This window comes from Bacillus sp. NH11B (genome assembly GCF_001884205.1).
In the GTDB taxonomy this organism is placed as follows: domain Bacteria; phylum Bacillota; class Bacilli; order Bacillales; family Bacillaceae_G; genus Bacillus_A; species Bacillus_A proteolyticus.
In genome coordinates, this window is sequence record NZ_MAOG01000094.1 from 57,672 (window position 1) to 115,342 (window position 57,671).

Annotated in this window: 62 protein-coding genes and 1 pseudogene (2 of these 63 cut by a window edge); 25 read left to right on the forward strand and 38 right to left on the reverse strand. The window is 35.3% G+C overall.

Annotation, left to right across the window (positions count from 1 at the left end):
* Window positions 1-165 carry the 5' portion of a hypothetical protein gene (locus BAU27_RS13860; RefSeq protein ID WP_000391506.1) on the reverse strand. 39 nt of this gene lie to the left of the window's left edge, so 165 of the gene's 204 nt are visible here — the first part of the coding sequence; the start codon lies at window positions 163-165; the stop codon falls past the left edge of the window.
* Between the two features lie 80 nt (window positions 166-245).
* Window positions 246-2,708: a LamG-like jellyroll fold domain-containing protein gene (locus BAU27_RS13865; protein WP_071771152.1), complete on the reverse strand. Its 2,463-nt coding sequence runs from the start codon at window positions 2,706-2,708 to the stop codon at window positions 246-248.
* A gap of 305 nt (window positions 2,709-3,013) precedes the next feature.
* Here BAU27_RS13865 and BAU27_RS13870 point away from each other — a divergent pair, with 305 nt between their 5' ends.
* Window positions 3,014-3,433, forward strand: coding sequence for an S-Ena type endospore appendage (locus tag BAU27_RS13870; RefSeq protein ID WP_002150368.1), 420 nt, complete (start codon window positions 3,014-3,016; stop codon window positions 3,431-3,433).
* 63 nt (window positions 3,434-3,496) lie between these two features.
* Here the strand turns inward: BAU27_RS13870 and BAU27_RS13875 are convergent, their stop codons facing one another.
* From BAU27_RS13875 to BAU27_RS13895, 5 genes are all read right to left on the reverse strand, one after another.
* On the reverse strand, window positions 3,497-3,835 hold the full coding sequence (locus BAU27_RS13875) for a DUF3992 domain-containing protein (protein WP_016093263.1): 339 nt from the start codon (window positions 3,833-3,835) through the stop codon (window positions 3,497-3,499).
* Window positions 3,836-3,855: 20 nt separating this feature from the next.
* The gene (locus tag BAU27_RS13880) at window positions 3,856-4,224 is read right to left on the reverse strand and encodes a DUF3992 domain-containing protein (RefSeq protein WP_016093264.1); all 369 of its coding nucleotides are present in this window, start codon (window positions 4,222-4,224) and stop codon (window positions 3,856-3,858) included.
* 105 nt (window positions 4,225-4,329) lie between these two features.
* Window positions 4,330-4,935 carry a DedA family protein gene (locus BAU27_RS13885; protein ID WP_071771153.1) on the reverse strand — a complete coding sequence of 202 codons (606 nt, stop codon included), beginning with the start codon at window positions 4,933-4,935 and terminating at the stop codon, window positions 4,330-4,332.
* Between the two features lie 11 nt (window positions 4,936-4,946).
* Window positions 4,947-5,228 (reverse strand): YkvA family protein, encoded by a 282-nt coding sequence (locus BAU27_RS13890; protein ID WP_000733844.1) that lies wholly within the window; start codon window positions 5,226-5,228, stop codon window positions 4,947-4,949.
* A 241-nt stretch (window positions 5,229-5,469) separates the two neighbouring features.
* Entirely contained in the window at window positions 5,470-5,880 is a 411-nt protein-coding gene (locus BAU27_RS13895) for a VOC family protein (protein WP_071771154.1), read from the reverse strand.
* A 108-nt stretch (window positions 5,881-5,988) separates the two neighbouring features.
* On the opposite strand from BAU27_RS13895, the gene BAU27_RS13900 reads away from it, so the two are divergent.
* The 4 genes from BAU27_RS13900 to brnQ2 all read left to right on the forward strand — a co-directional run bounded on the left by BAU27_RS13900 (window position 5,989) and on the right by brnQ2 (window position 8,641).
* Window positions 5,989-6,204, forward strand: coding sequence for a spore coat associated protein CotJA (locus BAU27_RS13900; protein ID WP_000357170.1), 216 nt, complete (start codon window positions 5,989-5,991; stop codon window positions 6,202-6,204).
* A gap of 8 nt (window positions 6,205-6,212) precedes the next feature.
* Entirely contained in the window at window positions 6,213-6,476 is a 264-nt protein-coding gene (locus BAU27_RS13905; RefSeq protein ID WP_000194953.1) for a spore coat protein CotJB, read from the forward strand.
* A 61-nt stretch (window positions 6,477-6,537) separates the two neighbouring features.
* Window positions 6,538-7,107, forward strand: a complete 570-nt coding sequence (gene cotJC, locus BAU27_RS13910) for a spore coat protein CotJC (protein ID WP_000265283.1) — start codon at window positions 6,538-6,540, stop codon at window positions 7,105-7,107.
* Between the two features lie 217 nt (window positions 7,108-7,324).
* Entirely contained in the window at window positions 7,325-8,641 is a 1,317-nt protein-coding gene (brnQ2, locus tag BAU27_RS13915; RefSeq protein WP_071771155.1) for a branched-chain amino acid transport system II carrier protein BrnQ2, read from the forward strand.
* Window positions 8,642-8,684: 43 nt separating this feature from the next.
* Here brnQ2 and BAU27_RS13920 read toward each other — a convergent pair whose 3' ends face one another.
* The 3 genes from BAU27_RS13920 to BAU27_RS13930 all read right to left on the reverse strand — a co-directional run bounded on the left by BAU27_RS13920 (window position 8,685) and on the right by BAU27_RS13930 (window position 11,388).
* Window positions 8,685-9,695, reverse strand: a complete 1,011-nt coding sequence (locus BAU27_RS13920) for an ABC transporter permease (RefSeq protein WP_071771156.1) — start codon at window positions 9,693-9,695, stop codon at window positions 8,685-8,687.
* 1 nt (window position 9,696) lies between these two features.
* Window positions 9,697-10,563 (reverse strand): ABC transporter permease subunit, encoded by an 867-nt coding sequence (locus BAU27_RS13925; protein ID WP_071771157.1) that lies wholly within the window; start codon window positions 10,561-10,563, stop codon window positions 9,697-9,699.
* A gap of 90 nt (window positions 10,564-10,653) precedes the next feature.
* Entirely contained in the window at window positions 10,654-11,388 is a 735-nt protein-coding gene (locus BAU27_RS13930; protein ID WP_071771158.1) for a YwaF family protein, read from the reverse strand.
* A 211-nt stretch (window positions 11,389-11,599) separates the two neighbouring features.
* Here BAU27_RS13930 and BAU27_RS13935 point away from each other — a divergent pair, with 211 nt between their 5' ends.
* The 4 genes and pseudogenes from BAU27_RS13935 (at window position 11,600) to entC (ending at window position 16,504) form a co-directional block, all read left to right on the forward strand.
* Complete coding sequence (locus BAU27_RS13935) at window positions 11,600-12,703, forward strand: efflux RND transporter periplasmic adaptor subunit (RefSeq protein ID WP_071771159.1); 1,104 nt, start codon at window positions 11,600-11,602, stop codon at window positions 12,701-12,703.
* Window positions 12,700-13,374 carry an ABC transporter ATP-binding protein gene (locus BAU27_RS13940; RefSeq protein ID WP_016094728.1) on the forward strand — a complete coding sequence of 225 codons (675 nt, stop codon included), beginning with the start codon at window positions 12,700-12,702 and terminating at the stop codon, window positions 13,372-13,374. The genes BAU27_RS13935 and BAU27_RS13940 overlap by 4 nt, the downstream gene beginning before the upstream one ends.
* A gap of 26 nt (window positions 13,375-13,400) precedes the next feature.
* A complete protein-coding gene (locus BAU27_RS13945; RefSeq protein ID WP_412676972.1) occupies window positions 13,401-14,552 on the forward strand; it encodes an ABC transporter permease in 1,152 nt (383 codons plus the stop codon).
* Between the two features lie 541 nt (window positions 14,553-15,093).
* Window positions 15,094-16,504, forward strand: a pseudogene (gene entC, locus BAU27_RS13950) (cell wall-binding protein EntC).
* A gap of 52 nt (window positions 16,505-16,556) precedes the next feature.
* Here the strand turns inward: entC and BAU27_RS13955 are convergent.
* The 8 genes from BAU27_RS13955 to BAU27_RS13990 form a co-directional block, all read right to left on the reverse strand.
* Window positions 16,557-17,480 (reverse strand): HEAT repeat domain-containing protein, encoded by a 924-nt coding sequence (locus tag BAU27_RS13955; protein ID WP_071771161.1) that lies wholly within the window; start codon window positions 17,478-17,480, stop codon window positions 16,557-16,559.
* Between the two features lie 105 nt (window positions 17,481-17,585).
* Window positions 17,586-18,671: a DUF871 domain-containing protein gene (locus BAU27_RS13960; protein WP_071771162.1), complete on the reverse strand. Its 1,086-nt coding sequence runs from the start codon at window positions 18,669-18,671 to the stop codon at window positions 17,586-17,588.
* Window positions 18,661-18,939: a hypothetical protein gene (locus tag BAU27_RS13965; RefSeq protein WP_071747815.1), complete on the reverse strand. Its 279-nt coding sequence runs from the start codon at window positions 18,937-18,939 to the stop codon at window positions 18,661-18,663. The genes BAU27_RS13960 and BAU27_RS13965 overlap by 11 nt, the downstream gene beginning before the upstream one ends.
* Window positions 18,915-20,225, reverse strand: a complete 1,311-nt coding sequence (locus tag BAU27_RS13970; RefSeq protein ID WP_071747814.1) for a PTS sugar transporter subunit IIC — start codon at window positions 20,223-20,225, stop codon at window positions 18,915-18,917. The genes BAU27_RS13965 and BAU27_RS13970 overlap by 25 nt, the downstream gene beginning before the upstream one ends.
* 77 nt (window positions 20,226-20,302) lie before the next feature.
* Complete coding sequence (locus BAU27_RS13975; protein ID WP_071771163.1) at window positions 20,303-20,608, reverse strand: PTS sugar transporter subunit IIB; 306 nt, start codon at window positions 20,606-20,608, stop codon at window positions 20,303-20,305.
* Window position 20,609: 1 nt separating this feature from the next.
* Complete coding sequence (locus BAU27_RS13980) at window positions 20,610-20,930, reverse strand: PTS lactose/cellobiose transporter subunit IIA (protein ID WP_071747813.1); 321 nt, start codon at window positions 20,928-20,930, stop codon at window positions 20,610-20,612.
* 111 nt (window positions 20,931-21,041) lie between these two features.
* Window positions 21,042-22,982, reverse strand: coding sequence for a BglG family transcription antiterminator (locus BAU27_RS13985; RefSeq protein WP_071771164.1), 1,941 nt, complete (start codon window positions 22,980-22,982; stop codon window positions 21,042-21,044).
* Between the two features lie 146 nt (window positions 22,983-23,128).
* On the reverse strand, window positions 23,129-24,217 hold the full coding sequence (locus tag BAU27_RS13990; RefSeq protein WP_071747811.1) for a DUF871 domain-containing protein: 1,089 nt from the start codon (window positions 24,215-24,217) through the stop codon (window positions 23,129-23,131).
* 319 nt (window positions 24,218-24,536) lie between these two features.
* Between BAU27_RS13990 and BAU27_RS13995 the strand changes: the two genes are divergently transcribed.
* From BAU27_RS13995 to BAU27_RS14005, 3 genes are all read left to right on the forward strand, one after another.
* A complete protein-coding gene (locus tag BAU27_RS13995; protein WP_071771165.1) occupies window positions 24,537-25,739 on the forward strand; it encodes an MFS transporter in 1,203 nt (400 codons plus the stop codon).
* Between the two features lie 185 nt (window positions 25,740-25,924).
* Window positions 25,925-26,911 carry an NAD(P)-dependent alcohol dehydrogenase gene (locus tag BAU27_RS14000; protein WP_071771166.1) on the forward strand — a complete coding sequence of 329 codons (987 nt, stop codon included), beginning with the start codon at window positions 25,925-25,927 and terminating at the stop codon, window positions 26,909-26,911.
* Window positions 26,912-27,397: 486 nt separating this feature from the next.
* Window positions 27,398-29,053: a Na/Pi cotransporter family protein gene (locus BAU27_RS14005; protein WP_071771167.1), complete on the forward strand. Its 1,656-nt coding sequence runs from the start codon at window positions 27,398-27,400 to the stop codon at window positions 29,051-29,053.
* A gap of 34 nt (window positions 29,054-29,087) precedes the next feature.
* Here BAU27_RS14005 and BAU27_RS14010 read toward each other — a convergent pair whose 3' ends face one another.
* Window positions 29,088-30,086, reverse strand: a complete 999-nt coding sequence (locus BAU27_RS14010; protein WP_071771168.1) for a YhdH/YhfP family quinone oxidoreductase — start codon at window positions 30,084-30,086, stop codon at window positions 29,088-29,090.
* A gap of 313 nt (window positions 30,087-30,399) precedes the next feature.
* On the opposite strand from BAU27_RS14010, the gene BAU27_RS14015 reads away from it, so the two are divergent.
* Both BAU27_RS14015 and BAU27_RS14020 read left to right on the forward strand, forming a co-directional pair.
* Window positions 30,400-31,656 carry an LCP family protein gene (locus BAU27_RS14015; protein ID WP_071771169.1) on the forward strand — a complete coding sequence of 419 codons (1,257 nt, stop codon included), beginning with the start codon at window positions 30,400-30,402 and terminating at the stop codon, window positions 31,654-31,656.
* A 148-nt stretch (window positions 31,657-31,804) separates the two neighbouring features.
* Entirely contained in the window at window positions 31,805-32,239 is a 435-nt protein-coding gene (locus tag BAU27_RS14020; RefSeq protein ID WP_071747805.1) for a YbjN domain-containing protein, read from the forward strand.
* Between the two features lie 39 nt (window positions 32,240-32,278).
* Here BAU27_RS14020 and BAU27_RS14025 read toward each other — a convergent pair whose 3' ends face one another.
* From BAU27_RS14025 to BAU27_RS14075, 11 genes are all read right to left on the reverse strand, one after another.
* Window positions 32,279-33,037 (reverse strand): sulfite exporter TauE/SafE family protein, encoded by a 759-nt coding sequence (locus BAU27_RS14025; protein WP_071747804.1) that lies wholly within the window; start codon window positions 33,035-33,037, stop codon window positions 32,279-32,281.
* Between the two features lie 33 nt (window positions 33,038-33,070).
* Window positions 33,071-33,550, reverse strand: coding sequence for a DsrE/DsrF/DrsH-like family protein (locus tag BAU27_RS14030; protein WP_071771170.1), 480 nt, complete (start codon window positions 33,548-33,550; stop codon window positions 33,071-33,073).
* Between the two features lie 57 nt (window positions 33,551-33,607).
* Window positions 33,608-33,919: a rhodanese-like domain-containing protein gene (locus tag BAU27_RS14035; RefSeq protein ID WP_071771171.1), complete on the reverse strand. Its 312-nt coding sequence runs from the start codon at window positions 33,917-33,919 to the stop codon at window positions 33,608-33,610.
* 16 nt (window positions 33,920-33,935) lie between these two features.
* Complete coding sequence (locus tag BAU27_RS14040; RefSeq protein WP_071771172.1) at window positions 33,936-34,295, reverse strand: rhodanese-like domain-containing protein; 360 nt, start codon at window positions 34,293-34,295, stop codon at window positions 33,936-33,938.
* 36 nt (window positions 34,296-34,331) lie between these two features.
* Window positions 34,332-34,562, reverse strand: a complete 231-nt coding sequence (locus BAU27_RS14045) for a sulfurtransferase TusA family protein (RefSeq protein ID WP_071771173.1) — start codon at window positions 34,560-34,562, stop codon at window positions 34,332-34,334.
* A gap of 21 nt (window positions 34,563-34,583) precedes the next feature.
* Complete coding sequence (locus BAU27_RS14050) at window positions 34,584-35,720, reverse strand: MBL fold metallo-hydrolase (protein WP_071771174.1); 1,137 nt, start codon at window positions 35,718-35,720, stop codon at window positions 34,584-34,586.
* 38 nt (window positions 35,721-35,758) lie between these two features.
* Window positions 35,759-36,319 carry a sulfurtransferase TusA family protein gene (locus BAU27_RS14055; protein ID WP_071771175.1) on the reverse strand — a complete coding sequence of 187 codons (561 nt, stop codon included), beginning with the start codon at window positions 36,317-36,319 and terminating at the stop codon, window positions 35,759-35,761.
* Window positions 36,320-36,407: 88 nt separating this feature from the next.
* Window positions 36,408-36,671: a metal-sensitive transcriptional regulator gene (locus BAU27_RS14060; RefSeq protein ID WP_002063885.1), complete on the reverse strand. Its 264-nt coding sequence runs from the start codon at window positions 36,669-36,671 to the stop codon at window positions 36,408-36,410.
* A gap of 226 nt (window positions 36,672-36,897) precedes the next feature.
* A complete protein-coding gene (gene cdr / locus BAU27_RS14065) occupies window positions 36,898-38,562 on the reverse strand; it encodes a CoA-disulfide reductase (protein WP_071771176.1) in 1,665 nt (554 codons plus the stop codon).
* A gap of 280 nt (window positions 38,563-38,842) precedes the next feature.
* The gene (locus BAU27_RS14070; RefSeq protein WP_071771177.1) at window positions 38,843-39,427 is read right to left on the reverse strand and encodes a DUF3238 domain-containing protein; all 585 of its coding nucleotides are present in this window, start codon (window positions 39,425-39,427) and stop codon (window positions 38,843-38,845) included.
* Window positions 39,428-39,563: 136 nt separating this feature from the next.
* The gene (locus BAU27_RS14075) at window positions 39,564-40,148 is read right to left on the reverse strand and encodes a DUF3238 domain-containing protein (RefSeq protein WP_071771178.1); all 585 of its coding nucleotides are present in this window, start codon (window positions 40,146-40,148) and stop codon (window positions 39,564-39,566) included.
* Window positions 40,149-40,293: 145 nt separating this feature from the next.
* Between BAU27_RS14075 and BAU27_RS14080 the strand changes: the two genes are divergently transcribed.
* Window positions 40,294-40,767, forward strand: coding sequence for a MarR family winged helix-turn-helix transcriptional regulator (locus BAU27_RS14080; protein WP_071771179.1), 474 nt, complete (start codon window positions 40,294-40,296; stop codon window positions 40,765-40,767).
* Window positions 40,768-40,894: 127 nt separating this feature from the next.
* Here BAU27_RS14080 and BAU27_RS14085 read toward each other — a convergent pair whose 3' ends face one another.
* The 5 genes from BAU27_RS14085 to BAU27_RS14105 all read right to left on the reverse strand — a co-directional run bounded on the left by BAU27_RS14085 (window position 40,895) and on the right by BAU27_RS14105 (window position 47,701).
* On the reverse strand, window positions 40,895-42,157 hold the full coding sequence (locus BAU27_RS14085; RefSeq protein WP_071771180.1) for a neutral/alkaline non-lysosomal ceramidase N-terminal domain-containing protein: 1,263 nt from the start codon (window positions 42,155-42,157) through the stop codon (window positions 40,895-40,897).
* 140 nt (window positions 42,158-42,297) lie between these two features.
* On the reverse strand, window positions 42,298-43,593 hold the full coding sequence (locus tag BAU27_RS14090) for an McrC family protein (RefSeq protein ID WP_071771181.1): 1,296 nt from the start codon (window positions 43,591-43,593) through the stop codon (window positions 42,298-42,300).
* 3 nt (window positions 43,594-43,596) lie between these two features.
* Window positions 43,597-45,483, reverse strand: a complete 1,887-nt coding sequence (locus BAU27_RS14095) for an McrB family protein (RefSeq protein WP_071771182.1) — start codon at window positions 45,481-45,483, stop codon at window positions 43,597-43,599.
* A 124-nt stretch (window positions 45,484-45,607) separates the two neighbouring features.
* Window positions 45,608-47,026: a stage V sporulation protein SpoVR gene (spoVR, locus tag BAU27_RS14100; RefSeq protein ID WP_071771183.1), complete on the reverse strand. Its 1,419-nt coding sequence runs from the start codon at window positions 47,024-47,026 to the stop codon at window positions 45,608-45,610.
* A gap of 114 nt (window positions 47,027-47,140) precedes the next feature.
* Entirely contained in the window at window positions 47,141-47,701 is a 561-nt protein-coding gene (locus BAU27_RS14105) for a nitroreductase family protein (protein ID WP_071771184.1), read from the reverse strand.
* A 233-nt stretch (window positions 47,702-47,934) separates the two neighbouring features.
* Between BAU27_RS14105 and BAU27_RS14110 the strand changes: the two genes are divergently transcribed.
* The 9 genes from BAU27_RS14110 to BAU27_RS14150 all read left to right on the forward strand — a co-directional run bounded on the left by BAU27_RS14110 (window position 47,935) and on the right by BAU27_RS14150 (window position 54,761).
* A complete protein-coding gene (locus tag BAU27_RS14110) occupies window positions 47,935-48,531 on the forward strand; it encodes a hypothetical protein (RefSeq protein ID WP_071771185.1) in 597 nt (198 codons plus the stop codon).
* Between the two features lie 261 nt (window positions 48,532-48,792).
* Window positions 48,793-50,298, forward strand: a complete 1,506-nt coding sequence (locus tag BAU27_RS14115) for a spore germination protein (protein WP_071771186.1) — start codon at window positions 48,793-48,795, stop codon at window positions 50,296-50,298.
* On the forward strand, window positions 50,295-51,377 hold the full coding sequence (gene gerYC / locus BAU27_RS14120) for a spore germination protein GerYC (protein WP_071747790.1): 1,083 nt from the start codon (window positions 50,295-50,297) through the stop codon (window positions 51,375-51,377). The genes BAU27_RS14115 and gerYC overlap by 4 nt, the downstream gene beginning before the upstream one ends.
* Before the next feature lie 12 nt (window positions 51,378-51,389).
* Window positions 51,390-52,499 (forward strand): GerAB/ArcD/ProY family transporter, encoded by a 1,110-nt coding sequence (locus BAU27_RS14125; protein WP_071771187.1) that lies wholly within the window; start codon window positions 51,390-51,392, stop codon window positions 52,497-52,499.
* A gap of 45 nt (window positions 52,500-52,544) precedes the next feature.
* Window positions 52,545-53,054: a PCYCGC domain-containing protein gene (locus BAU27_RS14130; protein WP_071771188.1), complete on the forward strand. Its 510-nt coding sequence runs from the start codon at window positions 52,545-52,547 to the stop codon at window positions 53,052-53,054.
* A 121-nt stretch (window positions 53,055-53,175) separates the two neighbouring features.
* On the forward strand, window positions 53,176-53,424 hold the full coding sequence (locus tag BAU27_RS14135) for a YhdB family protein (RefSeq protein ID WP_071771189.1): 249 nt from the start codon (window positions 53,176-53,178) through the stop codon (window positions 53,422-53,424).
* A gap of 164 nt (window positions 53,425-53,588) precedes the next feature.
* Complete coding sequence (locus BAU27_RS14140; RefSeq protein WP_071747787.1) at window positions 53,589-54,008, forward strand: disulfide formation protein C; 420 nt, start codon at window positions 53,589-53,591, stop codon at window positions 54,006-54,008.
* Between the two features lie 12 nt (window positions 54,009-54,020).
* Entirely contained in the window at window positions 54,021-54,473 is a 453-nt protein-coding gene (locus tag BAU27_RS14145; RefSeq protein ID WP_071771190.1) for a thioredoxin family protein, read from the forward strand.
* Between the two features lie 72 nt (window positions 54,474-54,545).
* Window positions 54,546-54,761, forward strand: a complete 216-nt coding sequence (locus BAU27_RS14150; RefSeq protein WP_071747785.1) for a DUF1540 domain-containing protein — start codon at window positions 54,546-54,548, stop codon at window positions 54,759-54,761.
* A 32-nt stretch (window positions 54,762-54,793) separates the two neighbouring features.
* Here the strand turns inward: BAU27_RS14150 and BAU27_RS14155 are convergent, their stop codons facing one another.
* The 3 genes from BAU27_RS14155 to BAU27_RS14165 all read right to left on the reverse strand — a co-directional run bounded on the left by BAU27_RS14155 (window position 54,794) and on the right by BAU27_RS14165 (window position 57,085).
* A complete protein-coding gene (locus BAU27_RS14155) occupies window positions 54,794-55,045 on the reverse strand; it encodes a hypothetical protein (RefSeq protein WP_071771191.1) in 252 nt (83 codons plus the stop codon).
* A gap of 187 nt (window positions 55,046-55,232) precedes the next feature.
* Complete coding sequence (locus BAU27_RS14160; protein ID WP_071771192.1) at window positions 55,233-55,994, reverse strand: L,D-transpeptidase; 762 nt, start codon at window positions 55,992-55,994, stop codon at window positions 55,233-55,235.
* Window positions 55,995-56,218: 224 nt separating this feature from the next.
* Complete coding sequence (locus BAU27_RS14165) at window positions 56,219-57,085, reverse strand: SDR family oxidoreductase (RefSeq protein ID WP_071771193.1); 867 nt, start codon at window positions 57,083-57,085, stop codon at window positions 56,219-56,221.
* A 224-nt stretch (window positions 57,086-57,309) separates the two neighbouring features.
* Here BAU27_RS14165 and BAU27_RS14170 point away from each other — a divergent pair, with 224 nt between their 5' ends.
* Window positions 57,310-57,671, forward strand: the 5' portion of a protein-coding gene (locus tag BAU27_RS14170; RefSeq protein WP_071747782.1) for an NCS2 family permease. It continues 940 nt past the right edge of the window; only the first 362 of its 1,302 coding nucleotides appear in the window; it begins with the start codon at window positions 57,310-57,312; the stop codon falls past the right edge of the window.

The following is a 57,671-nucleotide window of genomic DNA, read 5'->3' on the forward strand; positions in this document are numbered from 1 at the left end:
ACTATCAAAGAAAAAGTTAATAAATAACGTACCTAAACCCGCCAATAAAAAAGTCATTAAAAATAGAATCCAAATACTTTTATCTTTTAATAAATAATATCCTACAAGGAGCACAACGGCGATCCATACATATTCAAGAATTCTTTTTAGCTTTTTCTCTTCCAAATTATTCGCTCCCTTTTTCTATACTACTTTTAGTATAACAAAAAAGAAGCCTATCATGATAAGCTTCTTTTTCTTATACCTTACTTGTTGATACTTTTTTCAACCAATGAAATAGCATGCTCTAACGTACGATTCATTGATTCTACATACTCATCTTTTACATTTTTATCTTTTAACACAGCTTCTGCAACAGTGATTTTTTGACTCAATGATTTCACTGAACCGTCCGTTACATTTGTAGCTTGCGCTTTTTTCACTACTGTTTTTGCAGTTTCAATATTGATCTGTAATTTTTCTTTCGGTGTTTTCGGTTGTTCTTCTGCTACTTTAGATTGTACAAATGTTACATTAGCTGTTTTTAATTCGTTATATGTTTGAACGATTTGCTCTCCAGTACTTCCTACATTTTCAAACGCTTGCTTTGCATTATTATAGCTCTTCTCTAATTCTTGAAATGCTTCTTTTGAATATTGACCTGGTTTGTCACCAAACTCATACTTACCAGCTAACACTTCTTTTACTTTTCCAAGTTCTTCATATAAAGCGTTTACTTCTTCTAACTTTGTACGGTTAGAAAACTCATTATACGCTGCTAATACTTCTGAAGAACTTAACGCTTTACTATATAGTTTCGCAAGCGCAATTTGTCCATTTAACGGAATACCACCATTGCCATTGCTATCTGGATCTGCACCAAGGGCAAATGGTACGTTCGGATGATACACTTTCCCTTGAGCTGGCTGGCTATTTACTTTTTTACCATCTACATAAATTGCTACTTCACTTCCGTTATACGTTCCTGTTAAATAATACGTTTTGTTCGCTTCTAATTGAACGCCAACACGTTTATAACTTCCGCCAATATGAGCCCATAATTCTACATATCCACTTCCTGTAGACTCAAAACCAATTCCACCGCTCTCTGTATTTTGCAAAATACCTTGTCCGCGAATTTCATTCATTGAAAATACAGTTTCCAACGTAAATGAATTTGCTACTTTTTCTTTTTGTGCTACTGAGAATGGAAGGTACCCAAATGTATTTGCTTTTCCATTTAATTTCATTGCATTTGTTTTCAAAGCTTTATCATATTCAATAGATACATTGCCTTTCACATCACCTTTCGTTCCAAACGGTGAGTTATCTTTAAATGTACCATCTAAAAAATTCACATCAAAAACGTCTGCCTTTGGTACTTTCACATTCGGATCAATATTATCTTTTTTCGTTGTGATTTCTGCAGTTAACGGTTGCGCACTTTCATTGCCAAACGAATCAATTGCAACTACTTCAAGTGTATATGTTTTCCCGCCATCTAATCCAGCAAGCGTGAATGTAAGCTCTTTCGGCACTGGATCACGATAAAACTCAGAGAACGCTAATAACTTATTTTTAATTTCACCTGTTTGCTTATCCTTCGCTTGTACGCGATAAGAATGAACAAGAAGGTTATCCACTGCTTGTGGGAATGTCACAGTTGCTGCGTTTTCCGTTACATTTGATACTGTCAACTTTGCATCTTTCTTGAAAGATGGCTTTTCTTTATCGCGATCTTCTACATGCGTAAATATTTCTTTCTTTGATGGCAACTGAATTTTCCATGGCTCGCCTGTCCAAGAATTCGTATGGAAATCACGGCGATTAATTGTTACTTCTTTATCATCCACTTCTACTAATAGCCCTTGGCTTAACGTGCTAGCTCCTGACGGGATATTTCCTTGTACTTTACCACCTTCAACCTCCATATAACTTACTGAAGATGTGCCAACTGATGTAAAGTCTTTTTGATGAATCGATCTTGGATCATCTAACGGATAATGTGAATGACCTGAAAACGTAATTACTTGTGGGTATTCTTTTAATACCGCATTAATTTTCGCACTATCTTTCGTTCCCCATTCTTGGCTACCGTACACTGTATCTTTAATATGTTGATGTAAAAATACGAAAATCGGTTTTTCTGGATCATCTTTTTGTGCCTTTGCCATTTCTTCTTTTAACCAATTAATTTGCTTGTCCGAATAATATCCATGCGTTGTTCCATCCTCCGGTGACATTACGATAAAATGATACCCTTTTACTACATTATGATAATAAATTGATTCCATTCCTGTCTTTTCTAAAAAACGCTTCTGCGCTCCCTCTACAGATAAGCCGTTCCAATAATCATGATTACCTAGAGAATTCATTCGTACCGCATCTTTACTTGCATTTTCGTTATACACTTGCATGAAACGATCATATTGCTTTACTGAACCCGAATCAGTAAAATCACCTACAATGACAAACGCGTCTTGCTTTGGTGCAAGCGTATTAAATTGTTCAATCGCTCTTTTCCAGCGGAACGTATCATCTGTTCCACTATCTTTAATATGTACATCACTTACCACCGGGAAAACAATTTTCTTCTCACTTGGTGCCTTTTCTTGTTTTTTCTCTTCCGCTTTGACTGGTGTATTCCACGGCAATGATACAAAAGCTAATACAAAAACCATCAATAATCCAATAAGGCCTTTTACTTTTCGTAAAGCTGTTCTTTCCACATGAATCCTCCTCATATAATGAATTAATTACAATGGTTATTGTATCGAACGCATATTAACTTCGTTTAAACTAAGAATGAAATTTATTTAATTTTTGTAAATATACAGTCAATTTTATGTGACATCCCACATTACTTGTATTATCTTATACAACCACCTTTTGTCTTACAGACTCTCATAACTTATTATGAGCTGTAAGCCTATTAAATATCTTTCGTGAAATTTTTCGCCCCTTTATTAACACAACCTATCGCTTTACAACATTTAATAGTAATAAATAGTAGCTATGAAGGGAGGAACTATTAATGGCTTGTAAAAAAAATATCGGCTGCTATGCCCCTTTATCTATCATCTGCCCTCCCTACGATCCACCTAATCCACCTAAACCACCAAGCTGTGAACTAGTCACGAATGAATTTGCTGGTAATTTTTTTATAACAAAAGAAATCCCTCCACCTTCTGAAAATTCCACATTAGTTTTATGGGAAGGAGATGGTTTACTTAAAATATCAGGTACCATTTCTGTGTATAATAGCACTAGTAGTACTGGAGGGGTTACCGTTCAAATTATTGGGCAGGTGACAAATACTTTTACTGTCTATCCTGGCAACACAATGTCATATACAGGTCAATCATTACAATCTGTGACAATCATTAATATTCCAAATAACCCAACTCAATATATAGAGGGAAAATATTGTTGCCAATTCTCATTTTGCTTATAAAATTCTTTACCACCCTAACTTACAAACTATACAAAAAAGCATACCATTACGGTATGCTTTTTCTTATGAAATCGGATAACGCACTGTAAGGCATAATTGCCCTTGGCTCGTTGCCGTCCCTGTTGTTACAATCTGAATTGTAGTAAAATACCTTACTGTAAACGATCCACTACTTTGTGGTTGTACAGTAATTGTATTAACTACTGTCGCTCCTACTAGAAAGTTTACTGTAACTGGATTTACACCCACATCATATTTTACATATCCAGATGCGTACAAGTCTTGTGTAATATTATTCGTATATACCGTTTCAGTGACCGCACCAGTAGCAGCCCAATCTATACACACCTGATCTTGAACAAGTGTTTTACTGGAACAGCATGATAAGTTAGAATTGCACATCTTAGTCCTCTCCTTTTCTATTATGAAAGTGGATAACGTGTTGTTATACAAAACTCTCCTTGATATGTTCCAGCTGTTCCAGCAGGTAAAGTTACTTCAATTGTCTGGAAACGACGGTAAGTAAAAGCTATACTCGTTCCAGGATTTAATGTTTGTGTATCAAGTGTAGCTCCTGTTGCATCCAAAACTGTCAGCGTGATTGGACCTGGCCCGACGTCATACCTAACAAACCCTGTTCCAATCATATTTTGATTAATATTGTTGTTATACAGCACATTTGTAATTGCAGTAGCAACTACAGTTCCTGACCATGGACTACACACTTTATCTTGTACAAAATTTTTATCTGGGCAACAAGTTAACGCTGCCCCTGAGCATTCACAAGCCATAGAAATTTCCCCTCTCTCTTACTTACTCCTTATATGTGTATGTCCTTAAGAGTCCTTTGCCTGTATTATTCATCTATATTCACCAAAAATTATGCGCCTTCATCTTTAAATAGATTCCGTTTTGTCCCTCTTTTTCATATATTTATAGATTAAGATACCACCTACAATAATAAGCACGCTTGCTAATATCGGTAGCATATATTGCCCAACAACATCCGCCGCTTTTGCCCAATGCGGACCTAATTTCATTCCAAAATAAATATACAAAGTCGTTAACGGGAACATTGCTACAAATGTATATATGCTAAATTTCCATATGTTCATTTTCGCCATACCACATGGAACAGAAATGAGCGTTCGAACTCCCGGCACAAAGCGTCCAACAAATGCTACAACTGGTCCATATTTCTCAAAGAAATCATCTGCTTTTTGAATTTGTTCTTCTTTAATAAAGAAGTATTTCCCGTATTTTATTAATAGAGGACGACCACCGTAATAACCGAGTGCATATAGCGTTAATGGTCCTGTCGTTCCCCCCAGTGTTCCAGCTAATACAGCTAGCCAAAAATTCATATCACCCTCGTATACCCAATACCCAACCATGGGCAAAACTACCTCTGCTGGAATAAATTCAAACGTTAATGCTAACACAACTCCAAAATAAGAAAACTGCTTTAAAAACTCGATTATATCTAAAATAATTTGCTCCATATTTTCAACTCCTATCCTACGTTTACGTTATGCTTTTCTTGCAATTGTACTGGCGCCATTTTTACAATTCGATTTAAAATGAATAACACAATTCCAATATCATCTAAAATACCGATGAACGGTAAGAAGTCTGGAATTAAATCGAGCGGCATCGCTACATAACCAACTAAAAAAGCAATAGATAAGATTTTCTTCTTTATTGAAACCTCTTTTGAAGTAAAAAAGTCAAATAGAAATGGAACAAAACGACGGACATGAAATACAACTCTTAATCTACTAATAAGTTTTTTCATTTTTATTTCTCCTCTCTTTGTATACAAAAAGGACCCTACCAAATATGGTAAGGGTCCTAAAAAAGACAATAAGGGGCCTTTACCATTGCTGGTAAAGGTCTCACTAACAACAAAACGTTGCCAATAAAGCCGAGGGTTTCTCCCTGTAATGACGACTTTACTGTAATAAGTTACTCCCCTTTATATACACAATTTTATACAATCACATTAAAATATTTGGAGGGGCTTGTCAATATTTTTTTCATTCACCATTCAGATTATTAGATTGTAAAAGGCTCTTTTCCATGTTCTCTATTGAAATAAATTGGAGTGTATAACCATCTGGATCATGAATTATTATTCTAACTTCTTCACCGTGGCGCTTTTCTACAAATGATATTTGATAAAACGCTAACTTTTTCTTTAACCTCTCGATATTTGTAGTTTTTAACAATAATTCCTTCACTGATGATATAACAGTCTCTCTATGCTCTCCCAGTCCCCTGTTTACAACAAAACAAATTCTCGTTGAATCGATATCATACCACACACCTGTTACACGTATTTGTGGCCTCTCCTTGCTCGGTTTAAACCCTAGAATTCCTTCATAAAAATATAATGTTTCCTTTAAATTTTTGGATTCTAAGACAATACATGTTGTAGCACTTTCCATCCGCACTCCCCCTGCCCCTTTTAGTTTTCTATATGAGTCATAATTTGCAATTATGTACGAATACAATACGTAGTAATGAATATTTCATTTATAAAGGAGGCGTGTAACATGGATAAATTCATGAAATCTTACATACCTTATCACGGTCCAAATGATCCTTGTCCTCCAATTGGAAAGAAATATTACTCAACTCCCCCACACCTATTTATGGGCTTTCAACCACCTAACTTACCTCAATTCCCACCAAAAGAAGCTTTAAGAAAAGGGACTTTATGGCCTGCTTTTTATGATTTTTATGAAAATCCTCACAAAAAAGGACGGTGAATAAAAACGTGACACAAACATTGCCTGATGAATATTACAAATGGATTGAAGAACTACAAGAACTAGACTTTGTATTAGTTGAACTTACCCTCTATTTAGATACGCATCCCGACGATACTGCAGCTATAAATCAATTCAACGATTTCTCCTATAAACGAAGAGTATTACAACAAAAAATTGAAGAAAAATACGGGCCACTTCAGCAGTTCGGAAATAGTTATTCTAACGCTCCATGGCAATGGAGCCAAGGACCGTGGCCATGGCAAATATAAAATGGAACTTTAATCAAGTGGAGTTTACGGGCAGCAAATAGCGGGATAAAGGAGAGAAACTATGTGGATTTATGAAAAAAAATTACAATATCCAGTTAAAGTGAGTACTTGTAATCCAGCACTCGCCAAATTATTAGTTGAACAATATGGTGGTGCGGATGGTGAACTAGCTGCCGCCCTCCGTTACTTAAATCAGCGTTATACTATTCCTGACAAAGTCGTTGGCTTACTAACCGATATCGGTACAGAAGAGTTCGCCCATTTAGAAATGATTGCTACAATGATTTATAAATTAACGAAAGATGCAACACCTGAACAAATGAAAGCTGCCGGATTAGACGCACAGTATGCTAATCACGATAGCGCTTTGTTTTATCATAATGCAGGTGGTGTTCCTTTTACTGCAACTTACATTCAGGCAAAAGGAGACCCTATCGCAGATTTATATGAGGATATTGCAGCTGAAGAAAAAGCACGAGCAACTTATCAATGGCTAATTGATTTATCTGACGACCCCGACATAAACGACAGCTTGCGCTTTTTACGTGAACGAGAAATTGTCCATTCACAACGTTTCCGAGAAGCGGTTGAAATTTTAAAAGAAGAACGTGATAAAAAGATTTTCTTTTAACACACATATCGTAACGATATGTGTGTTTTTATATTTAAAGTTAAATCTTTCCTAATTAACATATAAATAGTATATTTATTCAATTTAATGCATTATTTTTTAATATTTATAAAATTCCCTCTTGCTTTCTAGTCATCAGACCTTTAAAATAATAACAGTTACTCGACAAATTGTTTGAATTTTCGACAAAAACACTCATTAGGAGGCTTTTCTTTATATGCGTACAACTTTAAAACCAGCGCAAATACTTTCGATTAGTTTACTACTATTCGCAGTTTTCTTCGGTGCTGGTAATATGATTTTCCCGCCTCTTCTCGGTCTTTCTTCCGGAGAGAATATGTGGGTTTCTATTACAGGATTTATTATTACAGACGTCGGTTTATCTTTACTAGCTATCGTCGCTGTTGCCCTTGCTGGTGGTAGCTTTAATACTTTAGCGAGCCGTGTTCATCCAAAATTCGCAGCAGTATTCGCTATCATTATTTATCTTTCAATCGGCCCACTATTTGTTATTCCACGAACTGGATCTGTATCTTACGAAATTGGGATTGCACCACTATTCCCAGATCAATGGTACTCTATGTTAGTCTTTAGTGCGATTTTCTTTACAGTCGTCTACTTCTTATCATTAAATCCATCAAAATTAGTAGATCATATCGGTAAAATATTAACACCCATTTTACTTGTAATTATTGCAATTATGGCAACAAAAGCGATTCTTTCACCAGGATCATTTGCAGAACCTGTTGGTGACTATAAAGAAATTCCATTTTTCAAAGGATTTCTTGAAGGATTTTTAACGTTAGATGCAATCGGCGCTCTCGTATTATCAACAATTGTTGTAAATGCCATTCGTCAAAATGGTATACAAGATAAAAAATCCATTGCGAAATATACAATTATTTGCGGAAGCATTGCTGCCCTTTTCTTAACAATTGTTTACTTCTTACTCGGTTATATCGGTGCTTCAAATGGGAACCTAGGACAATTTGAAAACGGCGGTCAGCTATTAGCTACTGTTATGTATCAATTCTTTGGGACAAGCGGTAATATTTTATTAAGTATCGCAATTATCTTTGCCTGTTTAACGACTGCAATCGGTGTTGTAAGTGCATTCGCTAACTATTTCACAACAGTATTAACAAATGTTTCATACAAGAAGCTTGTACTATACGTTTGTATTTTTAGTTTCGTTATTTCAAACTTAGGATTAAGTTTATTAATCAAAATTACATTACCCGTATTAATTATTTTATATCCAATTACAATCATTTTAATTTTCGTATCCTTTATTGATAAATATACGAAACGTAAACCTTCTGTCTATATCGGAGCGATGATTGCGGCATTCCTTATTAGCTGTATTCATGCACTTGATAATGTGGGAATGATACCAAGTTTTATCGCTAATATCGTACACGCAATTCCTTTTTATGAATTAGGTATTGGCTGGATTGTTCCAGCAATAATTAGTGGTATAGTCGGATACTTTATTCCGCAAACAGAAACTGAAGGTGAAGTTTCTACAAAATAAAGAAAAGAAGCAAGCATTGATTATGCTTGCTTCTTCTTTATTTTCACATCGTATGTTTAAACGTAAACAACTCTTCTTTTGACTGCACAGCAGATTGTTCCTCTTCTACATTTGTCTTCTTTATCTCCCCACCTAACCTTACTTTCATCATCGCTTCTTCTATACTTTTCACAATCATATTCCCTGAAAAAATGGTAAGTCCGAAAAATGTAATTGGGACAAGAGGAATCCATGGATGCACTGTTAAGGATCTAAAGTACACTCCTATTAAACCGGACCATTCATGCGTGTAAGAATCTATTTCTTTTATCCCTATCGGTCCACCAAACTGGACCGTCCCACCAAAAAACACCTCAAGTAGCCCTAAATGAAGTAAAATTGTAAGAGTTTGAGTAAACTGTTGAAGAAATACGAGTATAAACGTCATATAGAGATGCGGAAAAATATGTTTTATAACTATGTGTCTTCTTGATCCGCCTAATATGCGGGCAGCATCAATAAATTCTTCCGTCTGTAATTTACGAACTTCCTTCGCAACATACAGTGCAATAACTGGCACCACAAGCATTACAAGTAATACAACTTGAAACGAAGCCCGTTCAAAAAAAGTTGTTGTTTCCTCTCCACTTCCAAATAGATTCACAGATTGAAGAAAGAAATACGCAATCATAACTGTCGGAATAACTGTAAAACTATCAAAAAAAGCCTCAATCTTAGAAAACCCTCTTTTTACATACATTCCGAGTACAACACCGAAAAACACACCTATTACCATTCTAAGTGCTGCAATTAAAATAGATATACCAATCGTCCACTTCGCGCCTTCAATGACTAAATGTAAAAGGTCATATCCTTTCCGGTCTGTCCCAAGTAAAAATTGTAATGAAGGTGAAAACGGTGGTACTTCTGGATTTCCATCCGCATCATATTGCAATGTAACTTTTTTAATCTGTCCATCATTCCATATCGTATTTCCGATGCTCAAAAGAACTAATATGAGAAGAAACCCAATGCTTATCCAAAATCTTTTATCGCGTTTTATATACATCCACATATTATAGCCTCTCCTTCATCGCAGCTGGAATGAGATAATGAAACAATTTAAATAAAATAAAAATTGGAATATAAATAAGCAGTACACTAACGATGAAAACCTCAACCCTAATACCCTCATACGATTTCAAAAACATAAAAATACCACCCGTATTAAAAATCCATTCTATAATATATAAATTAGATAACATAAAAAAGATATTCGTTTTCGCAAAGAAAAGTGTACTAAGCAACACATTTCGTAATACATGACGATTTAAAATATGAAAGCGATTCAGCCCTTTCGCCTTAGCAAATAGGACATAATCTTTTTCTAACTCATTTTCAAAACGAAGCACTAACATTTTTACAAACAGAATCGTAGTCGGTATACTCAAACAAAATATTGGCAATCCTCTAATCGACTCGCCTCCAATTGACGCAATTTGAAAAGGTAAAAAACCTGTTTGTTTAAAAAACCATATAACTAAAATTTGTGATCCTAAAATAAGAAGAATGTCTGGAATGGATTCTAGGAAGATGAGAAATGATTTAATGCGATGTTGTATACGCAGTGAACTACTCATAATCACATAAACAATACAAAATGCTACAAATAATGAAATGAAAAAAGCAGCTAAAAATATAACAATCGTTTCTTTATAATGGACAAACAACTGTGGAAATAAAAATTTATCTCCCACATATTTAAAATTGGAGATGTCCATTAAATTCACAAATATTCCCTTTAAACTCTTTATGTACGTTGATGCACGCAGCTCAAATCCATAAAATAACTTCGGCAGTGCCCCTAAACAAATAATACCCAAAATCGAAATAATAAATTGAATCGTCACTTCCATCCCATTCAGAAAAACTTTTTTGACCACGTTTTCCCTTCTCTCTATATGTAATTTACCTCCTAATTTTATTCTTAATTTTCTGAATTGTAAATATTTATAAAATAAAGAATCACTAGGTTATGATCCTAGTGATTCTTTATGCGCATGCCCTTCTCTTTTCGCAAACGGCATATACAAAATGAAACATCCTATAAGCGCTGCACCTTCTAATGAAATAATATAGTAAGGATACGGTCCTAACATATCGAGTAATGATGCAGTTTCTGGCTTATGGGCTAAAAACATATAATTACCGCCTGTTTTATAATTCACAAATGAAACGATTGGAATTATTATGTTTAAAAATATCATCGTACGCTTAATAGATTGCAAGGTCGGTCTATATCCTTCTACCCACGTCATAAAGAGCGGTGCCCAAATGAGTAATACATGTGCAATGAAGAATTCTATAAAGCGAAAATGCGGGAAAGCGTATTGTAAGTTTGGTGTTAAAATAGCTTGTGATGCACCGATAATTCCTGTGAAAAATACAACCTCATATATTCGATAGCTTTTCGTTACAATCATAACCGACGCTAACAATAAACTAATCGTACATAATTCAAATGGAAGTGACGTACCGAGCTTAAAAATACCTGCTTTCCATTCCCATATATGAAGCCCGATTTCACTCCCTATAAATAGAAATGCACTCGCATATCGAACCGTTATATTCCACTCACTTTGACGTAATAAATCTTGATATTGATATAGAAAGAATATTCCTACCAACATAATAAATAATATAATGGCATGTTGCCTTGAGTATGGAATAAATGGCTTTAATGGTTGCGCACTAAAATAAGCTTCCATCTTCTCTCCTCCTCTCCTTCATATAATATTATTGTAAGAAAGAAACAACGAGTCAATTCATCTGCTTAGGCTAAGACAACCCCTACCTCACATCTACATATTCATACCTTACAAAACTGTAAGGTTATTGTAAGCTAAAACGATTTGTCAGATTCTCCACCTCTTTTATACTTAATGTAGATACTAAAACGAACGAAAAGGTGATAAATAGATGAAGAAGAAAAATAAAGTGTTAATTACTAGTGTAGTAGCAATCGGAATTGCAGCTGGATCATATTTTGCATTTGCTGGTGGTAGTTCAGATGTAGCAATGGCATATAGCGGTTATAAAGTTACGGAAAAACAAATTGAAAATGCACAAAAATTTGGCGGCGAAGTTATTCCAAGTGGAATTGAAACAATTTCATTCGATCCAACAAAAGGTACGTATGAATTAGCTGTTAAAAAAGGTGATGAAGTAAAAAAAGGTCAGCTTCTGTTTAAATATAATGACCCTACTGCTAAACAAGGTGTAACGGAAGCAGAAATGCAAAAGAAAATCGCACAAAAAGAAGTAACATTGTATCAAAAACAGATTGATGCAGCGAAACAAAAATTACAAAAAGATAAAAATGCTGGTCTTCCTCAGGAAGCATTAAAAGCATCGGAAATCGAAGTTGGGCAATTAGAATCACAACTTGAAATGAAAAAGTTTGAAGTTGAAAAATCTGATGAAATGATTAAAGCAGCAAAAGAGAAAGTAAACACCCTTTCTGTAACGAGCCCTACTGATGGTGTAATTGATGATATCGTAAAAACTGCCGATGAAAAAACAGGTATGAGCGGCATTACACTTCGTCACGCTGGTCCATTTAAAGTAAAAGGTCAACTTTCTGAGTATGAGCTTGCTAGTATGAGAGTTGGGCAAGAAGTAACTGTTTCATCAAAAACTGTAGCTGGTAAGACTTGGACAGGAAAAGTAACAGAAATCGGTTCTACACCATTAAAGAGTATGGACGAAAACAAAACAGTTTCTAATTACCAATTCACTGTCACATTAGATAATAGTGAAGAATTACAAAACGGCTTCCACGTTTACGTAACAAGTAAATCTGGCGAAGCAACTGGTACAGTTATTCCGAAGAGCAGTATTGTGAAAAAAGGTGACAAAAATGTTGTCTTTGTTGTAAAAGATGGTAAAGCGAAAGAACAAGCGATTACTGTTGAATTCGAGACAGATAGCGAAGCAAAAGTTTCTGGAGTGAAAAAAGGAGAGCAAATTATCTCTAAACCTGAAAAAGACTTAAAAGATGGTATGGAGGTTGTCGCCCAGTGATTAACTTAAAAGGCATCACGAAATCCTTCCAAAATGGTGCAGAGTCCGTTCAAATATTACACGGAATTGATGTAACTCTAAACCAAGGAGAATTTACTTCTATTATGGGACCATCTGGTTCTGGTAAATCAACTTTAATGAACATTATCGGTTGCTTAGATAAACCAACGACAGGTACGTATGAATTAGCGGGACAAAATATTTCAAACATGTCTGAAACAGAACTTGCACATGTTCGTAATAAAGAGATCGGGTTCATATTTCAAAACTTCATGTTATTACCAAGACTTACAGCACTTCAAAATGTAGAGCTACCTCTTATTTACGCTGGAGTCGATAAAAAAGAAAGACGTGAGCGCTCATTAGCCGCTTTAACAAAAGTTGGTTTAGCTGATCGAGCTACTCACTTACCGAATGAATTATCCGGTGGTCAAAAGCAGCGTGTTGCCGTTGCCCGTGCAATTGTAAATAACCCCAAATTCATTTTAGCTGATGAACCAACGGGTGCACTTGATACGAAAACGAGTACACAAATTATGGACCTCTTTTACGAATTAAACAAACAAGGCTCAACAATCATTATGATTACCCATGACCGCGAAATCGGGGAAGCTGCAGCACGTCAAATTGTAATTCGTGATGGAAATATCGTCCAAGATTGGAGAGGTTAATTTTGAACACGAGTGAAAATATACGCATGGCCCTTTCCTCTATCTTTGCTCATAAAATGCGCTCTATATTAACAATGCTAGGTATTATTATTGGTATTAGCGCCATTATTACTATCATTTCAATGGGTGATGGTACAAATGCAAAGTTTAAAAAAGAGTTAGGCCAAGGAAAAGATAATGAAGTAACGATTTACTACAGCAATCCCAACTTTGGAACAGATAGTGCTAAAATTACAGCTGATATGCTAAAACGTCTTCAAACTGTACCAGGCGTTAAAGATGTTTATCCAGATGTGAGCATGCAAATAAACGCTTCAGCTGGATCAAAAACTACCTCTCTCAGCTTAAAAGGTGGAACCGGTAGCTTTATGACAGATGAGAAGTTAAAATTAGTTCACGGTCGTGAATTAAACGATAATGAATTAAACCAAGCAATTCCTGCTGTTATATTAAATGAAGAAGCTTTTAATAAATTATTTAATGGTTGGGAATCAAATTTATATGCCGATATAAAAGGAAAACCGTATAAAATAGTTGGTGTGTATGAAACAAAAAATGATTTCGGAATGGCTATGGCTGAAGGTTATACATCTATTGAAAACGCTCCTGTCATTTCTGGAGTAACTGAATATGAAACTGTAAAACTAACACTAGTTTCTCCAGCAGAACGTAAAAGTGTAGAAAAACAAGCCGTTTCCGTTTTAAATGAAATGAAAGCTCCTAAATTTGAACATAAGTTTGAAGCGCAAGATATGGGGGACTTTACGAAGCAACTAGACGAATCAATCGGTATGATGAAAATGGTATTCGGTGGTATCGCTGCTATTTCATTACTTGTTGGTGGTATCGGTGTAATGAACATCATGCTTGTATCTGTAACAGAACGTACACGTGAGATTGGTATTCGTAAAGCACTTGGTGCAACACGCGGTAAAGTATTAACGCAATTCTTAATCGAATCTTGTATTTTAACGGGACTCGGTGGTTTCATCGGATTCATGCTTGGTATCTTCTTCGCTTGGATCGTCTCAATCTTTGCTGGATGGCCACTTGTTATCTCAAAAGAACTTGGACTTCTTTCAGTAGGTATTTCAATGCTAATCGGTATTGCATTCGGACTACTACCAGCTAACAAAGCTGCAAAACTTGATCCAATTGAATGTTTACGATATGAATAAATAAAAAACGTAGGAGTGTAAACTCCTACGTTTTTTATTTTATTGAAGAAAAATTCAATTTTATCAACGTTTTATTAAGAATATGAATCTACAGCAATTAGCAAACCAATTCATAACAATATCGTCCCTTTAAATCATGTTTCTTCTATTATATATGTTTCATGTTGCGATTACCTTCTTATCCTTGCAGCTTCCATTTCACATTACAACTATCCTGCAATCCTATTATTGCAAAAATACTATGTAATAACACAAATTCAAGGCGTAATTTTTTCCATACTACAACTTATTTTGTAACAATTATATCTCTATTTTATTAAAATTCATCCTATATATATGACTTCACACGCAAAAACATTATATTTTCATAACCACATTTCGATTCAAACAGTTAAACACCTCCCTTTCGTAATACCACTGAAACATTTAGGTAATATCATTGATATATTATTAATCTATAAGTAATTAAAATAGTGTTGATTTTATGAATCATATGTTATAATCCCCCGAAAACCGCAAAGAAACCGTTATCAGGATATTAATGGAATTATTACAGAATATTAACGCCTCATTACGAATGCTTTGTAGTTTTGTGTTTTCCGCAAATAAGAAAATAATGGTTGCTATAATGAGGTCAACGAAAAACAAATGCAATGGAGGCTATTATGAAAAAATTTATGGGTATAGCAACAGCAGCGGTTTTTGGTCTTGGGATTTTCACAACATCTGCTAAAGCAGAAACGATTGTAACAACTGATGTACTAAATGTACGAGAAAACCCAACTACTGAATCAAAAGTTGTCGGAAAGTTATTAGATGGATATAAAATTAACGTTTTACATACAGAAAACGGATGGTCAAAAGTTAAATTAAATAGTGGTAAAGAAGCTTTCATAAGCGCTGACTACACTAAAGATACTTACTACGTAACAGCAAACGTATTAAACGTACGTGCTGGAGCAAATACAGATTCAGCGATTCTTGGTAAATTGAAAAAAGATGATGTAATCGAAACAACACACCAAGTACAAAATGATTGGATTCAATTTGAATATAACGGCCAAACAGCTTATGTACACGTTCCTTACTTAACAGGGAAAGCACCAGTTAAAGTTCAGCCAGTAGTTAAAGCTGAAAAAGTAACTAACGTTCAAGATACAGCTAAAGTTCGTGAAGCAGTTAAAGCCGGGGAATTAGCTGAAACTCAAGCAAAGGCTAAAGCTCAAGAAGCAACTAAAGCTCGCGAAGCAGCTGAAGCTCAAGCAGATGCTAAAGCTCAAGAAGCGGCTAAAGCTCGTGAAGCAGCTAAGGCTCAAGAAGCAGCTAAAGCTCAGGCAGAAGCTGAAGCTCAAGCAGATGCTAAAGCTCAAGAAGCGGCTAAAGCTCGTGAAGTAGCTAAAGCTCAAGCAGATGCTGAAGCTCAAGCAGCGGCTAAGGCTCAAGAAGCAGCTAAAGCTCGTGAAGCGGCTAAAGCTCAAGCAGATGCTGAAGCTCGTGAAACAGCTAAGGCTCAAGAAGCAGCTGAAGCTCGTGAAGCGGCTAAAGCCCAAGAAGCAACTAAAGCTCGTGAAGCGGCTAAAGCTCAAAAACCAGCTACACAACAACCTGTTGCAAAAGAAACTGAAACAAGTACACCATCTTCTTCTCGTGAGTTAAGAGTTGAAGCAACAGCTTACACAGCAGATCCACTTGAAAATGGTTACAAAGCAGGAGACCAAGTGAAATCAGCTATGGGTCATAACTTAACAGCTAATCCAAACATGAAACTAATTGCAGTTGATCCAAGTGTCATTCCATTAGGTTCAAAAGTATGGGTTGAAGGTTACGGAGTAGCTATTGCTGGTGATACTGGTGGAGCTATTAAAGGAAATAAAATCGACGTTTTAATGCCAGACAAAGGTTCATCAAGTAGCTGGGGACGTAAAACAGTTACAGTTAAAGTATTAAACTAGTTAGAAAAAAAGAGTCAGTCTCATCGTTGAGGCGGGCTCTTTTTTATGATTCTTATATTCTTTCTTTCTCTTGAAAGTAAGTAATATTGTCTCTAAGCCACTTCCTCTCCGACATAAACAAGTTTCCACGTTTTTTGTACACTTTATCAAATGTCTTTAAAACTTCTTCATGATTAGCAAACTTATGTAAGAAACGAAGAGCGATGACAATCTCTGATTCATCAGTAGGCTCTACTTCATTTTTACGTCTTCTAGAAGCAACCTTATTCACACGTTCACAAATTGGCTTAATCGCCATTTCATCTCCATATGTATAAATAGCTCGAATGGCCTCATATTTCACCATGACATTTCTATCAGCTAAAGCATCAATATAAACTATTTGTAAGTCTGTTTTTCCGATTTCCGCTAAAGTCTCAATAGCCGCTGAACGAATATAAGCACTATCGCAGTGTAAAAGTTTCGTTAAAAGTAGAATTGATCGCTTTGTTCCAATCTCATATAAAGTAGCACATATATTTACAACATCATCTCGCTTCTCTTCCACTGTAAGTAACTTCAATAAAGCATCTTCTGCTTCCAACGATTTACACAACTTTAAAGCGATGACAGCAGAATAACGAACTCCACTATTTTTATGATATATGTAAGGAATAATTTTATGTGCATTGCTTGCTTCAGATAATTTACTTAAATCTATGAGCAGACTATCTAACACCACCCTGCTTTCTTCACTTTCTAACCGATCTATCAAATAATCTGCAATATACATCTCTTTAGTATTTATTGCAAGTTGTGTAATTAAAAAATATAGATTTGTTTTTATATGTGCTTTTCTTGCTTTCGTTACTTTCTCTTGTAAACAAGAAAAAAGCGATAAATCATTTAACCATCTCGCCTCTTCATATGCACATTGTCGAATACCTGCTTCCTCATCACCCATCCGCCTTAATAAATCATCTATATACTCTTCCATCTCCTTCTCTCCCGTCCAAGTTAAATCTATCTCTTTGCATTCTATATACGATAGACTACTATTTCAACAAAAAGAAGAGGATGCCATAGCATCCTCTCCCCTTTCCTATTCCACACAAGTAAACTGTGTCCAAGCTCCTACATAATCTAGTAAAAACACCTCTTCTTCAGCAATCGTACCGACAATATTTTTCCGTTCATCTATCGGCATTTCTTTCAAGATGATTTGTAATTCACCTTTATACTTTCCGAATGAGTTGTTACCAATTACAACTTGCCCTCTTTCCTGTAGCACACTTTCGCGCATAGGGAAGTCATAGTCTTTATACTTTTTACGTACTTCTGTAGAACGTACCATATATTCTGTTATATCACCGCGTCTTACGTGTATTTCTTGCAGAGTCGCTCTCTTCTCTACTTCAGTCGCTTCATCTACAAATTGTACTTTCAGCTGCAACATGTAACGATTTAAGTTTCCTAGTTTTTCTAACTCTTCTTCACTCGCATAAGCATTTCCGATAATGACATCATCGATTAGCCCCGTTGCCCATAAATGCTTCGCTTGCACTTCGATTGGAAGATTACGATGCTCTTCTAATGTACATAATCCGTCATTAATATCCCATGGACCGATGTTAGCAGTATGTGATGTGATAAATGCTGCACTGCGAATACCATGCTTTTTAAAACGTTCACTACAGCGAATGAAATAATCATACGGAAGACCAGTGAATTTTTGCGGATAAAAATTATGGCAACCAATTAAAGCTGCTTTATTCGCTTGATGCGAAAGGATATTTTCTAAATAGGCAATATCATTACTTACGTTTAGCTCAATTTTTAAACCGTACGGGTTGTTCGTCATTTTCGCTTCTGTTAATCCGTCAAATCCTACATCTAAACGAATACCATCTGCACCTAACTCTGCAAAGAATGATAGATCACTATAGCTAATACCAAGCTGATCAAACACAGCTGGTGCTACATCTAAAATGACTTCCATATTGTACTCTTTTGCATGATTAATAATTTCTTTAAATTCTGCTACAATTTCTTCTTTCGGACGATTCACAGACAATAAACAAGTGAATATTCTTGAAAAACCGTGACGTGCCGCTGCTGAAATATATGCCATATCTTTTTCTTTCGTTGAATGCTCTGGATAAAGAGAAATTCCTAATTTACGCTCCATGCTTTTGCATCTCCTTCACACGTTGTATTAATGCCATACTTGTAAATCTATATTTTGCAGATAAACATGTCGCACATAAAATCGTTGGTACGATGATAAAGTACGGTGATTGTAAACTAAATGCCACATAAGCTCCCATTGAACATCCGATAAATAATATCGACACAAGTAGTAAAACTAATAGCGATTTACTTTGTACCCATTTTGAATAATGCGCAATACACTGTCCGATAACAAATGTAATTAAGATGATAATTGCTCCGAGCATTCTGTTTTCTCCTCTCCTGCTAATTGTTGCTTCTCATACATTTTGAAGAATGGATAGTAAATAACGAATGAGATAACAAAGTTAACAAGTACAAGTACACCAGCCATAATTGTCCAGTCCGTACTAATAATAGCTGCAATTGGTGCTAACATCGTAAACGGCAGCTTCGCCATCATCATCGGAATCATACCTGAAACAACTGCGAAGTATGATACCGTCGTTGTAACTAACGGTGTAATAACGAATGGAATAATTAAGATCGGGTTCATTACAATTGGTGCCCCGAAAATAATTGGTTCGTTAATATTGAATAATCCTGGTACGAATGATAATCTACCTAACTCTTTTAAGAACTTAGATTTAGAGAACATAAACATAATTACTAAAGCTAGTGTTGAGCCTGATCCACCAATCCATACGAACCATTGAATAAATTGCTCTGTAAATAAGTTTGGTAACTGATGTGCATTTCCTGTAGCTGTGAACACTTCCATATTTTCAAGAATTGCTGAATCCCACATCGGACGAATAATTGGTCCTAAAATCGCAGGGCCATGTATACCGAATGACCAGAAGAACACGATTAAGAATACTGTTAATAAACCACCGAATAAATTATTTCCTACTAATACTGATTTTAATGGTGCGATTAAGTATGTGATTGTTGTATTTACATCAAATTTCAAACCGTAACGAATACCCCAGAATAAAAGAATAACTACTAGAGTTGGAATTAATGCTGCAAACGAGTTTGCAACTGCTGGTGGTACACTATCTGGTAATTTAATCGAGATATTATGCTTAATCATAAAGTGATAAATTTCTACTGCAATTAATGCTGTAACAATTGCTCCGAATAAAGAAGTTGCACTTAATGTTCCTACTGAAATATATCTACCTGCATCAATAACACCTGGTACAGCTTTTGTTATTTGAATTGGTTCAACTGATGCTAGTAAAAAGGCGAGTACAGATAATAATCCTGCACTTAATTGATTGAGCTGATAAAAGTTCGCGAGTGAAGCCCCTACCCCAAACGCTGCGTATAACGCCATTAAACCTACTGTAAATCGGAATGGAATATCTAAAATATGACGAAACGGTGCAATCCACTCCATATATGCGTCAATCGGTAAATTTAAAAAGATAACGAAAAATGATCCGACAATCGTTAACGGTAACGTAGAAATAACTCCGTTTCGAATTGCTAATAAATGTCGTTGCCCCGCAATCTTTTGCGTTGTCGGCATAATCTTCTGTTCCATAAAACTCATAAAACCATTCATCGATAACCCTCCCTATGTTCAATGTGGCAAAATTAAAAAGTTATAACATTATAATGTTTACATTTAAAAAAATATAATTACACTAAAACTAATTGTTCTGCTTGCTTAAGTACTTTCAAACCATCACACATGCCATAATCTCGTTGTTCTATAATTGCAACCGGTATATCGTATGACTTCGCAAGAAACTCTACTGCTGGAAACAAATACTTCACTTGTGGTCCGATTAAAACAACATCAGCATTTTTTATTTCCAGTTTCACAAGTTCTGAATCGACTGCTTTAATTTTATAATCCTTCCCTTGTTTCTTTGCCTCTTCTTGCATTTTTCTTACAACCATACTCGTTGACATACCTGCCGCGCAACATAATAAAATGTACATATTACACTGTCACTTTCTCTTCCACTCGTTTATGAAGAGTAATAAATTCCTCAGCAAGTTCCTTCACTGTAATTGCATTCATTAAATGATCTTGTGCATGCACTAACAGTAAACTGATTTCTGCATGATTTCCTCTCGCTTCTTCTTGAATTAAGTCTGTTTGAATACGATGAGCCGCTGTAATTTCTTCACTAGCAAGTGTCATTTTTTCACTCGCATTCTCAAAATCTCCTTGTCTTGCAAAAGCAATTGCTTCAAGCGCCGCGCTTCTCGCGTTGCCACCATGTAAAATTAACGCAAATGGAGTTTGCATATCAGTCATTTAAAATTCCCCCAAGCTATGTTTTTTCTATATTTTTATCTTATTATGAAAACGCATACAATTAAACATAAAAAACTTCCGTTGTGTAACGGAAGTTTTTATATACTTTTCTTATAAAGATAATAATATCTCTTGGAATTCTGCAATTACTTCAGCCTGAGTTAATTTCTCTATCGTATTTTGACTAGACATAATATCGTATAAAAAATCATATAGCTTTTGTAAATCTTCATTATTATTACGCTTTACACTAAATAAAATAATAACTTGTACTTTCTTATCTCCCCAGTCCACCGCTTTATCAAGTGTACAAAACATCAAAAATGTTTTCTCACTTAATAACTGCATCGGATGCGGAATCGCAACTAAATTTCCAACCGCTGTCGGAGATGTATTCTCTCTTTCCATAACAGAATCATAAAAGTTTGCAGGTACATAACCTTTCAAAGCAGCTTTCTCACATAAAAACTGAATAACCTCTTCTTTTGTAGAGGTACTACGATTTAAGAAGATCAAATCTTCCTTAATATATTGCTGCACACTAGTATTCACATGCGTAAATAACTGCTGACCAATCGATTTAATCTCTTTATCATCAAATATTGAATTCACTTTTATAACTGGCACAGGCAAACCACTCGGTATATGAATCGTACTAATAATACAATCTATTTTATCTTTGTAAAGTTCTTCTACCTTCAATTGATAATAGCCTGTAATCCCTACAATCTCTAATTTATCTCGGAACTGTGATAGAATTTTATATTTCAATAGCTGTGCACTCCCTTGGCCAGTTGCACAAACTAATAAGCATCTTTTCTTTTGATTCTTTTCTTGCAAACGACTCATCGCTCCACCGAAGTGAATAGCAATATAACCAATTTCACTTTCCGGAATCGACTCACCCGTATATTCACCAATTATGTCTCCAACAAGAACCGCAATTTCAAAGGCATATGGATAATTCTTTTTCACTTCTGCCAAAAGAGGATTTCTCGTATTTAATTTATATTTCAAACGGTTTAATAATGTTTTTAAATGAACACCAAACCCAAATAATAATTCCTCATCATAATAAAAAGTAAGATTCCGTTCTTCTGCCACTTTGAAAAGAATATGCTGCATGAATGCATATACATCTTTTCCTACTAGCTCTTCTACATTTTCATAGTGATTTCTCGCTGTAACAGCTGTACTTAATAAATGCATCGTCACATATAAAATTTCTTCTTCTGGAAATTGAAGTTCCAGCTCTTCCTCTAAATTTCCTAAAATCTGTTTCGCAATTTTATATTCTTTCTTTATTACAAGTTCAGATTTCTCTACATGCAGTGATTGAATGTAATGATCATCCATGCATCGCTTTAACGCAATCGCAATATGAATTGATAAATTATCAATTTCTATATCTGATAAATATATCGTTCCTCCCTCGATATACTTTAGTATAACTGAGCGGATGAGAGAAATATGAGGTAACGATAAATATGTATCAGTCTGCTCAAATTGCTCATGAAACGGGGTATGGTCATAACGTGGTAAACCATATTGTGATAAACAAGAACGAATATTAAATTCCTCTCCCACAATACGCATACCATAATATGGTCTTTTTTCAATTTGTAACTCATAGCGACTACAAATATCCGTAACATCTTTCATAATTAAATTTACAGTTGATTTACTCACATAAATCTCTTCTGCTAACTGTGAAAGCTTCACATATCCCTCTGTCGTTAAAATGCGTTGTAAAATGTACGCTACTCTTTCTTCATAAGAAGTGGGAATCTTTTCTGTCTGTTTTTGAAATACATTTACGCAAAACTCTTCAAATTTCTTCGCTTGTATAACTTCTAGTTCGTACCCATTTCCCCTTTGGGATTCAATTTTCGCTCCATGTTCTTCCAATATATCATTTAATAATTTTATATCCTTTTGAATCGTCTTCGTGGATACATGTAAACGGCTCGCTAAAAAAGCTCGATTTAACATCGATTTCTCTTCTAAAAACTCCTCTAAAATAGAAATTAATCGCTGATGCACTTTTGTCATAGCTCTTCCTCTCGCTCTTTATATAAAAGGGAAAAAGCCACTGAAATCAGTAGTTTTTTCCCTTTTATCCCGATTAGTGAATGCTAATAATCAGTGGGGATGAACTACATTCCCACTGATTAAAGCTTCACTTTATCCCGCTCTCATTATTTCTTTAGTGTAAATCCAAATTTATCCCATGCTTGTAAATAATCTAATAAGAAAATTTCTTCCTCTACAATTCGGCCAACTACATTTGTTTTTCCTGTATTCATCATATCTTTTAAAGCAATTTGTAATTCACCTTTATATTGACCATACTGCTCATTATCAATTAAAAGATCACCGCGCTTAATTTCGCGCGTATTATGCGGTTTGAACTCTTCTTTTTTATATTTCACACGACTTTGTGTAGAGCGAATCATATATTCAGACACATCTCCGCGATAAAAATGCGGTTCGTCTAACACAATAATTCTTTCTAATTCTGTTGTTGTATCATATAGTCCTATATCAAATGTTTGTTTCTCTTTATTTAATGCACCTAGTGCTTGTAATTCTTCTTCTGATGCATAAGCGTTCGCAATAATAACATCATCAATTAATTCTGTCGCAAATAGATGCTTCGCTTGTGTTGTCATCGGTAATTCACGGTGCTGCTCTAACGTACATAATCCTTCCGTTACTGGCCAAGGCCCATATGTTGCATCGAATGATGAAATAAAAGCAGCGGTTCTCATACCGTAATCTTTAAATTGTTTCGAGCATTTAATGAAATGATCGTATGATAATCCTGAATAACGGTGTGGATAGAAATTATGACAGCCAATTAAATTTTCACGATTTGGTCTATGACTCATAATGTTATCTACATACTTCGTACCGTTACTCATATTAATCTCAATTTTTAAGCCATATGGATTGTACGTCATAATTGATTCTTCTAAACCTGAGAACCCAACATCTAAACGAATACCATAAGCACCTAGTTCATGGAAGAACGATAAATCGTTATACGAAATACCTAGTTGTTCAAACACAGCTGGACTAATATCAACTAATACTTGGAACCCTAATGCATTTGCATGAGAGATCGTTTCCTTAAACTCTTCTATAATTTTCTCTTTTTCGCCATCTACAGATAATAAACATGTGAATACACGTGTAAATCCGTATTTACTTGCTAATGTTACATACTCCTTATCTTTCTCTACTGTCGAATGTTCTGGATAAATAGAAATACCTAATCGTCTCATATGTACACGCCTCTTTCTTCATCATATTGTAAACCTTTTCAAATATATGTAGCGAAAAAGTATGTATCCCCTTCTCTTCCACTACAATTTGAATCCGCTTTCTTTAAAGAAAAAACAATTTCTATCATTCATAACAACTACTAGTCTATACATCTATACTTTACATCTTTTTTTCATAATTGTGCAGCTTTTACACAAATTTGTCAGTTTTTCACCTAAAAAATTGTTATCCGTTTTCAAGACACCTTCCTTGACTGTTATGTTGACCAATACATATACTCGAAAGAACAGAGAAAACTTTTATATAGGGGATGAATATATGGGAGAGGCAATACTCGTAAAACGAGAACCGTTATGGACGAAAGAGTTTATTGCGCTAATTCTAGCAAACTTATGTATGTTTTTAGGATTTCAAATGTTAATTCCAACTTTACCTGTTTATGTGAAAGAAATTGGGGGCACAAGTTCAAATATCGGATTCGTTGTCGGTATGTTTACCGTTGCAGCACTTTTTATTAGGCCGCTGACTGGAAATGCCTTGCAAAAATTCAACAAAAAAATCATTTTAATGATCGGTACCGCTATTTGTTTACTCGCTATGGGCAGTTATCTTTTCGCTTCAACCGTTTTCCTATTGCTTGCCGTTCGAATTTTACACGGAGCTGGCTTTGGTATTACAACGACTACATATGGAACTGTCGTTTCAGACTTAATTCCGCAAGCTCGCCGCGGTGAAGGCATGGGTTATTTCGGTCTTTCTGGAACTATTGCTATGGCGCTCGGTCCACTTATCGGACTTTGGCTTATGCAAACATATAACTTCACGATTCTTTTTTTATGCGCACTTTCATGCACAATAGTTTCATTAATATTAACGAAACTACTTCAAATCAAAAAATCGCCGCAACCACCACAGCAAACATCCGGTACCTTTCTCGATGGATTTATTGAGCGTAAAGCTTTACTTCCTTCATTATTAATATTATGTATTACATTAATGTACGGGGGAATTGGGAGCTTTATCACATTATTTGCTACGGAAGTCGGGATTGCTGATATTAGCCTTTTCTTTTTATTTAATGCACTTGCAATCGCTGTAACTCGCCCGTTTTCAGGAAAATTATATGACACGAAAGGCCATACATTCGTCATCATTCCAGGAGTTATTATTACGTTTACAGGTATTATTTTGCTGTCGTATACAACTACAATTCCGAGCTTAATTATTGCCGCAGCGTGTTACGGAAGTGGTTTCGGAGCAATTCAACCAGCACTACAAGCGTGGATGATTGACCGAGTAGCACCACACCGACGAGGAGTAGCAACAGCAACATTCTTCTCAGCATTTGATCTTGGAATTGGTGCTGGAGCGATTATTTTTGGGTTCATTGCACACTTTACAAACTATGCAACTGTATATCGTTATTCTTCCCTATTACTCATCGCATTCCTTTTCATTTACATCACAAGCTTACGGAAACAAAAACAGGGAGATAAAACAAACGAAAAAGCCGCCGGGTAATGTTAACTGATTCTTTTTCAAAGTACTTGGACTAAAAAAATCATATATACACAAATGCAAAAAGCAGTGGATTCCTAAGAAAAATCACACTGCTTTTTGCATTGTATTGAAAGGTGAACCGCTGTTCTATTTATTCATATTGTTCGTATGATATTAATATATAGAACGAATTGGAGGAAATGTTGATGAAAGCAGTAGTTTACACAAAATACGGTCCCCCGGACGTTCTTCAACTAACCGAGGTAGAAAAACCTAGTCCTAAAGAAAACGAAATCCTTGTAAAAATAAAAGCGACAACCGTAACAGCAGGAGATATTCGTTCAAGAAGTTTTACAGTTCCCTCTTCTGTTTGGCTACCCGCTCGAATTGCACTTGGCTTTAAGCAACCGAAAAAACAAATATTAGGAATGGAATTGGCTGGTGAAGTTGAATCGGTAGGAAAAGACGTCACACGATTTAAAAAAGGAGACCAAATTTTCGCAGCTACCCAAGTCAATTTCGGTTCTTATGCTGAATATATTTGTCTACCTGAAGATGGAGCAGTATGCATGAAGCCCTCCAATATAACTTATGAAGAAGCCGCAGCCGTTCCAATCGGGGCACGTACAGCATTATTTTTCCTAAAGACAGCTAACATTCAGAACGGTCAAAACGTTCTTATTTATGGTGCTTCTGGAAGTGTCGGAAGTTATGCAGTACAACTTTCCAAATATTTCGGCGCAACAGTTACAGGGGTGTGCAGTAGCTTCAATTTAGAATTAGTAAAATCTCTAGGAGCTGACGAAGTAATTGATTACACCGCAAGCGATTTTTCTACTATAGACGGAGCTTATGATATTATCTTTGAAGCCGTAAATAAAAGTACGTTTTCAGATTGTATGAAATTGTTAAAAGAAGATGGTACTTATATAAATATAGTCGAACCGTTACCGAGTGCTCAAATGCTATGGACGAAATTGACAAGTCGCAAGAAACTAATATTAAGTCAAAACGCACCTGAAACTTCCGAAGCACTAGACTTCCTTAAAGAACTTGTTGAGAACGGTAAAATAAAAGTGATCATTGATAGACAATATACTTTTGAGGAAATTGTTGAAGCTCACATATATGTTGAAGAAGGACACAAGAAGGGAAATGTCGTCATAAACGTGAAACATAACGACCACTCCTAATAAAAGAAGAACACTGCAAATAGTTTTACAATACGAAGCACTCAAACTTTTTTAATATTAAAAAACAGGGCAAATTCATATGCGAATTGCTCTTTTTTATTGTTGTAAGTAATTCAATCTTTTTTCACTTTCATTATACATTCATTTCAAACCTCCCCATTTCCCTACATATTTTTCTATCTTTAATCAAAAAATATGCAAAGAACCATTATTATAAATAAGGGGAAACTTTACTTAGCGCATCCAATTTGGATAGTTTACCTCTCCTATTTTTACTATCCACAAATAGTGTGATAAATGTGACTTCTTTACAAATCAATCAGATGTATCAGCTGAAAAACCAATTAAATCCAGCTGTTTCTTTAAAGAATTGTAAACTTTTCATCCCTTTGTAAATTTAGTGTAAATTTTACTGATAAACCGTTTACAGTGTCTCAAGGTTTAGTTAATAATTACATCGTACATGAAATTTAAGGAGTGGAATGCGTGGAATATAATATTCAAGATATGATCTTCCAGTTCATTGGTGGATTAGGTATTTTCTTATTCGGGATTAAATACATGGGCGATGGACTGCAACAAGCAGCTGGAGATCGTCTTCGCGATATTCTAGATCGCTTTACAACAAACCCACTTATGGGTGTACTAGCAGGTATGTTAGTTACAGTATTAATCCAATCAAGTTCAGGAACAACCGCTTTAACAGTCGGACTTGTAAGTGCCGGATTTATGACATTAAGACAAGCAATTGGTGTTATTATGGGTGCAAACATTGGAACGACAGTTACTGCATTTATTATCGGGATTAAAATCGGAGAATACGCTCTTCCAATTATGGCAATTGGGGCTATCTTACTATTCTTCTTTAAAAATAAAAAAGTACATTCTTTAGGTCAAGTTATATTCGGTTTTGGTATGTTATTCTTCGGTTTAGAATTAATGAGTGCAGGTATGAAGCCTCTTCGCTCTTTAGAATCATTCCAAGAATTAACGGTTAGCATGAGTGATAACCCAATTTTAGGAGTCATTGTTGGTACAGTCTTCACTTTAGTTGTACAAAGTTCAAGTGCAACAATCGGTATTTTGCAAGAACTATTCGGTCAAGGTGCAATCGATTTAAAAGCTGCTCTTCCTGTATTATTTGGTGATAACATCGGTACAACAATTACAGCTGTATTAGCAGCAATTGGTACTTCTATTGCAGCAAGACGTGCAGCATTAGTTCACGTTATCTTTAATATCGTCGGTACAATTATCTTTACGATTTTATTAGTACCATTTACAAATTTAATTCAATATTTCCAAACATCATTAAACTTAAATCCAGAAATGACAATCGCATTTGCCCACGGAACATTTAACATAACAAATGCAATTATTCAATTCCCATTCATCGCTGTATTAGCATGGATTGTAACAAAACTTATTCGTGGCGAAGATTCTGCTATTGATTTCAAACCGCAACATTTAAATCCAATCTTTATTGAACAATCTCCTGCTATCGCACTAACAGAAGCGCAAAAAGAAATTGTGCGCATGGCTGAGTTCTCATTACATGGATTAAAAGAAGCAAACCAATTTTTAAATACACAAGATAAAAAACACGCTAACATGGCTACTCAATTAGAAGGAGCTATTAACAATTTAGATAAAAAAATTACCGAGTATTTAGTTTTACTATCAGAAAAACCACTTTCACCTACAGACTCTGAAAAACATTCAGTTTTAGCAGGTGTTGTTGGAGATATTGAACGTGTCGGTGATCATGTAGAAAACCTGGTAGAACTTGTAGATTTCCAAATTTCAAACCGCGTTTCACTATCAGATGAAGCACTAGCTGAATTAAATGAAATGCTTGAATTAACAATTTCAACATTACAAGATGCAATCAATGCTTTAACAAACTTTGACACTGAACTAGCTCAAACTGTTATTGCAAAAGAACGTAAAATTGACCAAATGGAACGTGTTCTTCGTAAACGTCACGTATTACGTCTGAACGAACGTAGCTGTTCAGGTGATGCAAGTATCATCTTCGTTGATATGGTAAGTAACTTAGAGCGTATCGGTGATCACGCTGTAAATATCGCTGATGGTGTTTTAGGTGAACAAGGAAAAATCAATTTAAAACAATCATTATAATGGGAAAAGAGACGCTCAAATAAGCGTCTCTTTTTTATTTCATATTTACAATCGTTCTTCCTTTTAACTTTCCTTGCAGTATAAGTGCAAACTTCTCATCTAATTCTTCTAATGTACATTCTTCTGTATAAGATAATAGCTCTAAGTTTTTCCAATCGGTCGCTAACAATGCCCACACTTCTCTTCTCATGTCTACTGGACATTGCACTGAGTCTATTCCTAAAAGGCTAATACCTCGTAATATGAATGGGTATACCGTTGTATTTAACTCCTGCCCCGCTACATTACCACACGTCGTGACACAACCGTCATACTGTAGTGATTTTAAAGCTGTTTCTAACATCCTTCCGCCTACAGTATCGACAACCCCAGCGTATATTCCTTTAAGCATCGGTCTTCCTGATTCATCACTCAATTCCGCGCGGTGAATCATCTTTTTTGCACCTAAACGTAGCAACATCTCTTTCTCTTCTCTTTTTCCCGTTGCCCCTACTATGTTATATCCTAACTTCCCTAAAATGCTAACTGCTACACTGCCTACTCCGCCCGTAGCACCAGTTACTAAAATATCTCCCATACTAGGCGTAATTCCCGCTCTAATGAGCTTATATACCGATAAGGCAGCTGTAAAACCGGCTGTCCCATACATCATACTTTCCTTCAAAGACATTTCTTTTGGTAAAGGAACAACCCAAGATGATGGCACGCGAATATATTCTCCGAAACCACCAGAAGTATTCATACCTAAATCATATCCAGTTACAATAACTTGGTCGCCTTCCTGAAAGACGTTATTTTCACTGCTAACTACCTCTCCCGCTGCATCGATGCCTGGTGTATGAGGGTATGTTCTCGTTACACCTTTGTTACCAGTAGCTGAAAGGGCATCTTTATAATTTAATGAAGAGTAATGAACCCGTATTAGCACATCTCCTTCAGGCAAACTACTTACTTCTCTCTCAACAAGCTTTCTTTCAAATTGATTATTTTCTTTTTCGTTCACGACAATTGTTCGGAATGATGTATGATTCATTATGCTCTCTCCTTCATCCGTAAAATCTTTCTTTATTATATAAGAAAGATATATACAGCTAATCACATCTTCTTGGCTATATTTCAACAAATCTTACTTCTCTATCACTTTCTCATAATACATATTTTCATTTCTACTAAAACAACTTATACTTATTCTACATCTCAAAAATAAAATATAGAAATCTGACTTTTTATAAATAAATTGAATTTTTACGAAATGTAAATGATTTGTAATGTTTTTTTTCGCTAAATTTCATTATAATAAGTGGATATGAGTGTCGTATTTCAATCCAAATGAAGGAGTACAGGAAATGGAGCAAAACCCATCTTTGCAAGAAAATACACGCAATAACCCGAAAAAAAGTAAGAAAAAAACAAAAATTATTATAAGCGCTATTCTATTCTTTTTAATAGTAGGCGGCGGTTATACTTGGTTTTTAGCAAATAAAGCATCTTCTGCTATTCGAAATGCCGCACACGATTTAGCGCGCGGTGATAAATCTGATTTACGTGATAAGGCTGTAAAACCTATTACAAACAATGTATCTGTCTTAATCATGGGTGTTGATGAAAGCGATGTCCGTGGGAAAGAATACGGTGAAGCTATAAGAACGGATGCACTATTACTTGCAACTTTTAATAAAGATAGCAAAACTGTTAAACTATTAAGTATTCCACGTGACACATATACTTATATTCCAGTAGAAAAGAAAAAAGATAAAATTACACACGCTCATGCATTCGGTTCTGCTAAAAACGGAAAAGATGGTGGACCACAAGCAAGCATTGATGCAGTTGAAAAATTAATGAATGTTCCTGTCGATTACTTTGTAAAATTCAACTTTAAATCATTTATAAAAATCGTCGATGACTTAGGCGGTATTGAAGTTGATGTACCAGTTGAATTTACTGAGCAAGATAGCAACGATAATGCTGAGGCAATTCACCTGCAAAAAGGTGTTCAAAAGTTAAATGGCGAAGAGGCTCTTGCTCTAGCTAGAACAAGGCACATTGATAGTGATGCGATGCGTGGTCAACGTCAGCAACTCGTTATCGAAGCCATTTTAAAGAAACTAACAAGCGTTGGATCCGTAACAAAAGTTGGTAATATCATTGATGATATTAACGGCCAATTCGTTACAAACTTAACATTCGACGATATGCTTTCATTCTATAAATATGGAGCAGATTCTTCAATTGAGAAATTACAAATTGAAGGTGAAGATTGTTACATGGCAAAAGGTGATGATACATGTAGTAAATCTCCTGGTGGTGGCCGAACTTACTACTACAATCCAGATAAAAAAGAATTGGCTAATGTTACAAACGAACTTCGTAGTCACCTTGGACTACCTGCATATACAAAATCTGATTCTGATTCTGATTCTGATTCGAAAAAAACAAATTCAGAGAAAACGAAAGAATCTACATCCGATTCGAAAAAAACAAACTCAGAGAGAACGAAAGAATCTGACTCTGAGGATACAAACAAACATGAATCAAGTAACAATAAACATAATGATAATAGCAGTGAAGATACAGAAACATCGTCTAATAACAATGAATAAAGTGAAGCAGTGCTCTATGAAGGTAGAGAACTGCTTCTTTTTAATGCTTTTAAAATGAAAAATCAGAACTTTCCAACTATCTTTTTTAATATTTTTAAATTATAATAAATAATAGTAATCTATTCCAAATATCAGGGGGCTCACACACATGAAAGCTGCAGTAAAACATAACATTTCAGATTTTAAAGAGTACTTAAAATCAAACGATATATATATGGAAGAAAATATAGATGAAAATGATGGTTCTGTACATTTCTCAGTAGGACTAGAAACTGAAGCTGGCGCAAAAATTCAACTTATCGCTGCTTTCGACAACGAAAATCCTACTGTGGATATATACTGCTTCAATGTTGCTCACGTACCTGATTCAACAAATGACATTTTACACGTCATCAATGAATTAAATACATCTTACCGATTTGCAAAATTCACGCTAAATAAGCAAAATGCAATTGATATTTCAACATCTCTTGCATTCTCAGAACCAAACTTTAATCCAGCACTTGTCTTTGAACATACGAGAATGCTATATAAGTTAGCAAATGACGAATATAAAAACTTAATGAAAGTTATTTGGGCATAAGTAAAAGGATGGGCTGCAAGCAGCACCATCCTTTTTTATTCATATCATATCGATCCACATCTTTATGGCGGTGCCTACAATTAAAATAGACAATACATATTGTAAAACTTTTTGATTCACTCTCTTCCCTACTCTCACCCCAAGAGGAGCGGCAAATAAACTTGCTATCGCAACGATAAGGGCTGGAATAACAACTATTTGTCCAGTAATCACTTTCCCCGTCGTAATCCCTACCGAGGAAATAAATGTAATAGCGATAGATGTTGCTATTGTCGTACGTATTGGTAGTTTTAAAACAACTAGCATAATCGGGACTAAAAGAAATGCACCACCAGCCCCAATAATGCCGGAAACACTTCCTACAATAAACGCTAACATACTTGCTAACCATTTATTATAATTAACTGCTCTGCTATTATTTTTCTTCGGCACAAACATCATAATAGCCGCAATAGTAGCTAGTAATGTGTAAACAATGTTTACAGCATGCTCATTTAATAAATTCGCGCTAAAGCTACCTACAAAGCTTCCTATTAATATACTAGCTCCCATATACACAACTAAAGTTTTATCCATATCATTACTTTTCCTGTACGCCCACGCGCCTGCAAAAGTTGCAAAGAACACTTGAATCGCTGTAATACCACTCACTTCATGTGACGTATAGCCAGTAAATCCTAGCAATACTGGAATGTATAAGATCATCGGATAATTAATGATTGCACCGCCAATTCCAACCATCCCTGATATGAATGACCCTATAAACCCAATAATAAATAGTAGTACTGTTAAACTCATATTGTACCCCTCGCCTTCTAAAAAGAAGGTAATTTAAATAAATAAATTTACATTTCCATCCGAAGCATCTGCTAAATATGCTCCTACCCCAGCAAATTCTACCCCTTCCATAATCTCTTCCTCTTTTAACCCTAATAAATCTACTGTCATTTGACAAGCTACAAGTTTAATACCCTGTTCTTTCGCCAAATCAATTAAATCCGGCAAAGGCATGGCGTTATGTTTTTTCATAATACCTTTTATCATCTTTGGTCCCATACCAGCAAAATTCATTTTAGATAATCCCATTTTATCAGCACCGCGTGGCATCATTTTTCCAAAAACTTTTTCTATGAGAGTTTTCTTTACTTCCACATGTTCATCTTTCCTTAAGGCATTTAATCCCCAAAAAGTATGAAAAATAGTCACCTCTTGATCGTACGCCGCTGCACCATTTGCAATAATATAAGCTGCCATCGCTTTATCATAATCTCCACTAAATAAAACAATCGTCGTTTTCTTCTGTTGTTCCATGTTGTTCTCCTCCTAATTACCTGCGGGGGTATTTTGAAAGTTGTAAAAAGACTCAAATTATCTATCTACACCTAATACTACTTTCCCCTTCCAAGCTAACATACCACCTACCATATTTATCGCTCGAAAACCGTAACTCTCTAAAAACTGAACTGCTCTTGCACTTCTACCACCGGAGCGACAAACGATAATATATTCTTTATTTTTATCCAACTCATGCATTCGAAACTCTAGTAAGCCTAACCTAATATGAAGCACTCCTGAAATTTTCCCTTCCATCACTTCTTCCACTTCACGAACATCGATTATATCCATCTCTTCATTTCGTAACAATCTTTCCTCTACTTCTCTTGCTGTTATTTCTTTCATCTTGATATTCCTTTCCTTACAAAGCGTTCATACCACCTGAAACATTTATAATGCGCTGAAATCCTAATTTCTTTAATACTTTTGCTGCTTGCTTACTTCTCATCCCGCTCTGACAAATAACGATTACTTCCTTATTTTTATCTAGCTGATTTGCTTTACTAACTAACTCATTTAGCGGGATATTCTGAAATCCTTTCATATGATTTCCTCTATATTCACCTACTGTACGAACATCGATAAATTGTTTCCCCTTTTTCCCCACTATACTCTTTAATTCTTTTCCATTTATATTTTGAACACCTTTCACCGGTAAAAAACGTGAAATAACAAACGATGCAGCAAGTACAATGAAAAGCGTACTTAATATTGTGTTCATATAACTCCCCCTCCACATTTATAAAATTATTTCTTTCTACACCTTCTTAATCCAAAACTTCAGTACATCGCTTTCTTCTGCATGCTTTACGATGTCATGACCAGTTTTGTTTGCCCACGCTGGAATATCCTTAATTGACCCTTTATCCGTTACATGTACTTCTAACACTTCTCCAGATTGTAAAGTATCCATTGCTCTTTTCGTTCTTACAATCGGCATTGGACATGCTAAACCTTTCGCATCTAATACTTGTTTTACATTCATCATCTATTCCTCCAGTTTGTTATTTTATAATGAATCATGAACTGCACAACGATTTGGGCCAATCTCCATTTCACGTGCTTCTTCCATACTCGGATGAATTTTCCCCATATTCGTTTGACGAATTTCTTCATACGCATTTGGCTGAGGTGGTAAGTTCTCTGTCACGATTTTACGAAACTCTGCCTCATCAACAATATTTAATCCTACATTCTCCTTAAATAGATCTTGTAAATTCGCACTTACAATACCTCTTTCACCCATCTCACTTATTTTTGAATAATGAGCTGGTAAAACTATTAACTCTGGAGACAGTTCCTTATAGCGCTTATATAACGTATTTCGTAAATCACTCACCCAATCTTCAGCCTTACCAGCAAGATCTGGACGCCCTATTGAATCTACAAATAAAATATCGCCTGATAATAAATACGTCTCATCAATAATAAATGATGTACTTCCAATCGTATGCCCTGGTGAGTATAGCGCATCAATATGAATTAGGGTACCCCCCACCGTAATAACAGTACTTTCTACAAGCGGTTCGTAAGAGAAAACGACTTCCTCCGCATCTTTTGGAGGTAACCAATACGTACCGCCTACTTTTTCAGCTAACTTACGCCCACCAGAAATATGATCTGCATGTAGATGTGTATCCATTACGTTAGTAATAGTAACCCCGTTCTCTTTTGCAAAATCTTCGTATGCTTCAATTGTTCTCACCGCATCAATAACTGCTGCTTCACCGTTTGAAATGACCATATAAGATAAACACCCTTTTCCAAGGCGATTAAATTGATATATACTTCCCCCGCCCTGTACATCTCCTACTTTTAATGGCTTCACATATTCACTCCAAGCTTTCATACCGCCAGCTAAATAATAAACATTATTGAAACCAGCATCTAACAATTGCTCTGCGACAAACCGAGAAGATCCTTCTTTCGCACATACAACTAAAATTTCTTTCTCTCTCGGCAATTCACTTGCAATATGATCTACACCATCTAATAAATCAAAATACGGTTTGTTTATAGAAGTGATTTGTTTCCCTTCAATTTTCCAATCTTCATAATCCGTCTCATTACGAACATCTAAAATAAACAACTCTCCGAATAAAACTTTCTCTGCAACATCTTTTGCTTGTAACATCTTAACGTCCATCCAATTACCCCCATAGGTATATTTATATTTAAAAAATTTTACTTTTCCATATTCCCTTGCCACTCTAACATACCTGGAATGACATTTTTCACATTTGAATAGCCTTTTTCTTTCAACATTTGGCAAGCTACATCACTGCGGTTACCAGTTCGGCAAATAACATAAATTGGCTTCACATGATCTAACCTAGCACTATCTATTTCACCTAATGGAACCGAAATGGCAGATGGAATATGACCAAAGGCAAATTCAGCCGCTTCACGAACATCTATTACAGTACACTCTTCACCACTTAATAATAGATCTTGCAATTCCGCATTCGTAATCGTATGAGGATACTTCACAACTTCATTTACTTCATGTTCATGTGCTTTTCTTACATAATGCTTTAATATATTTCCCTCTTGTTTCGTTCCTATATATTGATGCCCTACTTTACTTGACCAACTTTGAATATCTAGCGTAGAACCTTTATCTGTCGCCTCTATTTCAATAACTTGCCCTGATGCCAACCCTTCCATCGCCTTTTTTGTCTTCACTATTGGCATCGGACAAGCCAAGCCTTTACAGTCTAAACTCGTATCAACTTTTATACTCATAATCATTTCCTCCCTAATCATTATACGTATACCTGTAGGGGTATAATAAAATGTTTTTGAAAATCTGTCAACACATACGTTTGACAGATTATCGGCTTTTTACAAGTAATTGAACAGCTTCTTTAATTAACTCTTCATTTGAACCATTGCCACTTTCAAACTGCTCACGTAAACATTGCTCTAAATTTGTTCCAACAACGAGTCCAATTGTACGATCAAGTGCAGAACGGGATGCAGTTAACTGTGTAATAACATCTCGGCAATCTTTTCCCTCTTCCATCATGCGAAGCACACCACGAACTTGACCTTCAATACGTTTTAATCTATTTTTCATATCTTGATTATATTCCATTCTATAATCACCTCATTACCATTATGTCACTATTTATATCTTATGACAATATATTATACCCTATAGGGTATCTTGTAAACCCCTTATTTTAATTTTTTAACTACATATGAAAAAAGGCATAAAGTGAGACTTCTATCCTTATTTTTTGTAGGCTATACAAAGCTGAATTTTACGAGCAGCAATCTCCCACCAACTTTTAAAGTGGAAGATTCACTGCCCATAAACTTCAATATACAATACGGTCTGGTAATACTGTCCCGTATAATTTAAAGCCACCATCTACATTCTTTACCTTATATCCTTTTTCCATTAACATACGTGCTGCAACATATCCCCTCATACCAAGTTGACAAGTAATATATATTTCTTTATCTAATGGTACTTCATCCAAGCGATCACGTAATTCATCTAATGGAATATTAATAGAACCTTTAATCATTCCTTGCTTTAATTCATTAGGCTCTCGAACATCCATAAGATATCCACCATTTTCAACAATACGATCTATTTCATGCCATTGTACCGTGTCCACAAAACCATCTGCTATATTGCTTGCCGCATACCCTACCATGTTTACTGGATCTTTTGCGGAAGAATAGGGCGGGGCATATGATAATTCTAAATCCGGTAAATCAATTACAGTTAAATTCGCCTTCATTGCCGTTGCAATAACATCGATACGCTTATCTACCCCGTCACGTCCTAAAGCCTGTGCTCCATAAATTTTTCCACTCTCTTTATTAAAAATTAATTTTATTAGCACTGGCGTAGCATTCGGATAGTATCCAGCATGCGAATTCGCTTGTACATGTACTACCTCATAGGGTATATTTAATCGTTTTAATATTTTCTCATTTACTCCAGTCGAAGCAACTGTTAGATCAAAAACTTTAGCTATAGAAGTTCCCATCGTACCTTTATATAAAGAATCCGTATGACCATGAATAATATCTGCTAACATGCGACCTTGACGATTAGCCGGCCACGCTAAAGGAATCATTGTTTCTGTTTCTGTAACAAAATCTTTTACTTCAATCGCATCACCAATTGCATATATATGTTGGTCCGATGTTTGAAATTTCTCATTTACTTTTATCGTTCCTCTAACTCCTAGTGCTAATCCTGCAGCCTTCGCTAAACTACTCTCTGGTTGTACACCAATTGCTAAAATAATCATATCTGTCTGTATGTTTGAACCACTTTTTAAACGTACAACAGTCCCGTCCGCTTCCAATGCATCTACACCATCTTCAAAAACAAGCTCAACATTGTGATTCTTCATATGCTCGTGTACATATGCAGCCATTTCATAATCAATCGGTGGCATCACTTGATTGGCCATCTCTACAAGAGTAACATCAAGTCCTCGTTCTCTTAAATTTTCAACCATTTCCACTCCAATAAATCCACCACCAATAACCGTCGCATGACGTGGTTTCTTCTCATCAATATATGCTTTAATACGATCTGTATCAGGTACATTTCGTAACGTAAACATCGCCTTCGCTTCTTCAATACCTGGAATAGGTGGAACAATTGGTTTTGCCCCTGGTGAAAGAATTAACACATCATAGTTCTCGTTATATGTTTCATTTGTAGTTACATTCTTTATAGTAATTGTTTTCTCTTCTTTATTAATCTTTACCACTTCACTTAATACACGTATATCTAAATTAAAACGCTTTGACATCTTTTCAACGGTTTGTACTAATAATTTTTGTCTTTCTGTAATTACACCGCCAATATAGTATGGTAATCCACAATTTGCAAATGAAATATATTCACCGCGCTCAACCATAATAATTTCATCCTCTTCACTTAAACGACGAAGCCTTGCAGCTACTGATGCTCCACCAGCAACTCCACCTACTACAACAATTTTTCTAGCCATATTTTAAACCTCCATGTTGTTTATTATTTAATTTACTCATCTATCACACAAAAACCTATACCTGTATGGGTATGTGATAAATTATAAAAAATTTAATTTCAATCAATATGGCTTTCTTTCACAAATTCGAAACAAATAAAAAAGAACCTAGATATCTCCAAGTTCCTTTCTGTATGATTAAATCAATGCCTAAAGGTAGCATAGTATGAGTTCATACTTATTTTTGACGGCTGAATTTCATTTACGAATGAAGTAACCTATCGTTCCATTGTCATACTTCCTATAATCTCTTTGTAAAACTATAATCCATGTCGCCACCTAACGCTGCAGCTGTATCACCAGTTTCTCTAAAATCATGTTTATAAATTTGTTCAAATAAACCGAAATCTACTTGCTTATAAAATTCGAAACAAGGGAATCCATCATGTTCTCCTTGAATATCGATACTACCATCCTTTTTAACACATACATTTAATAAATAATCCACAGGAGGTGCATATACATTTAATGGGTTACTAGCGCTTGCACTCATTTTGAATTGCACACCGTCAGAATTCCATACAATATGAGTACACACAATATTTTCTGTACTCGCTTTTCCTGTTCTTTTATGCACAGAACCATCTGGATTTGTAACCTTCTCTGTCGTAATACCCGTTTGCGCATATGAAAACACTTCTTCTTTATGAAAATCCACTACTATCTCTTGCTCAACTCTAGAGCGCATAGCGTTTACCGCATACGGTGTAAATTCACGTGAATCACCTTCGAATTGGATTACTTTTCCTGTTTCCATATCCTTCTTAGCTTCAGTCCAAGACATTGGAATAAATACACTGGCTCTAATTTTAACGATATTAGTCATAAGAAACACCTCTATAATTTTATTTTAGATACTGCATAATAATTGAATAAAACAGACCACAATGTTGCTCCCATAATCAATAGCTTTCTCTTTTACGTTTGCTACTTCCTTCTGAAAAATAGCGCTATATTTATATCTAGATTGTCGTTTTAAAACTATATTCCATTTCTCCAGCTAGTGCTGCTGGGGTATCATCCGTTTCTCTGAAATCATGTGTATATATTAATTCAAATGAACCAAAGTCTATTTGTTTATAAAATTCATAGCAAGGGAAACCGTCATGTAAACCTTCAACATGCACAGTACCACTTTCATTAACTCGTATAGTCAAAAAATAATCAGCTGCCGGTGCTGCCGCATTTAACGGATTACTTGCACTTGCTCTCATTTCAAATGAAACTTCATCCTCACTCCATACAATATTTGTACATGCAATGTTTTCTGTACTTGTTTCTCCTTTTTGATACTCAATTGAGCCATCTGGATTTGTAATTTTCACAGTGACAATACAAGCATCTGCATATGTGAAAATTTCTCTTTTATAAAAATCAATATTCACTTCTTGTTCTAATCTTGAACGCTTTGTATTCACAGCGTATGGTGTAAACTCACGTGCATCTCCAGCATATTCAAATACTCTTCCTGTTGCAGGATCCTTAATAGGTTTCAGCGATGTATATGGTGCAAATACACTCCCTCTAATTTTAACGATATTAACCATGTGAAACCTCCATTGCTTCTATTTAGATAAATCATTATTTGCTCTATCACTAACATATAGTCAACTTGATTGACCATTTCCTGTATAGTACAATAGATTTCACTTATAGTCAATTTAATTGACTATAAGTAAGGAGGTTATATACATGGATCATCAAACATTTAACGAATTAGATCTCACTTCACTTTTATCGCTATCCTTCAGCACATTAATTACTGAACTACATGACAAATTAAGTGAATTGGGATTTGAAAATATTAGGCCAGCGCATGGTTTTATGTTCAAACGCATCCTTCCTAATGGAGCAACAGGTATAGAACTAGCTGAATATTTAGGGGTTTCCAAACAAGCTGTAAGTAAAATGGTGGATTCTCTTGAAAACAGTGGTTATGTCGCGCGCCAAAAGCACCCTACTGATAAAAGAGGTAAAATCATTGTACTAACCGAACGTGGTTTATCAGTAATGAAAGCAAAAGAAGAAATAGTAGCTGAAATAGAACAGCGATGGATTGAAAATATAGGTGTAGATCGAATGCAAATGCTTAAAGAAGATTTAACAACATTTGTTAATGAAGAAAATACAGGCAAATTGGCATCAAGCATACGACCTGTTTGGTAAACAAACTCTATATAAAAAACGAATCCATTTTGATTAGTCTTCTTCAAAATGGATTCGTTTTTCTACAGTTTTATTAAAATCGTTAATCCCTTTAAATTTTATAATAAATATATGAGATATCCATATATTATGCATTATATAACTCCATAACTCTCTGCATAATCAACTCTGCCGTATTCTCCTTTGGCGGCATTAACAGCCTCGTTACCGGCCCATTCACAACAGGGTTTAACTCCACTTCATATCCACCATATGCATACTCGTCTTTCGTCGGTAAATATCCAATATATCCGTTCATATATCCACCAAAGAAAACCAGTTCATTTTGAAGACTCTCTTTCACTTCTAACGCCGTTTCCGAAAAAGGTTCCATCGGTATGCCAGAGAACATCCCATCATTAATTTGAAACAGTTGAACTTCTAAATCAACACTTAACTGCCGAATACCTTGCTTATATTTCTCTAAAACGATAGTAAGCCATTCATCCGTATTCACGCCCCACTGCTTCTCAGCTAATTGAGCCATGCTTCGTATCTCATCAATTTCAGGAATATCCTTCAACTTCATTTGCATCGTACTCGAAATTGTTCTTAAATTTACAATCGGGCTATAAGTAACTGTTGGCAACATCGTTAATACATGTCCACTAAGCATGTAGGCCATTTGTTTTAACGCTTCCCTTGAACCACGATACTTCGCGTTCACGTTTCCAGCTGCACTTTGAACAATAATAACAGGACAGTTTACTATTTTCTCGAGAATCTCTCTCGTCATCCCTGGATAATCCGCTGATAATACATCACTATCACCTTTTAAAACATTCGGATGCGCAGTACAAAATACTACAATCCCAAATAGCTCCTTCGTTTCAGCATTTCTTATTGCTAACATACCAATTCGTTTATCTACAACACCCTCTATATTCGTTCCCATCTTCGCTTTTCCATCAGATGTTCTCTCTCTTCGGTTTACTCCAATATCACCTGTCGTAACACCCCATCCAACTTCACATAGCTTCAAATTTTTATTTGCAGTAACAGCACCGTGCACTACATTATTTACTAAAATCGTTTTATACGACTGTACTAGCGGATCATCACCGACCGTTTCTGGACCGGAATGCGTATGAGTATAAACAACCGTTATTCGCTCAAATGGCAGATGAAGCCTACTTGCTACCCGTTCACGAATCATCGTCGTATCTTCTACTAACATCCCGATATTATCAATACTTATAAACACCGTTTTTATTTCATCTTTTTCAAATACAAAGATCGTACCGTAAATACGCTCCTCAATATTACTAATTCCTGTATCTCTATGGTATCCGATAAAATCAATACCTACAGGTGGCGTAATATCTACCTTATATACCCCTACTTTGCTCATTTGAATTGCTCCATTTCTATATATAACTCCCTTTCTTCAAGAATAGCATATTTAATAAAAAAGAACGGACATAGCAATCTATGTCCGTTCTTTTTCTCACACATACTTCCGATATACTCACAACGATTTACTAAAAACTCTCATAATAATACAGTGAGGTTCTCTTCAATTATCCCTTGTAAATCTTGAATTACTCTTCTTTCACTGGATAAATTGACAGAATATACCCTTATTTTTTGTTTTTGTTGAATTCCCGTAGATTCTTCTAAATACCACGATTCCAAAACTTCACTTGATGGCTTAGCAATAGCTGATTGATGTGGATACAACAAGATTACCGTTGAAACCTCCTCATACCTAGTTAAATACGCATACATTTGAAATAGATCTTCTCTTTTTACTCCATGACGGTTTCTAGAACCATTAATAAATTTCCATTTTGTATCAATAATCAGCTTTTCACTGTCATTCTGCAAAACAACAATATCAGGTTTTAATGGATATACCTCTCTATCATTAAACTCATTAATCATAAGTTTATATTTCTTATGCTGACCCATCATTTTATGTTCAATACATGTATCTAATAAATTAGCAATATACTTCTCAAACAATTCATCCATTCTAAATAAAATCGAAAAACTTTTTTCTTTTCCGGAACGTGATAATGAAAACATATTTTCTAATATCATTCTCGCTAAAATAAAACTTGGTTCAAACCTTCTATTTACCCTATTAAAGTAAACTGTACTAAAATCCATTTTTGTGATTCTTGAAAATACCAGCTCATCAAAATAAACAGAGCATCTTTTCAATTTCCTTAAAGTGTCTAATTGCTTAATATTACTCATTAATTTTTCAATTGCACTTTTCAAAATATAATTTAATTGGTTTTCAGCAGAAAATTCTTCGTATTGACAATGTACTCGATTAATACGAGCTGCTTGATTTTGTATTTGTTTTTGAAAAAGAATATTCCCTTTTACTACAGGTAAGTTCTCCTCTAGTTGAACATACTGCATATAAAGCCCCTTCATTAATTCTTTTTCCAATTTTAATGCAAAAAGCGCTCCAAACATCTCTAATAAATTATGCTTATACATTTGATTCATACTCATATTATTAACATTAATCTTTAGACTTCCTGTCCTATACAACATTTGTAATAACATTTTTCTTGATTCTTCAATTTCTTTATCAGAGCTGTTTATCTGCGTTTTAGGTAGGATTTCAATAGATACCGTTGCTAGTTGAATAAAACCAACATAATTAATAAATGTTACGCTATTTCTTCCCCATTTAATACACTTCTTATCAAGCTTACTACTTCCAATATACTTTTCTAAGTCTCTAGCTTCTTTTTCAGTTAAACATTGTGAACAATTTTCCTTAATCAAAACTTTTCCTGCAACTTCATATGTTGTGATATGTTTCATATCCTATCCCTCATATATATTTAAAAAAGCTTGTTCATTCGGATTTTCCACCAATTGATATTTCTTTATAGTTTGATCGTAATCTAATTCAGTTTTAAAAATTCCTTGAGCAGTTTTTTCTTCTTTTGTTAAGAAATATGAATTATCCCCCAGTTTTCCAGCTCCACCTAAAACAAGTTCAACCTTCTCCCAATCTTCATAAAAATATTCTTGTAACAATGGGATTACTTTAAACTTCATAATTTCAACTAGCTCTTCAAAAGTTAAATTTTCTTTTATAAAATAGGCATGTCCGATTGTATGGTTACGATCAATTAAAAACTCAATGCGCTCATTTAATACTTTTAGCATTTTCTGTACTTCTATATTCCCTATTTTTTCTGGTAACAAATTCGGTTGCGGCATTAGTTCCTCAAAATGAAATCTTCGGCGTAATGCTGTATCCATCATCGAAATAGATCGGTCAGCGGTATTCATTGTTCCAATAATATAAAGATTACTAGGAATACCAAATGATTTTTTCGAATAAGGTAAAGTTACCTTTATTTCATTTGTAGCATCAATTCTTTTGTCATCTTCAATTAAAGTAATAAGCTCCCCAAATATTTTCGAGATATTTCCTCGGTTAATTTCATCTATAATAAGTACATAATTATCCGTTTCTTCATTAACTGGTTTTGTTTTTGTAAGCAAACGTTTTATTTGCTGCATATTTAAATCCATTTTTCCAAATTGATATATTGTTTGCTGCGATAATACTTTATCTTTTAAAATTTGGTCGACACCTATTGTTTCGCCATAATATAACCACTCTACTTCTCGAAAGTGTTTATATCTAATCTCTGAATCTTCAACATAATTATACTCACCAATTACCTTCGCAATGGCTCTAATTTTATGGTTACCTTCAGAAATGAAAATAATATCGTCCTTCTTCATCCAATTTTTAAACCGATTAATTGCATCAACATTAAATACTCCATCATCCTCAGCACTACATGAATAAAATTTCTCATGCACAGTTTGACGATCTAAGCATTCCTTATAATCAATATTGCCGCCCCAACCTAATGCAACACAATTATTATCAATACAATAGTTATAGATATCTTCTCCGTCTTCCTCTTGAATACCACCTAAAGACATTTTATAAAACTCAATCTCATTCTCATCAAAATCGTATACAGAAACAGCCTTTGTTTCTCTTAATATTGCTGTTTCACATATTCTTTTAAAAATACCATCCTGTAATATAAAATTTCCTTCCTCATCACTTCTTAGACCTTCCACAAAGTCTTCATAGGCAAAGGATTGATGAAATGTACAAAACGCAATACGATTTTGTTCGCTTAATTTTTTATACGCTTCCATTACAGCTGTACGGTCTCCCATTATTTGTTTGTATTGTTGTGGCATAATGATTTCAAGCGCCTTCTCCGCAACTGTATATGTTTTTCCTGTTCCTGGTGGTCCATATAGAATCGTATTTTTTTGTTGCATTATCTTCTCCCTCTCTTCGGTTACATTCTTATTCCCTACATGCGACTCAATTTCCCCATTTAAACTTCTATAATTCTGATTTAACAATGACTTGAGCACACTATCATTATCTTTTTGCCAAGGCTTTCCGTTAGGACGATCCTCTTTAAAATGAATCATCTCTAAATCTTCCAATTCAACATTTTCTTCATGTTGTAACAAAAGTTCCATTCCTTTTTTCTTTGCAAACTCCAACCTCTTATATACAACTACTGATGCAAGCTCTTCATGATTTGCTAAAACTTTAACTATATACTCTGCCTCACTGATCTTACCTGTAAGGATGTAATACTCAACCTCTTTCCCTACCATATATTTTCTTTGATAAACTTGCAGTTCAAACTCCCCCACGCATCTTATCCCCCTTGAATACAAAACAAAATTTAAAAAACTAACAACATTATCACATATACGTTTAACAATTTCATTAAATTACCAAATCAATAAAAAAGCCGCTGATTCCAGCGGCTTCCTCTCACACATACTTCCGATGCACCATCTTCCCATCATAAGAAAACACAACGCCCTTACTCTCCACAATGGACTCCATATGCACCGTTCTTCCCCATAACTGATGAAGATACGGTAATACCTTTTCTAAGTATTTTAAATCGAGCTCAATTCCTTCGTAACTATGTTTAATGTACAATTCTCCGTTCTTTAAGTAGTCTCCATCTTCTACTACTAAGTACGGGAAACCTCCATTTGTACGCATATTTACAAGTTGATCACGTACATGTTCCCATTCTTTATCAATTACTTTATATTCTTTTCCTTGGCGCTGGAATAAGTACATATCTTCTCTCATGACGAGTTCTTTATTTAAGTAGTTTCTTAAGAACGATACGTCCCATTCAATTTCGCGTACTTCAAAGATTTTCTCACGACCAGATCCTGGTTTTACGCCTCGTCGTTTCATTTCTTCTGTCGGGTTGTTGTAGCGTTCTTCAATATCCTCGAACATTTTAATACCGAGGTAGTATGGATTAATACTTGTTTTTGATGGCTGTACGACACCTGCATTAAGCTTTGCGAATTCGATCGCTTCAGAAGATGTTAAGTCCATTTCACGAAGTATACGTTGATGCCAGTAGGAAGCCCAGCCTTCATTCATGATTTTAGTTTCAAGCTGTGGCCAGAAGTATAGCATTTCTTCACGCATCATCGTTAATATGTCGCGCTGCCAATCTTCAAGCTCACGGCTATATTCTTCAATAAAGAGGAGCAAATCTTTCTCCGGCTGCGGTGGAATTTTCTTCTTTTTGCGTATATTGGATCGTTCCCTCGTTTTATTTCGATCATCTAAATTCCATAAATCATCGTATTGTGATGCCCTTTTCTTGTCTACTTCTTCCTCCTCTAAATCATCAATACTCCATGCGAGTTTCGGGCGCATAAGTGACGGATCAATGTGCTCTTGAATAGCGAGCACCGCATCTAAAAATGTTTCAACCTCTGCTTTTCCGTACTTATGCTCATATGCTTTCACACGGTCCGCTGTTGCCGCCATGCTCTCTACCATATCTCGCTTCGTATTTGAAAAACGAATATTATTCTTAAAGAAGTCACAGTGTGCTAAAACGTGCGCCACGATTAGTTTATTTTGAATTAAAGAGTTCGTATCTAATAAAAAGGCGTAACATGGATCAGAGTTAATAACGAGTTCGTAAATTTTACTTAGTCCCAAATCATATTGTAATTTCATTCTGAAAAATTGCTTTCCAAAACTCCAATGTGAAAATCTCGTCGGCATCCCATATGCACCAAATGTATAAATAATTTCCGCTGGACATATTTCGTAACGCATTGGATAAAAATCAAGCCCAAATCCAGTCGCAATTTCCGTAATTTCCGCAATCGCATATTGCAGTGCTTTATCATCACTTGCTCTCATTATTTTCCCTCCTTACACTTTCCCTTAAGAAAGTGTATGATGAGGAACAAGCTTTCATGAGGATTGATTGCATAATAAAAAGACATCCTCGCAAAAACGAGAATGTCTCATCTATTAACCTTCAATAATCTCCATCTTCTCCGTAATCGGTGTACGCGCTTTTCCGTCTGGTGCTTTATCGAAATAACCAATATGAAGAATTCCAACGATACGTTGGCCTCTTGTTAAACCGATTCCTTCTATAAATAATGGATTGTAGTTTAATCCACCTGATTTCCAAACACAGCCTAAACCGCGTTCCCAAGCAAGCAGTTGGAAGTTTTGCATAAATGCGCATGTTGCAGCGTAATCTTCATCACGTTGAATTTGACGCGGATCTTCATTCATATATACAACGATTTGCGCAGGTGTGCTTAAGAAACGATCTGATAAAATTTTGCCGCGTTTCGCTCTTTCTTCTTCTGAGAAAGAGTTTAATACTGCGTCTACTAATTGCTTACGCCCTTCTCCAATGTATAGTTTACAATTCCATGGTTCACGGTTTTTATGATTCGGTGCCCATGTTGCGTCGTTTAATAGTTCAATTAATAGCTCTTTTTCTACTGCTTTATCTGTAAATGTACGAACAGAGCGTCTTTCTTTAATCACATTTGCGATGGAAGTATATGTAGTCATATTTTTCTCTCCCTTATTTTTCATCTATATGTATAAGTTCTTTATTGATATTGATTTTCAATTTCGATTATAACCTAGTTTTTCACTATTAATCAATGTTTTATGTTGGAAAACATCTAAAAACTTCTTTTTCTACTGTGAATAAAAAAACTTAGCTTGTTCACAAGTTTTTCACATTTTATGGAAATGATATGTGTAAAGTTTTCCACATTATCCATCTAGGAGGAGTTTACATGTACAAAAAAATCGCAGTAAGTATGACTATGGCAGCATTATTATGCGGGGCAACAGTCTTCCCCGCTTTCGCTGCCACGCCAAAAGAAGTAACAATGCACCATCATAAGCCTATTTCAGAAGAAGAAATGCAGTCGCTCGAAAAACTCGGCTATAACAAACATGAAATTTGGAAAGCTGCTCATATTGCAAGAATAAGCAAAAAAGAAATTAAGGACGTTTTAGCTTACTATAAGCAAAATAAATCTTGGGAGAAAACAGCCGAGCATTTCGGTGTAGATCCAAGTAAGTTGAAAAAACATCATATGAATAAAGAAACGAAAAAAGCATTGCTACAAGAGCTAGCAAACATGCACAAATCTACACCTGATCAGCTAAAACAAAAAATGAAAGAGTATAACATCGGCTTACGTCATCTCGCGGTGTTAACAATCATCGCTCAAAAAAGTAATACCCCTCTCGATGATGTACTAAAAATGAAAAAAGATGGCATGGATATTAAACAAATTGCAGAAAAATTAAATGTAAAAAAAGAAGATATACGAGCAGAAATGATTAAATTAGTGAAGTCTATTAAAGAAAAGAAAACAAATTAACATGCCAAAAAGGAAGAGATATCCAATACTCTTCCTTTTCTTTATCCCGCTATTTGTGGGTAGTAAAACTCCCACCTCAAAATTCAGCTGGAGCAAAGCAGTTAGGGAGAAGCCCCGCTGCCCGTAAACGCCCGATTGGTGAGGGCTAATAATCAGTGGGGATGAACATCCCCCACTGACTAAAGTTTCAATTTTCAAGTATAAATTCCCGTCTTTCCCAAAAACTAACACAAGTAAATGATGTATGTAAGGGGGGAGAAAATGTTCCGTTTATCATCTAAAAAGAAGAAAAAAGCACTCTGTTCTATTCCAGAGTTTATCCACACTATGAAAGAATCCAGTGATTTCGTGTCTTATAACGTAGTAGACGATGGAACATTGTGTTTGTTTTATTATAAATCTACAGCCGAATCACTCCTCATTAATCGATTCATTTTAACACCTATAAAAAAAGAATTAGATCACATTGAAAATATAAGTGATATAGCAAATATCATCACACTCGAAGAGATTATCACCAATCCTTCTATTGATGATATTCGTGAAAAATTATTAGGTGGATATGTACTCATACAGCTAAAGAATGATTCTCAAGCAGCAGAATATGCACTTATTCGTGCTGAAAGTTCGGTTTTAGGTACACGGTTATATAACGATACAGAGAATGAATATAGTGTCATCGGTCCAAAAGTCGGGTTCGTTGAGAATATCGATACAAATATACACTTACTTCGCCGAAATATCGTAACGGAGCAATTAGTTTTCAAAGAAGTTGTCGTTGGCTCTATATCAAAAACAAAAGTCGTAGTTGCTTACATCGAAGGCATTACAAATGAACAGCACGTCAATACTGCAATGCAGCGCCTACAAGACATTGACTTTGATGTTCCTTTCGATGCGACTATGATTGAACAGTTTATTAGCGATAACAGTAACTCTCCCTTTCCTGTTTTACTACCTACAGAGCGTTTAGATCGCTCCGTTTATGCATTACTTAATGGAGGGATTGTCATTTTAACAGATGGTTCACCATATGCATTAGCTGGCCCAGCGACATTACTCGATTTTTTCGTCTCACCAGAAGATTATTATTTACCATGGATAGCAGGCTCATTTCTTAGAATGGTTCGTTTTTTCGGAGCAGCATTCTCTCTATTCTCTTCAGCTATTTATACAGCTGTATTAACGTATCACTATCAAATGATTCCAGCTGATTTACTTGGCCCTATTATTTATTCTAGAGCTAACGTACCGTTCCCACCTATGTTAGAAGCACTTTTTTTAGAAATTACAATTGAATTACTGCGCGAAGCTGGAGCACGCTTACCGACCAAAGTCGGCCAAACGATTGGTATTGTTGGCGGGATTGTAATTGGACAAGCCTCTGTTGAGGCTGCTTTAACGAGCACTATTTTATTAATTGCGGTTGCGTTATCTGCACTTGCGTCTTTTACAACACCAACAGTAAAAATGTCTTCCACTATCCGGATATTACGATTTCCTCTCATCATTTTAGCTGGAGCATTTGGTGGTCTAGGTCTCATTGTCGGATTCGTATTCATATTAGCTCATTTAATTCGCTTAAAATCACTTGGATCACCTTATTTATTACCTTTATACCCATTTCGAGGTTTAGGAACTGCGGAGGGGCTCCTTCGCTTGCCATTTAGTCAAACTGCTGGACGTGCCTCTTTTCTAAGACCGAAAAAGAAATGGCGCTATGATCCAAACAAAGCGAAAGAAAAACGTGATGGTGAGGAAAAATGAAAAATATTTTATTATGCTTTGCTATTATCGTTTTAATTTTCCAATCCGGATGTACACAACCGAATATAGTAGACACACAGCGAATTATTCATGTAGGTGGATTCGATATAACGAAAGATAAAAAATTTCGCGGGACGATTTTATATCCCGATTACACAAAAGGTGTTCAATCAAAACCAGAAACTCAGTCAACTACTGCCGGCACTATTGAAACAATTTCTTCACTTCTAAATGCCAAATCACCACACACTATCGCCGTAGGACAAATGCGTGTTGCCCTATTCGGAAAATCATTTGGTGAACAAGGTATTGGTGACATTATTAACAACCTACAACGTGATCCAAATGTTGGTCGAGACGTACAACTAGCACTTGTAGATGGTTCAACCGAACATCTGCTCAAACATATTAAATCAAATGGATCACTATATTTATCTGATTTACTGGAGCAAAATATAGTAACTGAAACGATTCCACGGACCGCTTTAAATATTTTTTTATATAACTATTTTTCATCGGGATGCGATCCATTTCTTCCTTATATTAAAGTGGATGAAGACAAGTCTGCCTCCATTAAGGGACTCGCTTTTTTAAAAAAGGATAAAGTGGTTATGTATACAGATAAAAAAGGATCTTTTTTATTCAAATTACTCATTAATCCAACTAAAAATGGACGTTACGAAGTTCCGATACGTCGAGGTAACCATAAAGGGTTAATTACCACTCAAAATTTATCTGGAAAAAGCGTTTGTTACCTGATTGATGCAGGTGACATCCCGAAAATCCATATTCAACTCAAATTAAATGGACTCATAAAAAACGCTCCAGATTGGCTCGATTTAACGAAGTCAGAGAATATAAAATATGTAAAAAAACATATAGAAAAAACAATTGAAAAAGATTTAAACGAATTAATAACACAATTCCAAGAAAAAGAAGTGGATCCAATAGGTATACGAGAAGAAATTCGTAGTCACTCACGAAAATGGACGATAAAACAAATTCAAGAAATGTACCCTAGTGTGGATGTTGCTGTTCATGTTCAAATCAATGTCGTGCAATCTGGTATCGGCGAATAGTGAGGTGTTACAATGACTGAACAAAATAAAACAATGACTGTTTCCCCTTATTTCACATTTCTTTTATTACACTCTCTTCAAATTGGAGTAGGCGTATTAGGATACCAACGAATTATTGCAAAATATGCCGGCTATGATTCTTGGATTTCTCTTATTGTTGCGGGTATTATAACTCATATCGTACTGTTTTGTATGTTAAAAATGTTAGATAAAGATAATGATTTAATGGCCATTCATACAACATGTTTCGGAAAATGGCTTGGAACTTTTTTGTCTATGTGCTTTGCTGCATATCTTCTCTTATTTTGCCTAACTGTGCTTCGTACATATATTGAAGTCATTCAAGTATGGGTCTTTCCTACAATTAAGCCATGGAAATTAACGTTCTTATTTTTACTCGTGACGTATTACGTAATAAAAGGTGGATTCCGCTCTGTAACAGGAATGTGTTTTTGGGGCGTCGTAATACCGATTTTCGTACTACTTTTCTTAGTGTTCCCTATGAAATATGCACATGTCCGTAACATTTTACCGATTCTTACCCATTCACCTGTAGACATTCTATATTCAGCAAAATCATCTGCATTAGAATTTCTTGGATTTGAAGCAATTCTTATCTTTTATCCACTCATTAAAAAAGGAAAATCACTACATAAATGGGCACACGGTGGTATTGCTTTTACAACTATTTTATACGTAATACTAGCAATCGTGTCCCTTATGTACTATAGCCAAGGACAACTCCATCATACAATTTGGCCAACATTAACGATGCTAAAAATCATTAAAGTTCCTTTTATCCAAAGATTTGAGTACATTATTATTTTTCTCTGGTTTCTTATTATTTTACCTAATCTTTGTTTAACCATTTGGTCTTCTTGTCGCATTAGTAAAACTTCCTTTCACATACCGTTTAAAATTACATTGCCACTTTTTATCGCAGCTATATTTATTTCATCCTTATTTTTCACAAACCGTGAAAGCATCAATACATTAAATACAGTACTCTCTCAAGTTGGATTATATATTGTATACGCTTATATCCCAATCTTATTTCTATTCCATTCACTACGATGGCGCTTCAAAAATAAGTCGAAAGAATCTTCACCCAACGCACCATGATATTTGATACAATTTGATTAATACATGTGTAAAGGGGACAAGCGTATGAAGAAATATGTATTTTCTTTACTTGCAGTACTGAGTTTAATTCTTGCTGGATGCGGAGCTACTAGTACAAATGAAAAAAAATCATCTGAATCAAAAGAAGAACATGATCATGCCACGCACACGCAGCAAGCTGACATTCAAGAAAAAACAAAAGGATTCGACACACTCCCTACCTTCCTAGACAAGCTTGATCCGCAAATGAAAGATATCTACACTGTCGCTGGACAAAATGCAGAGCTATTAGATTGGATTCCATGTTACTGCGGTTGCGGTGAGAGTGTAGGACATAAAAATAATAAAAACTGCTTTATTCGTGAAATTAAGAAGAATGGCGAAGTTGTTTGGGATTCTCACGCAACGACTTGTGTCAACTGCCTAGAAATCGCGGTTGAATCGGCTTCCATGAAACAAAAAGGAAAATCAACGCTCGAAATTCGTAACTATATCGACAATAAATACAAAGAAGGCTATGGCACGCCAACACCTACGCCAATGCCAAAAGCATAAAAACGAGGAAATCCCTCGTTTTTCTCTTTTCATGCACTTTTTTTCTTAACAAATTCTTTCAAGTGTATTTCTCCTCGCTTATCACACACTATATATAACTCCTCAGTAAGGAGGGTACACAGTGCAAACATATAACGACTATGATAAAGCTCTCTATTACACGTATTGCTGTAATTGGGATAAATTACTCATTCTCATGGTTCAAACGAACGATCAATTATTTTCTAAGCGTATTGAGCATTTCTTACATGCTTATCAATACAGTAAAGAACTACCAGAAGTTGATAAACAATTGCAGCTCCTATTTCAATATATTGACCACGCATCCCAAAAGTCACATGTAGAAGAAGTAGAGCAAATTCAAATGTAATATATAGCGCTATTCTCTTCAAGAGAGTAGCGCTTTTTAAAATGTTTATATCAATAAAAGTTTCCTCTTATAAAACTTTTATTGATAAACATATTTTTTCTTTCTTTTCCCTACCACTTCATACTATAATTTAGTATGTAACTATTATAAGAGAGGTATAAAATATGGGACGAGAAAAAAAGCAAGAGTATGCTTTATTTGCTGCATGGGGAGCTTCTTTTATTGCTACACTTGGTAGCCTATACTTTTCCGAAATCATGAAATTTGAGCCTTGTGTACTTTGTTGGTATCAACGTATCTTTATGTATCCATTCGTTTTATGGCTCGGCATTGCTGTAGTAAAAAAAGATTATCGCATTGCAAGTTATTCCTTACCAATTGCAAGTATTGGTGCTTGTATTTCTTTATATCACTATGCAATTCAAAAAGTCGCAGCATTTTCAGCTGCTGGAGCAGCTTGCGGACGCGTACCTTGTACGGGAGAATACATAAACTGGTTTGGCTTTGTGACAATCCCGTTTTTAGCACTTATCGGCTTTATCACAATCGCTGTTTGTAGCTTCATCGTAATCAAAAACAAATAAGGAGATGAAAGAATGAAAAAAATGCTTATATTTGGTGGTATTATTATCGCCTTGTTCGCAGCAATTTTCGCTGTAACACAAATGGAAGAAAAAAACGCTACTAGCCAGAAAATTGATAATGCTACTGATAGTAAGACAAATGGCCCTGACTACTATACAAATAAAATCTCTCTTTCAGATCTCCAAAAGAATTTAAAAGAGAAAAAAGAAGAAACAGTATACTTTTATCAAACATCTTGCGTTCATTGTCAAAAGCTATCTCCTATCGTAGTACCAATGGCTAAAGACTTGAACGTTGATATGAAAGTTATGGACATTGAAAAACTAGATGCTCCTTGGGATGAATATAAAATTAAAGGAACTCCAACAATCATTCACTTTAAAGATGGCAAAGAAGTAAGCCGTATTAGCGGGGAACAATCGAAAGACAAGTTAAAAGAATGGCTTAAGCAAACGAAAAAATAACGAGAAAAGGAAACTCCTTCTATACATGAAATGGACGTAAAATCCCACACTAATGTATAAGGAGGGGGTTTTATGCCAGAAGTAAAATGCTCTGTTTCCAATTGCTCATTTTGGGGACAAGGTAACTTTTGTCAAGCAAGTGCAATCGTTGTTCAACCGGATGCACAAGAGGCTGGTCAGAATACAAATGATTCGTATACAAGCGCAGCTTTAACAAACGAGACGTTAGAAAGTTCTGTAACAACGAGTGTAGAAACTTGTTGTCATACATTTAAACCGAAATATTAAACGTAAAAGCATACGATTAGTCGTATGCTTTTTTACATTCCCCTCCAAAAATCATGCATCATAAAAAAGTACAAAATAACGAGAAGGACCGTCCCGCATAAAGTAATGCGTCGATATACACTCTTCTCCCCTTCCCTTGCTTTAACAAATGCCCAAATAAATCCGGCGAACAATATTAAATCAATATATGGAACATAAAAGGAGAAGACGAGTAACGCATATAAATACACGATAAATAAACAAGTCGTGATTAAGAAAATTTTAAATGCAAATTCACTTTTCATAATGTGACCGCCCCCCAATCTGTACTGTATTATATTCAGCAAAACATAATAGTTGCTGTTTCAATTTTTTTATCCCGCTATTTACATGGATCCCAATTAGTATAAGTTTATAATCAGCAAAGAATAGCAATTTCCCCATTAAGTTTCACTTCATCACAAATAAGCTACCGCCTATACACGGTAGCTATTACGGAACATCATATTTTCTTTTATATATATTACTTAAAATCGAATAAGGTAATTGCTCATAACGAATTTTTTCTCCCGTTTCATCAACAATATACAAATTACTTCCTATATAATATATCCCATCTTTTCGTTTGGAGTACACTACATATTTTTCATTTGGCAATACCGTTTTTACTTTCGTCAATTGTCCATTTGGTTCTTGCCAATATATATTTACACGGTCTACTAGCGTAAGTGTTCCAATTTGTTCTTCTTCTACTTTACGACCATTCCAACTCACAACACGATAACCAAGCTTATACGCCTCATATTCAGGACTCGTATAAAAACGAGAAATAATTACTTTCGTCTGTAATTGTACCCGTTCATATAACCATTGTATGTCCCGGTCATGCATGCGAATACAACCATTCGACTCCCTGCTCCCAATCGTCCATTCCCGATTTGTTCCATGAATCGCATATTCCTTTTTATCCAGACCTAACCACCTCGTACCGAGAGGATTATTCGGCGCACCCCCTGGTATTTTTTTTCGATGGTATTCTTTATTTTTATACTTAGTTATAATACAAAAATTACCTTCAGGCGTCGGGGTGCTATCTCTTCCTGTCGTTATCGGAAATGTTCTCGTATAGTTTCCCTCTTCAAAAAAAGACAGCTGATTCGTTTTAAGGTTAACTAATATTAAATGATCTGTATTAGCAAAAACGCTAGCTGGTAGGCAGAAAAATAGGATTATGATTAACCATACTTTCTTCATCTAAATCCTCCCTAGCACTAACATCATAATAAAGTGAAACTTTACTCAGTTGGGGGGGTCTGTTCATCCCCCAACTGAGTATCAGCCCGCACCAATCGGGCGTTTACGGGCAGCAGGGCTCCCATCTAACTTCTTTGCTCCAGCCAAATTTTGAGGTGGAGTCTTACTGCCCACGAATAACGGGATAAATGCAATTAGCTTTACTTTGCTCTTATAAATGAAAACTATCCATTTACAATAACGCCCCCATTTACATGTATCATCTGCCCTGTTACATATGCCGAATCATTAGACGCCAAATATACATACGCAGGCGCTAATTCATACGGCTGACCAGGCCTTTGCATAGGAACATTGCTCCCGAACTGTGATACTTTTTTCTCATCAAAACTTGATGGAATAAGCGGTGTCCAAATTGGACCTGGTGCAACACCATTTACACGAATTCCTTTTTGTACAAGGGACTGAGATAGCGACCTTGTAAATGCGACAATTGCTCCTTTCGTTGCAGAATAATCAATCAATGTTTCATTTCCTTCATACGCAACGATAGATGCTGTATTTATAATTACATCCCCCTGCTTTAAATGGGATAGCGCTGCTTTTGCAACATGAAAATAAGAGAAAATATTAATACGGAATGTCGTTTCTAGCTGTTCCGCTGTAATATACTCTAGTCCTTGTTGCGGATATTGCTGTGCGACGTTATTCACAAGAACATTTAAACTGCCCAGCTGCCGGACGGTCTCTTCCACAATATCTTTACAATGTTGTTCACTACTCAAATCCCCCGGCAGTAATACACATTTCACACCTTCTTTTTCAACAAGTTTTTTCGTCTCATTTGCATCCTCATCCTCATCTAAATAAGCAATCGCAATATTTGCTCTCTCTTTTGCAAAGGCGATGGACACAGCTCGTCCAATCCCGCTATCTCCCCCCGTAATTAACACATTCTTTCCTTTTAACTTTTCACTTCCTTTATAATTTGGATCTTCAAACTTTGGAAGAGGATTCATTAACGATTCAATACCAGGCTGTTTATTTTGATGTTGCGCAGGCATTGTTAAAAAGTTTTTTTGCTGCGGCATAACTTTCTTCAACTCCTTTTCCCTTATAATGTGCACAATGATAAAAACTACTTACACATTAAAAAACCGCAATTCACACTCATTGATAAGGTTAATATTCGAATTTAAGACATAAAATATGAATTGTTCTAAAGTTTTTATGCAAAACTATTGCAAAATAGATAAAAAACGAATATTATATATAACTGTTGTGAAAATTATTCGTAAAAAGAAAGGATGTTTATATGTTTAACCTTTCAAAACATAAAACTTCTATTAAAACTGAAATTATGGCAGGTATTATTACCTTTTTAACAATGGCATATATCATTGTCGTAAACCCTGTCATCCTTGGGGATGCAGGCGTTCCATTTGAACAAGCATTTACAGCTACTATTATCGCCGCTGTTGTCGGAACATTATTTATGGCAATCTTTACAAACTTACCAATCGCAATTGCACCAGGTATGGGATTAAATGCTTACTTCTCTTACTCTGTTGTAAAAGCTCATGAAGGCATGACTTTCGCAATTGCATTCTCTGCTGTATTCGTAGCAGGTATGATTTTAATTTTGTTATCATTCACATCTTTCCGTACGAAATTAAT

Coding starts and splice junctions, on each gene's coding strand:
- BAU27_RS13870 (WP_002150368.1), top strand. CDS start 3,014: ATGGCTTGTAAAAAAAATATCGGCTGCTATGCCCCTTTATCTATCATC.
- BAU27_RS13875 (WP_016093263.1), bottom strand. CDS start 3,835: ATGTGCAATTCTAACTTATCATGCTGTTCCAGTAAAACACTTGTTCAA.
- BAU27_RS13880 (WP_016093264.1), bottom strand. CDS start 4,224: ATGGCTTGTGAATGCTCAGGGGCAGCGTTAACTTGTTGCCCAGATAAA.
- BAU27_RS13885 (WP_071771153.1), bottom strand. CDS start 4,935: ATGGAGCAAATTATTTTAGATATAATCGAGTTTTTAAAGCAGTTTTCT.
- BAU27_RS13890 (WP_000733844.1), bottom strand. CDS start 5,228: ATGAAAAAACTTATTAGTAGATTAAGAGTTGTATTTCATGTCCGTCGT.
- BAU27_RS13895 (WP_071771154.1), bottom strand. CDS start 5,880: ATGGAAAGTGCTACAACATGTATTGTCTTAGAATCCAAAAATTTAAAG.
- BAU27_RS13900 (WP_000357170.1), top strand. CDS start 5,989: ATGGATAAATTCATGAAATCTTACATACCTTATCACGGTCCAAATGAT.
- cotJC (WP_000265283.1), top strand. CDS start 6,538: ATGTGGATTTATGAAAAAAAATTACAATATCCAGTTAAAGTGAGTACT.
- brnQ2 (WP_071771155.1), top strand. CDS start 7,325: ATGCGTACAACTTTAAAACCAGCGCAAATACTTTCGATTAGTTTACTA.
- BAU27_RS13920 (WP_071771156.1), bottom strand. CDS start 9,695: ATGTGGATGTATATAAAACGCGATAAAAGATTTTGGATAAGCATTGGG.
- BAU27_RS13930 (WP_071771158.1), bottom strand. CDS start 11,388: ATGGAAGCTTATTTTAGTGCGCAACCATTAAAGCCATTTATTCCATAC.
- BAU27_RS13935 (WP_071771159.1), top strand. CDS start 11,600: ATGAAGAAGAAAAATAAAGTGTTAATTACTAGTGTAGTAGCAATCGGA.
- BAU27_RS13945 (WP_412676972.1), top strand. CDS start 13,401: ATGGCCCTTTCCTCTATCTTTGCTCATAAAATGCGCTCTATATTAACA.
- BAU27_RS13955 (WP_071771161.1), bottom strand. CDS start 17,480: ATGGAAGAGTATATAGATGATTTATTAAGGCGGATGGGTGATGAGGAA.
- BAU27_RS13960 (WP_071771162.1), bottom strand. CDS start 18,671: ATGGAGCGTAAATTAGGAATTTCTCTTTATCCAGAGCATTCAACGAAA.
- BAU27_RS13965 (WP_071747815.1), bottom strand. CDS start 18,939: ATGCTCGGAGCAATTATCATCTTAATTACATTTGTTATCGGACAGTGT.
- BAU27_RS13970 (WP_071747814.1), bottom strand. CDS start 20,225: ATGAATGGTTTTATGAGTTTTATGGAACAGAAGATTATGCCGACAACG.
- BAU27_RS13975 (WP_071771163.1), bottom strand. CDS start 20,608: ATGTACATTTTATTATGTTGCGCGGCAGGTATGTCAACGAGTATGGTT.
- BAU27_RS13980 (WP_071747813.1), bottom strand. CDS start 20,930: ATGACTGATATGCAAACTCCATTTGCGTTAATTTTACATGGTGGCAAC.
- BAU27_RS13985 (WP_071771164.1), bottom strand. CDS start 22,982: ATGACAAAAGTGCATCAGCGATTAATTTCTATTTTAGAGGAGTTTTTA.
- BAU27_RS13990 (WP_071747811.1), bottom strand. CDS start 24,217: ATGAGACGATTAGGTATTTCTATTTATCCAGAACATTCGACAGTAGAG.
- BAU27_RS13995 (WP_071771165.1), top strand. CDS start 24,537: ATGGGAGAGGCAATACTCGTAAAACGAGAACCGTTATGGACGAAAGAG.
- BAU27_RS14000 (WP_071771166.1), top strand. CDS start 25,925: ATGAAAGCAGTAGTTTACACAAAATACGGTCCCCCGGACGTTCTTCAA.
- BAU27_RS14010 (WP_071771168.1), bottom strand. CDS start 30,086: ATGAATCATACATCATTCCGAACAATTGTCGTGAACGAAAAAGAAAAT.
- BAU27_RS14015 (WP_071771169.1), top strand. CDS start 30,400: ATGGAGCAAAACCCATCTTTGCAAGAAAATACACGCAATAACCCGAAA.
- BAU27_RS14020 (WP_071747805.1), top strand. CDS start 31,805: ATGAAAGCTGCAGTAAAACATAACATTTCAGATTTTAAAGAGTACTTA.
- BAU27_RS14025 (WP_071747804.1), bottom strand. CDS start 33,037: ATGAGTTTAACAGTACTACTATTTATTATTGGGTTTATAGGGTCATTC.
- BAU27_RS14030 (WP_071771170.1), bottom strand. CDS start 33,550: ATGGAACAACAGAAGAAAACGACGATTGTTTTATTTAGTGGAGATTAT.
- BAU27_RS14035 (WP_071771171.1), bottom strand. CDS start 33,919: ATGAAAGAAATAACAGCAAGAGAAGTAGAGGAAAGATTGTTACGAAAT.
- BAU27_RS14040 (WP_071771172.1), bottom strand. CDS start 34,295: ATGAACACAATATTAAGTACGCTTTTCATTGTACTTGCTGCATCGTTT.
- BAU27_RS14045 (WP_071771173.1), bottom strand. CDS start 34,562: ATGATGAATGTAAAACAAGTATTAGATGCGAAAGGTTTAGCATGTCCA.
- BAU27_RS14050 (WP_071771174.1), bottom strand. CDS start 35,720: ATGGACGTTAAGATGTTACAAGCAAAAGATGTTGCAGAGAAAGTTTTA.
- BAU27_RS14055 (WP_071771175.1), bottom strand. CDS start 36,319: ATGAGTATAAAAGTTGATACGAGTTTAGACTGTAAAGGCTTGGCTTGT.
- BAU27_RS14060 (WP_002063885.1), bottom strand. CDS start 36,671: ATGGAATATAATCAAGATATGAAAAATAGATTAAAACGTATTGAAGGT.
- cdr (WP_071771176.1), bottom strand. CDS start 38,562: ATGGCTAGAAAAATTGTTGTAGTAGGTGGAGTTGCTGGTGGAGCATCA.
- BAU27_RS14070 (WP_071771177.1), bottom strand. CDS start 39,427: ATGACTAATATCGTTAAAATTAGAGCCAGTGTATTTATTCCAATGTCT.
- BAU27_RS14075 (WP_071771178.1), bottom strand. CDS start 40,148: ATGGTTAATATCGTTAAAATTAGAGGGAGTGTATTTGCACCATATACA.
- BAU27_RS14080 (WP_071771179.1), top strand. CDS start 40,294: ATGGATCATCAAACATTTAACGAATTAGATCTCACTTCACTTTTATCG.
- BAU27_RS14085 (WP_071771180.1), bottom strand. CDS start 42,157: ATGAGCAAAGTAGGGGTATATAAGGTAGATATTACGCCACCTGTAGGT.
- BAU27_RS14090 (WP_071771181.1), bottom strand. CDS start 43,593: ATGAAACATATCACAACATATGAAGTTGCAGGAAAAGTTTTGATTAAG.
- spoVR (WP_071771183.1), bottom strand. CDS start 47,026: ATGAGAGCAAGTGATGATAAAGCACTGCAATATGCGATTGCGGAAATT.
- BAU27_RS14105 (WP_071771184.1), bottom strand. CDS start 47,701: ATGACTACATATACTTCCATCGCAAATGTGATTAAAGAAAGACGCTCT.
- BAU27_RS14110 (WP_071771185.1), top strand. CDS start 47,935: ATGTACAAAAAAATCGCAGTAAGTATGACTATGGCAGCATTATTATGC.
- BAU27_RS14115 (WP_071771186.1), top strand. CDS start 48,793: ATGTTCCGTTTATCATCTAAAAAGAAGAAAAAAGCACTCTGTTCTATT.
- gerYC (WP_071747790.1), top strand. CDS start 50,295: ATGAAAAATATTTTATTATGCTTTGCTATTATCGTTTTAATTTTCCAA.
- BAU27_RS14125 (WP_071771187.1), top strand. CDS start 51,390: ATGACTGAACAAAATAAAACAATGACTGTTTCCCCTTATTTCACATTT.
- BAU27_RS14130 (WP_071771188.1), top strand. CDS start 52,545: ATGAAGAAATATGTATTTTCTTTACTTGCAGTACTGAGTTTAATTCTT.
- BAU27_RS14140 (WP_071747787.1), top strand. CDS start 53,589: ATGGGACGAGAAAAAAAGCAAGAGTATGCTTTATTTGCTGCATGGGGA.
- BAU27_RS14145 (WP_071771190.1), top strand. CDS start 54,021: ATGAAAAAAATGCTTATATTTGGTGGTATTATTATCGCCTTGTTCGCA.
- BAU27_RS14150 (WP_071747785.1), top strand. CDS start 54,546: ATGCCAGAAGTAAAATGCTCTGTTTCCAATTGCTCATTTTGGGGACAA.
- BAU27_RS14155 (WP_071771191.1), bottom strand. CDS start 55,045: ATGAAAAGTGAATTTGCATTTAAAATTTTCTTAATCACGACTTGTTTA.
- BAU27_RS14160 (WP_071771192.1), bottom strand. CDS start 55,994: ATGAAGAAAGTATGGTTAATCATAATCCTATTTTTCTGCCTACCAGCT.
- BAU27_RS14165 (WP_071771193.1), bottom strand. CDS start 57,085: ATGCCGCAGCAAAAAAACTTTTTAACAATGCCTGCGCAACATCAAAAT.